This is a genomic window from Janthinobacterium sp. J1-1 (assembly GCF_030944405.1).
Taxonomy (GTDB): Bacteria; Pseudomonadota; Gammaproteobacteria; order Burkholderiales; family Burkholderiaceae_D; genus Janthinobacterium.
In genome coordinates, this window is the sequence record NZ_CP132339.1 from 6426876 (window position 1) to 6484546 (window position 57671).

Consider the following 57671-nt stretch of genomic DNA (forward strand, 5'->3'; position numbering starts at 1 on the left):
AATCGAACGGTGGCGGCTTTCCCACCAACGACACCGCATTTTTTCCTGTCGCAGGGTCCAGCCTTTCCTTGCTGCTGAATACGCGCTGGTAAAAACGCTGACCTAATTCCTCCAGCGGTTTGCGCACATGGTCACGCACCACTTGCTTGCTGAGAACGCCTCTCTGGCCGTCATCATCGTAGACTTTCTCTTCGGTCGCGATCTCGCTCCCCATCGCAACATCAGCCACCCCATCCCAGCCCATGCCCTGGATATTGTCAAGCGCGACCGTCATATCTTCAGGGCAAAAATACAGGACCACCTTGCCTCGGTTGTCGCGGTCCGCTTCCGCTTTCCAGCCGCTGCCGACCATGCCACGATGCTGGTCTTCCTTCAAACCGGCAAAGACCGGCGCACCCGCCTTGCCACCGCCTTTGCCTACTCCCGCCACGATATTGACCAGGGTCTGCAGCCGCGCCGCCAGCGTCTGCATGCCATCAAGCAAATGATAATGGGGCAGCATGGCCGCATCCTCGCCGCCATCGAGCGAACTGAGAATTTTCATCAAAGAGGGAATTTCGTCGACCAGGCTGTAGGGCGGATGCATCAGGATCAGGGTGTCGGCCGGCGCCAGTCCCTTCTCCATCAGCATGGCCTGCGCCAGCAGCGACAGCAAGCAGCCCTGGCTGTGCGCAACGATGCTGACGGTGTCACCGGGATCGTAATCGCGGATCATGGAAATCAGCGCGGCCAAGCGCTGCGCCGCCAGCACCATATACATGCGGCCCGGGGCAGTGCGCAAAGGCCGCAGGGCGTCACCCACCGGATCGAGCGGCGCATAAATGCCACGGCGCCACATGTCGGGCAGGCTGCTGGTGGCGTTGCCGAAAGGGCCGCCCTCTTTCGACAGATCCTTGTCCAGCCTGTTACCGTAACGGTCGATATACTGGCCATTCATGGTGCCGCTCTTGTCCCCCACCTCACGGTAGCCCCAGTAGAACGGAATCACGGGGCTGTTCGTCTCTTCGTTGAAATTGCGCTTGAAAAACACGGCGTCCGGGTCTTCTTCCAGTTTGTCCTTGTCGGCGGCCACCGGCATGCGGTAGGACGCCGGCGTGAAGCCGCGCCCCAGGCGCTCCTTCAAGCCCTCGCACAGGCCGTGTTCCACCGCCTTGTAGCTGACTCCCAGGTCGTTGACGCCATGGACGATGATGATATTGCCCGGCAAATTGCGGCGTATCATCACCTTCTTGCAGGCGGTGCGCTCGCACTGCAGGATGGTCATGTCCTTGCCCACCACATACGGTACTTTCGGATAGCTGCTCATCCTCGCCCCCGCTGTTGTCCATCCTTGTTATTGAACACTTCGATGCCAGCCAGGTGCATGACATCACGCTCCAGCAGCTCGCTCTTGGCGGCCGCATCGCTGAGTCCATCCGCCGTCGAGCCATCGCCAAGTTTTACTTCAAACGAAGCTTGCGGCGCCAGTTGCGGTTCCTGCTGGCCGTCGTCGTCCTCATACTGAAAGATGAATTGCTGGTCGGCCGGGGCATCGGCAAAGCCCGGCAATTGCGCTTCCATGGTTTGCGCGTCGCCGAAGGCAAAGCTGGGCGCGTTGAATTTCAGTGGCGACTCGCTGCCCACGGTAATGCCGTCGGCGATGCGGATAAAGGCGCCGTGCTTGGAGATCAACACGATCTCGTCGGCCATGACCGTGACCTTGCCCTCGCTGGCCGTCAGCTTGAGATTCTTGCCTGCATTGATATCGGTGTCGTCGTGCTGGCTTTGCAGCAGCAGCTTGCCGTGATGGGCGATGGCGCGCAGGCCGTCCGCATGGGCAAACAGGGAAATGCCCTTGCCGGCGTTCACGCTGCAGCCCAGGCCCGCCACCCATTGCAGATGCTGCTGCGCCACCGTATCGATATTGCTGGCGGCATAGCTGATGATGGCCTTGGAACTGGCAAAGCTGATGCCGGCCGGCGCCGTGACGGCGATCACGGGCGCACCGCCGGGCTCGGCGCGCGGTTCGGTATTGCTGGCACCCTCCCAGTTTTTCAGGTCCTGCCGCAGTTCCTGCTGCGCCTGTTCTTCATGCTTGCCGCCCTCGTGGCTGGCCGCGTACCTGCCCAGCGAGCGGAACAGGTCCAGGCAATTGTCCATCAGCGCCAGCATCTCGCCGCGCGCCATCTGGCCGCCTTCCGCATCGAGCCGCTGCCAGGCCGACAGCAGCATGCCCTTGCCGGCACGCAGCGACAGTTGTTCGTCGGTACGCAGTTCCGCGCCTTCGCCGCGCGCTGCGCCCTGGCCATCCTGGCCACTGAGCCGCTCGCGTGACAGCCAGCCCAGGTTCAATTGCGAAACGCCATGGTCGCTGGCCAGCCGGGCATTGATCTTTCCCTGCCTGTCATCGAAGCGCAGCTGATTGGCACGCCCGCCCTTGATTTCACGGCTTTTCATGCCCGACAAATAGCGGTTGCCGGGCAACTCACCCGCATCGGACAGGGCTACCGGCTGCGCGCTGTGGTTATACAGCTGGCCGACGATCACCGGCAGGTCCGGGTCGCCGCCTGGAAACGCCAGCAAGACTTCGCTGCCCACCCGTGGCAAACCGAGGAAACCGCACTGGCGGCCACTGCCAGGGCCGTTGCCGGCCCAGCTCGACGCCACGCGCACCCAGGCGGAATCGGCGTCGGTATCGCCCGCGCCGGTGCCGCGCGCATGTTGATGGTCAACCAGGCGGGTGGCGGGAAAACGCACTTTCACCCGGCCATGCGCATCGCAATGCACCTCTTCATTTGCCGGCCCCACCACCAGCGCGCTTTGCATGGCCAGCGGCGGCAGGTCGGTACGGGGATCATAGGCCGGCACGATGGGCACGCCACGCCGTACGGCCGTCAAGGCGACATGCATGCGCATGGGGCCGTGCGCCACCATGGCGTCGACATCGCGTTGCAGCAGCGCATCGCCTTCCTGCAGCCAGCGGTTGCGCTCGAACAAGCGCCGCACGCGCGCGGCCAGCGCCTGCGGCAGATTGTTCTGCGCGGCCACTTGCAGCGAGGTGACGACAAAGTCGCGTTCAACCGCAGGCAAGCGGTCGATATCGGGATGGCCAAGCAAGGTGAAATATGCGCCCGCGCACAGGTCGCGCACGCTGCCTTCGGCATGGAAACAATGGCTGGCGTAATCGTGACGCTGCATCGCCAGCATGCCCAGATGACACAGCTCTTCATGGTCCGAGGCGCCCGTTTGCGCCGTGCGTGGCGGCAACACCAGATAATCGTCGAGCGTGGCGGCCAGCGCATTGCCGTGCATGCCGCCCGTCATCTCGGCCGACATGAAGGCACGTCCGCGCGGATGCTCCTCGTTCCAGCGATGACGCGTAACCTTTCCCGCTTGCAAGGTACGCACCTCGCTCCAGGCACTCAGGGTATCGCGCTCTTCGGTAGCCCGTTCCGCATGGTAGCGCACGCTGCCCGCCGCACTCTGCCGCAAGCCATCGGCATGGTTGAACAGTACCAGGGTGTGCGACGGTGCCGCCGGCGCATGGGCCGGGCATGGGTTGCCGGCACGAAAAAACCAGCCCACCCCGCTGCGCGCCAGCAAGCGGCGCACGAAGGCCGCATCGGACTCGTTATGCTGCATCACGAATTCGCGCTGCGGATAGCTTTCCGCTTCAAAAAAATCCGCATAGGCATACTGAAAGGCATGGGCCAGGATGCTGTTGCTGCGTATCCATTCATCCAGCAGCAGCTGGACGATCTCGATATCGCTCTGGCGGCGAAACACGCGCGTATTGACGCGCTTTTCCATAATGGAAAATACATCGGTGAATACCAGCTGATAGCTGGCCAGGCCGCCATCGCTGTCGCCGGCGCTGGCTTCGGTGACGATGCCGCACACGCTGGACAGCTGGCCCTGGTCGGTGACCATATCGAGCGCGGCCGGCAAGGCGATCAGGCTGGCCAGCGGCAGGCCGGCATGGCGCGACACGCACAGCAGGCGATACGCGATGCCGCCGCAAATGGCTTGTCGGCCAAACACGGTCTGCGGTATCAAGGCGCCCGCTGGCAGGTCAGGCGCGGACGCCAGGCGCAAGCGCAGAGGGCGGTTTGCGCCCAGGGCATGGTCCTGCTCGAAAAATGCTGGAAAATCGTCGCCGCCACCGTCCATCGCCGCCTCCGGAACTTGCCTTGAAAAAACGACAATGCCACGGGAAGGCGGGGTGATACTTGATTTTTAGCAACTAGTCTTGCCAGTCGCAGTCATGACGGCAGTGCCATGCTGAAGCTGAACACGGTCCCCGCGTCGGTCGAGCTGACGCTCAATTCACCCTTGTGGGAGCGGGCGATTTGCGAGGCGATGTACAGGCCCAGCCCCAGGCCGGCGGTGCCGGGGTTGGACTGGTTGCCGCGCCAGAAGGGGTGGAACAGCCGCTCCAGGGTGGCCGGTGCGATCGGCTGGCCCTGGTTGGCGACGGCGATCAGCAGCTTGCCGTCCCGGCAATGCGCCGTCACGTGGATGGGCTGGCTGGCGTCACCATGGATCAAGGCATTGACCAGCAGGTTCGACAGCAATTGCGTGAGGCGCCTGGGGTCGCAGACGAGCTCGCATTGCAAATCGATCTCGCTGTGGATGCGCCGGCCCGGATGGCCGCTTTCCAGTTCGGCCACCGCATGCGCCAGTTGCGTGCCCAGGATGGCGGTGCTGACCATGGCCAGCGGAATGCCGCCACCGAGGCGGCCGCGCGTAAAGTCCATCAGGTCGTCGACCAGGCCGCCGATGCGGTGGCCGCTGCGGGCGACGCGCTCGGCTACCTTGCTGGCCTTGTTGCCGGGCGACATCAGCTTGATCAATTCCGCGCCGTTGACGATGGACGCCAGCGGCGTGCGCAAGTCGTGCCCCAGCACGGCGATAAACTGTTCGCGCAGCTCGGCCGTTTCGCGTTCGGCCAGCAAGGCGCCTTCGGTGTCGATCATGCGCTTGCCCGTTTCCAGCTGCAGGGAAATCAGTTCCGCATACAGCTGCAGCGAGTCGCGCACCTTTTGCGACGCCAGGGTGTTGGGTTCCGGATCGAGACCGCACAGCGTGCCAAAAAATTGCCCGTCCTGCCAGTACAGCGGAATCGAAAAATAACTGTCGAAGCCGTATTGCTTCGGCGTCGGGTGGTCACGGTACAGGTCGCTGGCGGCCACGCTGTCGATGATGATGGCGGTTTGCCGCGTGCGCACGGCGTCGCACAAGGTACTCGACAGCACCAGCTCGTCGCCGGGCGCCAGGTTGTAGCCCAGACCATCGAGCACGGCGCAGGTGGTCCACGACGTTTCCGTCACGCGCGCCACGCACACGAAGCGCAAGCCGGTGCTTTCCGCGATCACGCGCATGATGGTGGGCACGGATGCAATCGACTGCACCAGCGCCACATCATTGGCTTTCAGTTCATCTGTTTCCACGCAACCATCCCTGTCTTGTTCGTACCAGCTTTGACGTGATTATGGGCCAGTCGCAAAACAAACGCGAGCAATCAAACCCTTGCCGTACAGCACGCTGCTAAAATCGCCGCCATTCCCCTCTCTCCAGGTGTGCCATGTCCTGCTATTCCCTGTTGCCGCGCCGCGCGGTCCTGCTGCCGATTTTCCTTGCCGGCATGCTGCTGTCCGGCGCTGCCAGCGCCGCGCCAGCCGCGCCCAATGCTCCCCATAAAGTGATTGTCGACATGGATATCGGCGACGATATCGACGACGCGTTTGCCCTGGCCCTGCTGCTGCAAAGTCCCGATATCGAGATTGTCGGCATTACCACGGCCTGGGGCGACACGGCCTTGCGCACGCGCTTGCTGGAACGTTTTCTACGTGAAACAGGCCACAGCGGCATTCCCGTCGCGCAAGGCGCCGCCACCGCCAATCCCACGCCATTTACCCAGGCGCGCTATGCGCTGCGCGGGCAGGCGCCGGGGAGGGCGCCGGAAGACGCCGCCAGTTTCATATTGCGCGAAGTGGCGCACCAGCCGGGCCAGGTCACCTTGCTGGCGCTGGGACCGCTCACGAATGTCGGCGCGGCCATCGCCCGCGACAAGGCCGCGTTTGGCAAAGTAAAACAGGTGGTGATGATGGGCGGCTCGGTGCGGGCCGGCTACCGCAAGTCGCAGTATGTGCCGGTGCGTCCGGCCGACAAGGAATACAACATCGTCTCCGATATTGCCGGTGCGCAAGCGCTGTTCAACGCTGGCGTGCCTATCGTCATGATGCCGCTGGACTCGACCCAGATCCGCCTCGACGAAGTCGAACGCAACGCCATCTTCGGCCACGGCTCGCCGCTGACCGACGCCGTCACCCTGCTCTACCATCAGTGGATCGACAGCTACCAGCCGTGGTCGAGCAACATGCCGTCGCTGTTCGACGTGGTGCCCGTCACCTGGCTGATCGATCCCGCCAGTTGCCCCACCACGCCGCTGCGCATTGCCGTCACCAATGACGGTTTTACGCGCGAGGCCAAGGGCCAGCCCAACGCCCAGGTCTGCCTGGCGTCAAGCCAGCCGCGCTTTTTCGACATCATGATGCAGCGGCTGCTGAAATAAGGCCGGCGTTCAGCGCTGGTAGTTCCTGAAGAAATTCCAGCTGATGGTGGTCGCGTCCGGACCCAGCTCATCGCTGAAAGGCCAGCCCGGCGGGCCGCCGCTCCAGGCGTGGTTCATGCCTTCGACCGTATATTTCTGCGCGATCACGGCGCCGTGGGCCACGTACGTGTCGATGGTGTAACTGCGGCCATACGGCACCGTCTGGCGCACGATGCTGTCGGCACGGTAGCGTACGCTGTCATTGTCCAGGCCATCGTCGCCGTAGTCATTGGTCTGCAGGAACTGCTCGACGGTCTGCTCGCCATTGACGGGGTTGACCACGATATCGGCCGTGCCGTGGAACACCATGGTCGGCATCAAGCGGCGCGGCGAACCCGAGCACTGCCAGGCATCCCTGCCCCTTGCTTTCGGATCGAAAGTGCTGCCGTTGAACAGCGAATCGGCCGCCGTCACCAGGCCGGTGGCGCCCTTGTACATGCCGCCCGAATGCACCATCACGGCGGCGAACACGTCGGAATAGCAGGCCGCCATGATGGAGGCCATGGCGCCGCCGGCCGAGATGCCCGTCACGTACACACGCCGGGTATCGACCGCGTACTTGTTCTTCACCTTGTTGAGGATGCCCATCAGCACGGCAGGCTCGCCCGTGCCCCGCTCCTGGTTCAGCGGCAGCATGAAATTCCAGCAGCGCATGGGGTTGGCGCTGGCGTTCTGGCGCGGATAGACGACGATAAAGTGCTCGCTGTCGGCCAGCGCGTTGTAGCGGCTGACGGCCGCCATGCTGTTCGGCTCGGAACCGCAGCCATGCAGCATCAGCACCACCGGCAACGGTGTGTTCGGGTTGTAGTTGCTGGGCAGCCAGACCTGGTATTCACGCGAGCCCCACAGGCTCGCATACAGGCCAAAGTCCCATTGCCCGGCCGAGGCCGGCAGCGCCGCCAGCAGGCCGCAGGCGGCGATCAAGCTCGTCAAACAGTAACGCAGGTACTTGTAAACCATGCCAGTCTCCTTGGAGTGATTACTGCTGCTTAAAATTTATAGCCGGCCTTGGCAATCACCTGGCGCGGCGGGCCGTAGAAGCCGTCCAGGATATACACGGCGGGAATGTTGTAGCCATCGGTACGGTAGCGCTTGTCGCCCAGGTTGCTGCCATGCAGGCTGAAGGTCCAGTGTTTTGCGCCTTCCCACACCACGCCGGCCGTCCACAAGCCGTAGCCGCCCTGGGCCAGGGTTGCACTCAGGTCGGTGGTCGGGTAGACCTTGCTGCGGTAGCCATAGCCGAGCATGCTGCGCAACGTTCCTCCCAGCACATCGCGGTCGGTGCGGCTGAGGTTCAAGCCCAGCTGCTTGCGCGGTGTATTGCTGAATTTTTGCGTGGCGGCGATATCCTGGCCACCACTGATGAATTCCTTGTATTTGGCGTCAAGAAAAGCCAGGAAACCGTTGACTTCCCATTGCCGGTTGGGTCGCCATGAGAACTCGAATTCGGCCCCCTGCACGGTGGCCTTGCCGGCATTGGTGAAGTCGCCATAGAAACCCGGCAAGCCGCCCGGCTGCGTGTAGCTGGTAAAGACGGACAGCTGGATATCCTTGTAGCGGTTGTGGAACAGGGCCACGTTCACGTCGAAGGTGTCGTCGGGCGCGGCGTACTTCATGCCCACTTCCAGCGCGTCGAGGGTTTCATCGCGGTAAGGCCGCGCCGAATCGGCCACCACCAGGTTATTGGCGCGCACGTTGTAGCCGCCCGACTTGAAGCCGCGCGAGACGTTGCCATACAGATTCGTCGTGGCGGACGCCTGGTAGCGCAGCGACAGCTTGGGCGAAGTATTGCTGACCGACAGGGATTTATCGAAGTCGGCCGCGTTCTGCACCGGCCGCGTAAAGCCGGCGTCGGCAAACACCTGGTTCAGCACGATGGCGCGCTTGGTTTCCCGTGTGTGGCGCAGGCCCGCATTGACGCTCCACAGCGGGCCCAGCGGCCAGGTCCAGTCGGTGTACAGCGCCGTGCTGTCGGTCTCGACCGTACTGACGGCCGAGGTGAACTGGCGGCCCAGGAAATTGTTGTAGATGCCGCCGCCGGCCGTGCCTTCGAAGCGGTACAGGCCGATCACGCCGGAGCCATGATCGCCGCTGTACGACGCTTGCAGTTCCAGGCTTTTCTGCTCGTCGCGCGAGTCGCCGAACACATCGGCAATCGGCTGCGGCAGGCCGTCGAAGTCGATGGTCTGTTCGGAGTTGCTGCGCCGTTTCGCTCCGATGGCTTTGATGGACCAGTCGTTCGACAGCGCATAATTGGCCACCAGCGAGCCGCCGCGGTTGTGGGTAAAATTGTTGCCCGGCATGCCGCTTTCGATATCGTAGGCGTCTTTCGATGGCGGACGGCGCAGCGGATCGAAGGCGCTGGTACCCATGCGCTGGAAGCCGCGCACGCCCGATTTGTCATCGGTGGCGTCCAGGCTCAGCACGATGCTGAGGGGGATGTCTTGCGGAAAATAGCCGACCGACACACGCGCCGCCGTGCTGTCCTGGTCGCTGACCTGTTCGCCGTTATACGTGTTGCGGCCGAAGCCGTCCCGGTCCAGCTTGGCCGCCGCCAGGCGCGCGCGCCACACGCCGTTCTCGCTGGCCAGGTTGAAGGCCGCCTTGACGTTGCGCTGCTGATAATTGCCGATGCCCACTTCCGCCGAGGCGCCGTTTTCTTTTGCCAGCGGGCGCGAAATATACTTGATGGCGCCGCCGATGGTGTTCTTGCCGTACAAGGTGCCTTGCGGCCCGCGCAGTACTTCGATGCGCTGCACGTCGAACACATCGAGCAGGGCGCCTTGCGGGCGCGCCATGTACACATCGTCAAAATAAATGCCGACACCAGGATCGACGCCCCAGACCGGGTCGGCCTGGCCCACGCCGCGGATGAACGCCGTGAGGGTGGTATTGGTGCCGCGCGAGGCATAGACCGTCAGGTTCGGCACCCGTTCCTGCAGGTCGGCCAGGTTCTGGATATTCGCCCGCTCCAGGGCCTTGGCGGAAAACGCGGTGACGGCCAGCGGCACATCCTGCAGGCGTTCCTCGCGCCGGCGCGCCGACACGGTGACGGTTTCCATGCGCTCCCGGGCTTCCTGGTCGTCAACCGAGGCGGCGCTCTCCTGGGACTGGGCAGGCAGGGCAATGGTGAAAGCGCCGGCAAGGGCCAGCGCGGCGGGCAGCAATTTCAAAGCAGGTTTCATGAGGTCTCCTTGTTATCGAACTCGCTGCGGCATGCACAAGGGCACGCTTCCAGGATGACCAGGCGTCACGCTGCCCGCCGCACGCAGCGGGCACTGTCTGTCAGCACTGCAAGCGCGCCCCTGCCGGTGCGGCAGGCGGCCCGTTTATTTTGAATGTGGCGGTAAGGACAGGAAGGACTGCAACAACGCGTTGACGCGCGGCGCCTGGTCCAGGGGCGTCGCATGGCGCGAATTGGCGATGATCTGGAATTCGCAATGCTGGAACTGTGCGGCAAAAGCGTGCTTGCTGGCGACGGGCGTGTAGTCCTGGTCGGCCGCCACGATCAGCAGCGGCGTGGCCAGGGCCTGCGCCTGCAGCGTGATGTGCCAGTGGAAAATGGCGTCCAGCGCGGCCAGGTAGGCGCGCCTGGACATGCCGGCCATCTGCGCGGCAAATCGTTCGACCAGCGCCTGTTGCGCCGGCTCGGGAAACAGTTTCTTGCCGATGATCTTGCCCATCGCTTTCAGGCCGAAGGTGGCGATCACCGTGCGGCGCAGCCAGTAGGCAAACAGCAGGGAAGCGGGTTTGCCGCCCTGGAACGGTTGCGAGTTGATCAGGCACAACGAGGCGACCCGGTGCGGCGCGCGGTTGGCCACTTCCAGCGCCACCATGCCGCCCAGCGAAAAGCCGACCAGGTGCACGCGCGGCAAGTCGAGCTGGTCCATCAGATTGAACAGATCGTTGGCGAAGTCGCCGATCCGCCAGGCGCCGTCGGGCGCGGGGCTGATGCCGTGGCCGCGCAGGTCCGGCACGATCAGGCGGTGCTTGCCAGCCAGCGCATCGATCTGCGGGCGCCAGTCTTCGGCGCAGGAGCCGAGGCCATGCAGCAGGAACACGGGATCGCCCTGCCCCGGCCCGGCGTGGAAATCGAGATAATGCAAACTGATATCGGATGTCGCGTGGCGCCGCATTGCTGTCTCCTGTGAACATGCTGTGTGTTCATGGACAAATCGAAGGTTGCAATCAACGCTCGCTTATCCTTGGAGTCATAATACGGAATCCGAATTCCGATTTCAAGATAAATTTATCGTTAGCGTAAATAATTGAGGGCGATGCGCACCAGCTCATCTTCCAGCGCCGCGGCCGACAAAAACGACAGCGAACCGGTCAGCGTGTGCTGGTTGAGGATGCCCAGCAGCACCGGTGGCACCACCATCATGGCCTGGGTGGGATTCGGGTGGGCGATGCTGGCCGACTTGCTGGCCAGCACGGCCACCGTGCGCTGGGAAATCAGGTGATTGATCTGGTGCACCCGGTCGCGGAACTGCGCATCCTGCGACGAACGCGTGATCAACGCGCGCAGCACGCCGCGCCGGCCATGATTGACCGCCACAAACATCGCCACCATGGCGCGGATGAAGTCTTCCAGGCTGCGCTCCTGCCACTGGTGCAGCTCGGTCAGCGCTTCCACCTGCGTCACCATGTCGGAAAAAAAGCGCTGCAGCAGCAAGCGGCTCAGGGTGTCCTTGTCTTTCAGCAAGCGGTAAAAGGTGCCGACCGAAGTCTCGGCCAGTTTGGCCAGGTCGGCCACGCCAATTTCATCGAAGCGGTTCTCCGCCAGCAGTTGTTCCCCCACTTGCAGCAGGCGCTCGAAGGCCTGCTTGCTGCGCGCCTGGGTGGGTTCGGGTGGAACGATCATCTGGGGAAAAGCGATGGCGGCAAGTTCGGGCATTGATGAGTCCAAGAAGTGGAATAGTTATTCCGTTATTGTAACTGGCGTAGCTTCAGCTGTCGTCCTGCATCAGTGCCTGCCACTGCGCGGCAACCACCTGATCGACCAGCGCACACAATGTGGGCCACTGCCGGTCCATCCAGCGCCGGCCTTCGGGCGTGAATGCAACATAGGGCTGGGCCATGGCGGCGCAGGCCGTGCCGTACTCGATGATCGCCGCAGCGCTGTCGAGTCCGCCCGCCATCATGGCGGCGACCGGCAGCGCGATCAGTTCACGCGTCAGTTGCGGGCGCAACATGCAGCCGTGCGCGACAATGGCCAGGGATGCCTGGGCATGGCTCCAGCAATTGGTGGGCCAGTGGGCGCGGCTGACGGTATCGAGAAAGATGGCATCGGAAACGGCGCCCGGCTCGGCCGCCGCCTGTTCATAAAAGACCGCCAGCGCCAGCAACTGGGGAGGCGAGGTCCAGCCTGGCATCAGGTGGCGCTGCCGCGCTTGAACACGACCGTGGCGCGCGGCTGGCTATCGCGCTCGAGGTGATAGGTCAGGGTCGAGCCATCGGCGCTGACGCTGATGGTCCAGACATTGGTGGCGGCACCCTTGACCAGCCTGGCCGTGTAATCATCGGCCAGGAACGATTGCGAGCGGGCCGATCCCTCGCTGCTCGCCATGCCGCCATACATGGTGACGGCGTCGGGCGTGCCATCCGCGTGACGATGGTCATGCTGCAAGGCCAGGCCGGCCAGCGTGCGGCTGATGATCCAGGTGCGCGACTTGTCCTCGCCCACCTGGAACGGCACCCTGACTTGCGTCTCGCCGCAGTCGGCGAAATTGGCCAGCAGGCGTTTTCCCGAGAAATCATGCTGCCCATGCCGGGGGTACACCAGCACCCCCTCGAATTGCTGGCCGCACAGGCTTTGCATGGTCGCAAAGAATTGATCGCGGGCATCCTGCGCTTGCGCGAAGGCCGGCGCCAGCGCGAACAACTGGCTGGCAAGGAAGAAAGGGATCAAGCGTGGCTGCATGGCTATCCTGACGCGTGGATGGAATGCGCGAGGGTAGCACAGCAGGCATTCAGCAAGTGCCAGCATCCCACGTCCATTGACTGGTGAACGGATCGAGCTTGCGGGGCGCCTGGAAGCGCACCTTCTTGCCCGTGTCATAAGTACGGTAGCAATCGCCATTGTTGCAATTCGTATTGCAGGTGGTGACGCCGGGGCGTGCCTGCGGGCGGGCCGGATACGGGGAAGCGTCGGCGCTGGCCTGGCGTGGCTTGGCCGGTGCCGGCGCTGGCGCAGGTTTGGCGGGTTTCAAGGTGGACTTGCCCAGGTCGCCGCCCGGTTTCCACTCGCGCGACAAGCGTTGCGCCTCCGCAATTTGTGCCTTGCTCATTTCCTGCGCCAGTTTATCGCGGGCCACGCCCGCCTTCGGCCCGGCCTCTTCATCGGCGGAAGCCAGGTTGAACCAGGCATAGGCCTTGATCAAGTCCGGCTCCATGCCGCTGCCGGTCTGATAACAGTACGCCAGGTTACGTTGCCCCATGCCATTGCCCTGCATCGCCGCCGCGCGGTACAGGCTGGCGGCCATGACTTCATCCTTGAGCACGCCAGTACCATGGTAATAAGCAGCACCAAGGTTGTTCTGCGCACTGGAATGGCCCTGGTCGGCTGCCTTGCGATACCAGGCCGCCGCCAGCTTTTCATCCTTGGGCACACCCTGGCCGTTGTCATACCTCAAGCCCAAGAAATATTGTGAGGAAATATGGCCCTGCTCGGCCGCCTTGCCGTACCAGACGGCTGACTGCTTGTCATCCTTGGCGACACCGGTGCCACTACCATATCGGGAACCCAGCTGATACTGGGCATCCCTATCGCCTTGCTCCGCAGCCTTCCGATACCAAGCAAAAGCCTGCTTCTCATCCTTCGGCACGCCGCGCCCATTGGCATACATATAGCCCAGGTTGTACAGGGCAATCGTATTTCCCTGGTCGGCGCTCTTGCGTATCCACGTCAAGGCTTGCGCATCATCCCGAACCTTGGCATTGTCGCCAAGCAACAGAGCCCCGAGGCTGCTCTGACCGTTCGCATCGCCCTGCTCCGCCGCCTTGCGATACCAGCTCACAGCCTGCACATCGTCCTTGACCACCCCTTTGCCGGCCTCGTACAACCAGCCAAGTCTGACTTGTGCATGTGCGTCGCCCTGCTCGGCCAATGTCTGCCATTCGCGTTGCGCCACGGCGTAATTGCCGGCGTCATAGGCAGCCTGGCCTTCTGCCAAACCGGCGTGAGCAGGGATCGCTATTGAGCAAAAAAACACGGCGGCAAGATAGCTCTTCAAAAAATACGTCTTCATCAATGGTCCATTTTGCAATGATCAAAACGGCAATCATAAAATAAAAATTGCATTTTGGAAATATCGATCACCTCTGCATTCATCCAGGCAGCTCGAAATAATGGAGCAGAAAGTCATTGAAGCTCGGCCACTGCGGCGTCAAGCGCCCTTCCTTGAAATCCAGCAATTCACTGCCCAGGGAAACACGCAGCACCTGGCCCGTGTCACGGTGATAAAAGTAACCGCTTTCCGCTTCGAAACTGTCGAGCGGCAGATAGGCTTGCGGCAGCCCCAGGGTCTCATGGCAGCTCTGTACGGTCAGCGCATAATTGGTGTTCCTGGCAAACCAGCACACCTGGTACAGCTCCCGGCCGCGCCGGATGAAGGTCGGGCCGTCTTCCACATGCAGGTAGAACTGCCCGAAAGCCGAGGCCGCCTCCACGCCCAGGCGTTCCAGTTCCAGCGCGTAATCGGCACTGGCGTCCTCATACCACCAGCCTTGCTCCTTGCAGTAATCGATCAGTTTCTTGGTCAGCATAGTCACTTGTACAGTAGGAGATTCGGTCGTTGCAGCGCGATTGTATCGCTGGCGCCGGCCGAGACGGGTACGGCAGGAGGCAAAGCCATGCGGGCAAGCGACACCGCTGGTCGACATCGGGGCGTAACGTTTACTCAATGGTTGGAAATGCGTATGCTACGGATGGCAGTTCCTCCCATAAAACCCATAAAAGAGACACATGGCTTCCTCTGATATTGCGCCCGCACGCCCCCTGACCCAACAGGACTACAAAACACTGTCGCTGGCCGCCCTGGGCGGGGCGCTGGAATTCTACGATTTCATCATCTTTGTTTTCTTCGCCAACGCCATCGGCCAATTGTTCTTCCCGCCGGAAATGCCGGACTGGCTGCGCCTGCTGCAAACCTTCGGCATCTTTGCCGCCGGTTATGTGGTGCGCCCGCTGGGCGGCATCGTGATGGCCCACTTCGGCGACTTGCTCGGTCGCAAGCGCATGTTCACCCTGTCGATCCTGATGATGGCCGTGCCGACCCTGCTGATCGGCCTGCTGCCGACCTACGCCACCATCGGCCTGGCGGCGCCATTGCTGCTGCTGTTGATGCGCATCTTCCAGGGCGCGGCCGTCGGCGGCGAAGTGCCTGGGGCCTGGGTGTTTGTATCGGAACACGTGCCGAGCCGCTACACGGGCCTGGCCTGCGGCATTCTGACGGCCGGCCTGACGGTGGGAATTTTGCTGGGCTCACTGGTTGCCACCGGCCTGAACACCGTCTATACGCCGGCCGAAGTGCTGGACGGCGCCTGGCGCTATCCCTTCCTGCTGGGCGGCATCTTCGGCTTTGGCGCCATGTATCTGCGCCGCTGGCTGCACGAAACCCCGGTGTTTGCGGAAATGCAGCAGCGCAAGGCGCTGGCCACCGAAATGCCCCTGAAATCCGTGCTGCGCAGCCACCGCGGCGCCGTGACGGTCTCCATCCTGCTGACCTGGATGCTGTCGGCAGGCATCGTCGTGGTGATCTTGATGACACCTGCCCTGCTGCAGAAGATCCACCATATCGACGCGCGCACCACCCTGATCGCCAATACCTGCGCCACCCTGTGCCTGGCGTTCGGCTGCGTGATCGCCGGCTGGCTGGCCGACCGCCTGGGCGCCAAACCGGTGATCCTGGTCGGCTCGCTGCTGCTGGCGATTGCCACCTGGGTGTTCTATACCACCGTCGGCAGCCGCCCCAACCTGCTGCTGCCGCTGTACGCGATCACCGGCCTCTTCGTGGGCGTGGTCGGCGCCGTGCCCTGCGTGCTGGTGCAGGCGTTCCCGGCGCAGGTGCGCTTCTCGGGCTTGTCGTTTTCATACAACATCTCGTATGCGATTTTTGGCGGCCTGACGCCGGTCGTGGTGACCCTGATGCTGAAAAGCAATGTGCTGGGCCCGGCCTATTATGTGATCGGCGTGTGCGTGGTCGGCATGCTCACGGCCCTGTTCGTCAGAAACGGGCACCATACGGCGCATTAACGTCCAGCTGGCCGGGCAGCAACTTTGCAACCGGCCAGCTTTCTTGCAGAGGCGGCTTCATGCAGGAAACAAAACAAGCGCCAGCCAGATCACGCCACCAGCAACGGCCATTGATCGGCCTGATGAGCGTGGCGCTGTTCTGCATCTGCGCGGCGCTGCTGGCGGCCACCGCCTGGACCATCTGGTCGTCGCGCGAGATCCGCCTGCGCGAAGCCGAGGTAGCGACCGAAAACATGGCGCGCACCCTCGCCTCGCAGGCCGACACGGCGATCAAGATCGCCGACGTGATCCTCGACGATATTGTCGAGCGCTCCGAACGCGACGGCAGCAGCGGCCAGGCTGGCAAGCGCCTCGATGCCTACCTGGTGCAGCTGACCAGGAAAGTGACGGAAATCCACGGCCTGTTCATCTACGACGAAACGGGCGCCTGGAAAGCCACCTCGCTGGGCGTGCCCTTCAAGGGCGACAATTCGGACCGCGATTACTTTGTCTTTCACAAAACTAACCCGCAAACCACCACCCATATCAGCGCCCCCGTGCGCAGCCGCTCGACCGGCCACTGGATCATTCCCGTTTCCCGCAGGATAGACCATGCCGACGGCAGCTTTGCCGGCGTGGCGCTGGCCACCTTGCGGCTGGACTCGTTCGAGCGCGTGTTCGACAGCCTGGACCTGGGCAAATCGGGCACGGTGTTCTTTGCGCTCGAAAACGGCACCCTGATCTACCGCCGCCCGTTCCAGGAAAAACTGATCGGCACCGACCTGTCATCGGGCGCGATCATGCGCAGCTACCGCGAAAACGGCCGCGCCGGCACCATCATGCGGGTGGCGAAAATCGACGGCATCGAGCGGCTGTACAGCTACCGTCGCCTCGACGGCTACCCCATCATCGTCTCGGCGGCGCTCTCAAAACAGGACATCTTTTCGCAATGGAAAGTGGCCAGCCTGCAGATCCTCGGCGCCGCCCTGTGCGCCATCGCCGCGCTGGTGTGGTTCTTCCGCAAGCTGATGCGCCAGATGGCCATGCGCGACCAGGTGGAAACCGAGTTGCGCGTGGCCAGCCTGGAACTGGAAAAAGCCAATGCCGACCTCCAGACCATGGCCTGGAAGGATGGCCTCACCAGCCTGGCCAACCGGCGCGCTTTTGATGACACGCTGGAACGGGAGCGCAAGCGCGCCCGGCGCGAAGACGAGCCCTTGTCATTGATACTGCTGGACGTCGATTACTTCAAGAAATTCAACGACGCCTACGGCCATGTGGCCGGCGACGACTGCCTGCGCGCGGTGGCCAAGGCCGTGGCCGGCAGCGCCGCCCGCTGCGGAGACCTGGCGGCGCGCTATGGCGGCGAGGAATTTGCCGTTATCCTGCCCGGCACCGACAGCGCCGGCGCCGCTCTGGTGGCCGAAGCGATACGCCAGACAGTATTGGCACTGGGCATCGTGCATGCCGGCAGCCCGATCGGCCTGGTGACGGTCAGCCTCGGCGTGGCCACCACCAGCAACGGTGACTATCAGGATGCCAGCCCGACGCAATTGCTGCAGCGCGCTGACGCCCTGCTGTATCAGTCGAAGACCGCCGGGCGCAACCGGGTCAGCGTCTGATCAAACAATTGCCCGCCCGCATGCGGCATAATCGCTGCACTGCACCAAAATCTGAAACCCCATTTCACATTGCGAAATACCGGTGGCGCGGCGCCTGCCTCATGCGTCTCGCTTTTTGAAAATTCGTTTCGCATCATGGAATATCATAGTCAAGTCATTGAAAAACAAGGATAAAATTTAAGTTATATGTCTTATATAAGACTTGATGAACTTCACAAAAATGGCCTACTATTTAGTCATGCAGTTTGCTTCAACAAGACGCGGCGGCACACTCGACGATTTTCTTACTTCGCTTTTTTTCAGGAGATTCACATGTCCCAATATCAAGACGACATCAAGGCAGTTGCAGGTTTGAAAGAGCAACAAGGCAGCGCCTGGAACGCCATCAATCCCGAGTCCGCCGCCCGCATGCGCGCCCAGAACAAGTTCAAGACAGGCCTCGACATCGCCAAGTACACGGCGAAAATCATGCGTGCCGACATGGCCGCCTACGACGCCGACTCGTCCAAATACACCCAGTCGCTGGGCTGCTGGCACGGTTTCATCGGTCAGCAAAAAATGATCTCGATCAAGAAGCACTTCAACAGCACCGACCGCCGCTACCTGTATCTGTCCGGCTGGATGGTGGCTGCGCTGCGCTCCGAGTTCGGCCCGCTGCCGGACCAGTCGATGCATGAAAAAACCGCCGTCTCCGCCCTGATCAAGGAGCTCTACACCTTTTTGCGCCAGGCCGATGCGCGTGAACTGGGCGGCCTGTTCCGCCAGCTGGACGCCGCCGAAGGCGACGCCAAGCAGGCGATCCAGGCCAAGATCGATGGCCACATCACCCACGTGGTGCCCATCATCGCCGACATCGACGCCGGTTTCGGCAATGCCGAAGCGACCTATCTGCTGGCCAAGCAGTTCATCGAAGCGGGCGCCTGCTGCATCCAGATCGAAAACCAGGTGTCGGACGAAAAACAATGCGGCCACCAGGACGGCAAAGTGACGGTGCCGCACGAAGACTTCCTGGCCAAGATCCGCGCCATCCGCTACGCCTTCCTGGAGCTGGGCGTGGACGACGGCATCATCGTCGCCCGCACCGACTCGCTGGGCGCCGGCCTGACGAAACAGATCGCCGTCACCAACACCCCAGGCGACCTGGGCGACCAGTACAACGCCTTCCTCGACTGCGAAGAAGTGTCGGCCGACGCACTGGGCAATGGCGACGTGATCATCAAGCGCGAAGGCAAACTGCTGCGCCCGAAACGCCTGCCGAGCAACCTGTTCCAGTTCCGCGCCGGCACCGGCGAAGAGCGCTGCGTTTTGGATTGCATCACCTCGCTGCAAAACGGCGCCGACCTGCTGTGGATCGAAACCGAAAAACCGCATATCTCGCAAATCGGCGGCATGGTCAGCGAAATCCGCAAGGTCATCCCGAACGCCAAGCTGGTGTACAACAACAGCCCATCGTTCAACTGGACCCTGAACTTCCGCCAGCAAGTGTATGACGCGCTGAAAGCCGATGGCAAAGACGTGTCCGCCTACGAGCGTGGCCAGCTGATGAGCGTGGAATACGACAACACCGAACTGGCCGCCACGGCAGATGAAAAAATCCGCACCTTCCAGGCCGACGCGGCCCGCGAAGCCGGTATCTTCCACCACCTGATCACCCTGCCGACCTACCATACGGCCGCGCTGTCGACCGACAACCTGGCCAAGGAATACTTCGGCGACCAGGGCATGCTGGGCTACGTGGCCGGCGTACAGCGCAAGGAGATCCGCCAGGGCATCGCCTGCGTCAAGCACCAGAACATGTCGGGCTCCGACATCGGCGATGATCACAAGGATTATTTCAGCGGCGAAGCAGCATTGAAGGCGGCCGGCAAGGACAACACCATGAATCAGTTCTGATTTTTTTCAGACCGGCATCAGCTTGACAGCCCGCTTCGGCGGGCTTTTTTTATGCGCGCATCAGATCGGCCGCTGGTCGAACGCCGCCTGCGCCTGCAGCACATCGCTGGAATGCGTGATCGTCCACAAGAACAAGGCCGTGAACGGCCCTTCCAGCGTGCGCCCCAGCGGCGTGATGCTGTACTCCACCGCCACCTGCGACGACGGTATCACGCGCCGCGCCAGGATGCCGCTGCGCTCGAGCCGGCGCAGGCTTTGCGTCAGCGCCTTTTGCGTAATGCCATCGAGGCAGCGCTTGATCTCATTGAAGCGCAACGGCTGCTTGCACAGCGCCGTCAGGATCAGGACGGACCATTTGTCCGTGATCTGATCGAGCAGCAAACGGTTCGATGTATCGAGGCCATGGACTTCGATGGCGGGGCTGCCTGCGGCCTGCGCCGGCGCGTGATGGGTGCTCATGGGGTTTCCTTTTGTATACCTGATTGCATTCAAGTGCCTGATTGACACCAAGTATACAACGTATACCATGCAGCTTCACCTTATTCATTGATCAGGAGTACTCCATGTCCCACGCCATTCCCAACGACATCGCCGACAAGTTCGCCGTCATCGACACCCTGTACCGCTTCGCCGCCGGCATCGACCTGCGCGACGCCGACCTGCTGGCGTCCGCCTTTACCGAAAACGCCGTCTCCGATTTCGGCCCGGCCGCCGCCAAGGCCGGCTTTGAATACCCGGTGCTGCAAGGCCGCGCCACCATTGTCGCCGCCCTGTCCACCTCGCTCAGTGGCTTCGACACCACGCACAGCGTCAGCAATCCGCGCGCCAGCATCGACGGCGATACGGCCCGGCTCGACGCACTCGTCGAAGCGCAGCACCTGCCGCGCCAGGACCACTCGCGCCATTACATGATGAAAAACCGCTATGACGTGAAACTGGTGCGGCAGGAAGGTGTATGGCTGATCGAACGGGTAACGGTCGACAACGTCTGGCGCTCGGGGGATGTGACGGTGCTGGCTGGCGTGTAATCGGATCAACACCCGCGCCGACAATTCATTACATCATGTATCAAGTCTATCTCTTCAACGGTGATTTATCGATGCATACGGCATAGGTATAGTTGTTTGCAGCGGAGCCGGCATCCCGCCCTCACCGCTGCGCCGCTGGGAGTCCATGCGACCCCGGCGGCATCATCGACATACTTACCGAAGAGGTTTTACATGAGCACCAACAACAAGACAGTCATCGTCACCGGCGCCTCGAGCGGCATCGGCTACGCCCTGGCCGCGGCATATCTGCAGCGCGGCTACAACGTGGTCGGCAACGCCCGCAGCATGGAACGCCTGCAGGCGGCCAGCGACAAACTCGGCAACCCGGCCAACTTCCTGCTGGTGGCCGGCGACATCGCCCTGCCCGCCACAGCGACAGCGCTATTCACGCAGGCGATTGCCGCCTTCGGCAAAGTCGATGTTCTGCTGAATAACGCCGGCATCTTTATCGCCAAAGCCATCGCCGACTACACCGAAGACGACCTGGACGCGATCATCGCCACCAACCTGAAAGGTTTCTTTTATCCCACCCAGGCCGCGGCCGCCCACATGGCGGCCAATGGCGCGGGCCATATCGTCACGATCACGGCCAGCATCGCCATGCAGCCGAACGTCAAGGTGCCGGCCTTGTTGCCGATCCTGATCAAGGGCGGCCTGAACCACGCAACGCGCGGACTGGCGATCGAACTGGCCGCGTCCAACGTCAAGGTCTCGGCGGTCGCTCCCGGCATTATCGACACCCCCATGCACAGCAGCGACGAGGGTACGCAAGGCTTCCTCAGGACGCTGGCGCCGAATGGCAGTACCGGCGCGACCCAGGACGTGGTCGACGCCGTGCTGTACCTGACCGAAGCGAAATTCACCAGCGGCGTGGTGCTGGCCGTCGACGGCGGCGCCACCGCGGGCACCTGGTAAGCCATGTCTGCACATGCGCAGATCCTGGCGCTGATCGACCGCTACTTTGACGGCGTGTACACCGGCAACACCGCGCTGCTCGCCACCTTGTTCGACGACGGCGCCCAGGTGTATGGCGACATCGGCGGCCAGGCCTATCACCAGCCCGTCGCCGCTTATCTGCGCGCGGTGGCCGGGCGTGACAGCCCGGCCAGGCGCGGCGAGCCATTTTTGATGCGCCCGCTCAACATCGACGTGGCGGGCAGCATTGCCAGCGTAAAACTGTCTTCACCGATGCTGGGCTTCCGGTATCAGCTATACCTGACGCTGATCCTGCGCGCCGGAAACTGGCTCATCGTCAACAAGACATTCATCCACATTCCCGCATTGCCAACCGAGGAAACACCATGCCCTACGTAAATATCCGCGTCACCCGTGAAGGTGTCACCGCCGCCCAGAAACTGGCGCTGATCGAAGGCACCACCGACCTGCTGCAACGCGTGCTGAACAAAAGTCCGCAATCGACCTTCGTCGTCATCGACGAAGTCGACACCGACAACTGGGGCTGGGGCGGCGAAGCCGTCACCACCTTGCGCCAGCGCGAAGCCGCCGGCAAGGAACGCGCCTGAGCAACTGAACCGCCATGCTTGATGCACAATGGCGTCAATCAAACATCATGGATTTCGCATGCAACGGCACTTCGACGACGTTTTACTGGGCAGCATCGAACTGTTTTGCCTGGCGGCGGAACTGGGCAGCTTTACGGCCGCCGCCAACACGGCGGGCGTGACGCCGGCGGCGGTCAGCCGTTCGGTGTCCCGGCTGGAAGAACGCCTGGGCGTGCGGCTGTTCGTGCGCACCACGCGGCAGATCCGCCTGACCGACAGCGGCCGCGTCTATTTTGAGCAATGCCGCCAGGCGCTGTCGCAGCTGGTGGAAGCCGAGCGTGAAGTCACGGGCGACCAGTCCGCACCGGCCGGCCTGTTGCGCATCAGCATGCCTACCTCGTATGGCAATCACCGCATCCTGCCCCTGCTGCCGGCGTTTCGCGCGCGCTACCCCGAGGTGCAATTCGACCTGCACATCAGCAACCGCAATATCGATTTCGCCGGCGAAGGCTACGACCTGGCCATCCGCGGCCGGGTGCCGGCCGATTCCAACCTGATCGCCCGCAAGCTCGAGGACGCCGAACTGGTGCTGGTGGCCGCGCCGGCCTATTTGCGCCGGGCCGGCACGCCGCTGAACATCGAGGATTTGCAGCAGCACGACTGCGTCCAGTTCGCGCTGCCCAGCACCGGCCGGCGCATCGCCTGGCCGTTCAATGTGGATGGCAAAACGACCGAAGTAGTCACGCAAGGCGGCTACCATTGCTCGGAAGGCTATCTGGGCATGGCGATGCTGGCGCGTGCCGGCGCCGGCATCGTGCAGACCTACCGCTTTATCGTCGAACGCGAGCTGGCCCAGGGCGAGCTGGTCGAGCTGCTGCCGCAACACGGCGGCTGCTCGCGGCCGTTTATCGTGCTGTATCCGCATGCGCGGCATTTGTCGCTGAGGGTGAGGACGTTTGTGGAGTTTTTGGTGGGGGAGTTGGGGCAGCGGTGAACGGGTGGGATTGCCTTGAATACACACTTATACACAATTCCTGTTTATGTGTATGATGACCTGCAACTGCAGTCGGGAGGCACATGAACTCAAGTCAATTGATTCACATGCTGGAAGCAGATGGATGGCGAGTAGTACGTATCAAGGGTAGTCATCATCACTTCAAACATCCTGAGAAACCAGGACTCGTCACTGTGCCGCATCCGAAGAAAGACCTGCCGATCGGCACGTGGAACAGCATACTGAAGACCTCTGGACTGAAGTAATGTTCATGCGTTCTGGCAGCCAGTCCAGATCAAGTCAATAGCAAGGGAACAGCGATGGATATCCCGGTCGTCATTTTCAAAGATGAAGGTAGTGTGTACGGTGTGAACGTACCTGACATCAAAGGCGTTTACTCATGGGGGGACAGCGTCGAGGAAGCGTTGAAAAACGTCCGGGTGGCCATCGTCAGCCATATAGAAACGCTGCTGGAGCTGGGCGAACCTGTGGAAATCACACAAAGCAAAATTGAGGATCTGCAGGCAAATCCTGATCATGCGGGAGGGATCTGGGCCTTGGTCGAACTTGATCTCGACAAACTCGATAGCAAGCCGGAGCGGATCAACATCAGCCTGCCACGGTTTGTGCTGAGCAAGGTAGACCGGTATGCGGCGGCGCGCCATGAGACGCGCAGTGGGTTGATGGCGCGGGCGGTGTTGCAATTGATTGACGAAGAGTCAAAAGGTCTTGCTGCTCGGTGAGACAAGGGGCGGCCAGCCATAGGCCTCCCCTGTGCGGGGCGATCAACAGATCGTCGTTGCGCGTTGCCCGCAACGCCGCCTGCATCCCGTCATTGATCCAGGACGCGGAACGTCAGGGTGTAATTGTTGCCGTACATCGGCGCGGCCGCACCGGCCGGCGCCGGTGCCTGAAAACGCACCAGGGCCAGATACAGTCCGGATTTCGTCAATGGCAGGGCCACTTTCCCGTTGGCATCGGTGGACAGATGTTGCACCGTGCTCTGGCTGGCCAGATCCATCGCCGACCGATACACACTGACCTTCTGGTTCGCCAAGGGCTTGCCGTCGTATTGCACGACGAAATCGAATTTCTCGTTGACGAACAGATCGCTCGGATGCGTGATGGCGACGATTTCCAGTCCCTTGCCGACCGGCGCCAGCGCCTTCGTCGATGGCTTGCCGGCCGTGACATAGGCCTCGGCAATCGACAGCGACTGATAGTGGCTCAGCAACTTGGCGCCTGCCGGCATGACTTGCTTCGGATCGCGTGCGGACTCGGTCTTGCCCTTGTGTTCCCAGGTGCGAAACACGGCGCCCAGCCGGGGGCCGGTGCTGAGGCGATACGTCCCTTTCTCATCAGGCAGTGTTTGTTCGGCCACCGTACGCTGCTTGAACTGATGGATATCACCGAAGGGAATGCGCGCGCCTTCCGGCGTGACGATCGAAAATGCCGTCTCGCCAAACGCCACGGCGGGGACAAAGAATTTCTCGGTGAAACCCGCATCGACCCCGATCGCCTCCTTCGGCTGCACATCGAAGCTGCTCGGCAACAAATAGGGTGTATGGGCGTGTGCCGTCAGCATGAGCAGAGACGATGTGGCAACGAGCGCGCGCAGCAAAAATGGTCGCATCATTTCTTCTCTCCATCGGCTTGATCGATCTTGCCATCGCCATTGGTATCGGTGCGCTGGAAGGTTTTCCCGGCAATCGCGTTTTCTTCCGCCAGCGTCAACTTGCCGTCATGGTCGGTGTCGAGAATCTTGAAGCGCACATGCGCCTGCTTGATCGACCCTGCGTAGCGCTCGTCCTGCGCCTTGCCAGCGTACTGCTGCTGCAGGCGTCCTTCGAACTCGGCCACGTATTCATCTTCGCCGAGCACGCCATCGTGATTGGTATCGGCCGCCGTGAAGCGCTGCGTGCGTACCGCGTCGTACTCCTGCCGCGTCACCACGCCATCGCGGTTGGCGTCGAAACCGCCGATAAATGCCGACAGGCCATGGCCACCGGCGGGCGCCGCTGGCCCTGCGGCGGCGGTTGGCTGCTGTGTTGCTGGCTGCTGCGCCGCTGGCGGTGGCGCCGACGTACAGGCGGCCATCATGGCTGCCACCATGGCCGCCATGGCGAGACGGCTGGCGCGCGCACCGTGCCCTGTTTTCTGCTGTTTCATGTTTCCCTCTTGTGAATGAGACGTGGATAGCGTCAATGTGCCCCCCGCCGGCCCGAACTTGCGTCAGGCCGGCAGGACACCTTAGAACGCCAGGTTCAACGACACCGCTGCGGTACGACCCGATTCGGTCAGCAGTTCGATGTCGCGCCGGTCACGGGCGACCGACGGTTGCAGGCTGCGTGCGCTGGAATACTCCCAGTAACGCTTGTCGCCCAGGTTGTAGATGCCGGCATCGAGGCGCACGTTCTTGTTGATCTGCCAGTAGCCGATCAGGTCGAACACGGCATGGCCTGGCACACGGAACAGTGCCGTGGTGGCATCGACCAGCACCGGCCCCGAGTTATTGTAGGCATCGCGGTTGGTCGCCACGGCCTGCTTGCCGCCCACAAAAGTGCCGGTCAGGTTCAGTCCCCACGCTTTCATCGGCGCATCGTAGCCGGCACCGATAATGGCCTTGCGCGGCAGCACGGACTCGAGCGGCACGTCCTTGTCGCCCGCATAGTTGGATTTGGCGGTGCCGCGGCTCAGGCCCATGGCCCAGGTCGTGTAAATGCCTTTGGCCTGCGGACTCCATTGCCCGTGATCCAGCCGTGCGCTCAGTTCGAAGCCGTAAATCTTGGCATCGTCGCGGTTCTCGGCCTGGTAAATGGTGCCGATATGCGCCGGCACCTTGGTGAACATGGCCGGGAACATCGCGCGGCCATAGCGGGTGTAGGCGATGAAATCGTTATATTGCGTGTAGAACAGCGACGTGTTCAAGGTCACGCCCGGCGTTGGCTTGCCCTTCAGGCCGATCTCAAAAGCATCGCTGGTTTCCTCTTTCAAGTTTTGATTGCCGATCAGCGCGTATTGATTGTTGGCGACATAGTTGCTGGCCAGGTTCCATGAGCCGAAAATCTCGCCGGCCGATGGCGCGCGTCCGCTGCGCTTGTACTGCGCATATGCCGCCATGGTCGGCGTCAGGTCGTAGCTCAGGCCCAGGCTGGGACTCCAGATGACGGTGCTCGGGGTGCCGTACATTTTTTCCACGTCGGCTGGCGTCAACACGCCCGAAACAAAGTTCTCCAGGTCACGCGTCTTGATCTTGACGTAGTCGGCGCGCAGTGCCGGGATCACGGCCAGGCGATGGCCGCCAAGGTCGAAGCCGATCTGATCCTGCAAAAACAGTCCCGCCCGATTGGTGGTCGTGTCCGGTTGCGGCTTCATGTAGCCGGCCACGTTCCATGGCCGCTCCACATCCTGCGTCGACGCGTTCAAGCCATAGCTGAGATAGTGCCGGCCCAGTCGCTTGTTGAGCACGCTAGACAGCCCCCACGTGCGCGTCTTGTTCTCGGAAACATTGCGCACACTGGCGTTGGTGGCCACCGTCTTCGTATCGGTCGTGTCTTTCGTCTCGGTGCTCTGGAAATACAGACGCGTATCGGCCTGGTCGGCCCAGGCATTGTCCGGCGTCCACTGGTGCATCAGCTGCAGCGTGTTGCGGCTGGTATCGCTATGCTGCTGCGAATTTTCGGTGATGAAGGTGCTGGTCGTGTCCCAGCCAAAGAAAGCCGTGTCGTTCTTGCGCCGGTACAAATCAAGCGACAGTTCGAGCCGGTTGGCCGCGTCGATGCGCAGCCCGCCCTTGAGCAGCAAGGCATCGGAGTTCCAGTCGTTGGCCATGCTGTCGACGATAACGCTGTTGTTGCGCGTGGCATGGCCATCGCGCCGCGAATAACTGACCAGTCCGTCCAGCTTGCCGCTTTTGCCGGCGGCGGTCACGCTCTCGTTCCAGGAGCTGTCGGCCGAGTCGTAGCCCACTTTGCCGCCAAAATACGATACCTTGTCGCCGCGCAGATAGTCGTCCGCCGACTTGGTCTTGAAGCTCACGGCCCCGCCGATGCCACCCGCCGAGCGCGTGGCCGAAGTGGTGCCGGAGAGAATATTCACCGAGGTAAACATCTCCGGATCGATAAAGTCGCGACCGACACCAAACGAATTGACGCCGGCCCGGCTCACGTAAGGACGGGTCGTGGCATCGGGCATTTCAATGCCGTCGACATCCATGCCGACCCGATTGCCTTCGATGCCGCGTATGTTATAGCCGGTCGTGCCGGACCGGTCAAAGCTGCTGCGGTTCCGGGTCGTCCCCGCCGCTGTGCCCGGCGCGGACACCAGCGGCTGGTTGCGCACCACATCCTTCATATTGTTGGCGCGATCGAGCGCGTCGCCACTGACCGTCGTCGCGGTGCCCGGCTCAGCCAGGGCCTGCTCGCTCACCTCGACCGGCGGCAACGTCTGCATGAATGGGGACTGGCTGCTGTCATTTTCCTGGGCAAATGCCGATGCCAGGAACATGGTAGAGATGGCGCAGGCCAGCGACGTACGAGCCAACAGGGGGGAGCAGCGATGGCGTGCAGCCAGGCGCCGCTGCGGGAGCGTATCCCGTAAAGCGTATCCGGTCATAAAGTCTCTTCGAGCTTGTTTTTGGCTGGATACCTCCTTGTTGGTGTTGCGGGGATTTCTGGCTGGCGAGTAAGTGTACGCTAAATGGGAATGAGTTTCATTAACTTTTCCGAGGGGGGAATTGGTTTTTCTGGGGGTGCTGCATGCTGCCGCTGCCCTGCGCCTCGTCAAGGGTCGGCGAGATGGCTCTGCGTCTTGGCAGTTGTTGTGGGTGGAGGGAAGGAAGAGTAGGTCCGCCATTTCGACAAGAACTTATGCATAGGGCCATGCTTGGCCGAGACCTAATTAGAGCCACGACCGTGCGCCGCAGGCGCGCAGGGCTCGGGCAAGAGCCGGAACAAAGCATTTCGAAACTTTCATTATTAAAAAGTTCAAGCTATCCCAATGCATGAGTTCGTGTCCAAATGGCGCACTTGAGCCTTGCCCTTAGTAGTCATCCGACCATTTGGCGCCAGGGTCGTTATGAAAGCGAATTGATCAGCACTTCCCTAGTTGTGACATTGTGCGTATCTTGCATATCATCGAGATGGTATTCTCTTAGTATTAGATTATGCATAAAAATCCAAAATTTTACTTAAAAACACATAAATTGATATCTTTACATTTATAAACCTGTTTTTTAACACAAAAATTATATGCAACCAATTTTAAATATTAATATTATCGACAAAGAACTATTTGGAAATGATGCAGGAGAAGATGAAAAAATAGAAATATTAAACTCATACTATGTTGAGCGTGAAGACTTAAAAGATTTTTTTGACAAAAATGTAAAGCTTAACGTTGTCAGCGCACGAAAAGGAATGGGTAAGTCATCTTTACTAGCAAGACTTAACTACAAACTTAAAAATGAAAATGAATACAATGATCCGATTATCGTTAAGGTAACAGGTAACACTTTATTAGGTCTAGGAGACTTCAAAGATAAAGATCAAGCTTATTTAGAAAATTACTGGAAACAAATAATATGCAAAAAAATAATAATAGAAATCGGAACCTCTATAGGTGTTGCGCTTTCTAGTGACGCCATGTCAATGGTTGAGATTGCAGAATTGGAAGGAATGAAGAGTCGAAACCTAGTAGGCGGCTTAATTTCTAGAATAAAAGGTAAAATACCATTTTTAGACATAGAAATCAGAAACACTTTCCCAGAAAATTTAGAAAACTTATTAAACAATTATCAACAAAAAAATTCAAACTCAACAATTTGGTTATTAGTTGATGATATCGATGCAAAATATTTGGATACAATTGAATATCAAACTCGTGTTGGATCTTTCTTCAGCGCTATTCGTGGTCTTGCCGTTGATGCTGTGAATCTTAATATTAGAGCGACTGTACGAACAGATGTTTGGGCAAATCTTAATCATTTGGAAGACCTAGATAAATGGGAACAATATATTGTTGAAATTATCTGGACAAAAAAAATGTTAAGGGACATGCTTGCTAATAGAATACTATCTTATATTCAAAGAAATCATCCTAATAGCATAGAATCTAGATATCAAGTAGGAAGAGATTACAACAAAATATTTGCAGCTGCATTTTCCGTTCCTATACATTGGGGAGATACTGCAGATGCTACAATTTTCGATGCAATTTATTCTTTTTCGAACAAGCGACCAAGATGGATGGGCCAACTTTGTCGAATGGCCGCCGAGCAAACAAAAAAACATAGCCTAAATAATAAACGTATAACACTTGACTACATAAAAGAAATTCTTGGCCCCTATGGAAAACTTAGAAAAAATGATCTAATAAAAGAACACTTGCATCAATTTTCCGAACTAGATCAATTTATTGATGCATTTCGAGCAAACCAAAAACAGTATAAATATACCGAATTATCAAATATGTTTATAGTTAATTTCATTAACAATCGCCCACCTGAGAATATTTCCATTATCGATGGAAAAAGATACGCCACCGAAGAATGTCTTGGTGCGTTTGCTTACAAGATTGGATTGATCTCACATGTTGACGCTGGTGGAAGAGTTTACACACATTACTCAGACAATCCTGATCTTTTCAGATCATTAAAAAATCGAAGAGATGAGATTACGTGGTCTGTTCACATAGCATTTCGAGAATTTTTAAATATACGCCATTAAAATTAAGCGGCTCGAAATTATAAATATAGCCCATTTGGTAATACTCAGAAGAAAAATTTGTATATTTAATGGGTTGCTAAAGACATCGTAAAAACCTACTCCAATAACAGTTCTACATTGTGGATACGATCTGACGAAAAAATCTGTGAATTTCGCGGAAATAATTATTACTGATGATTAGTATCTAGAAACCAACATTTTTGGTAAAATGGAAGATTTTCTCCCAACCCTTTCAATGCTACAGTCCTCTACTACTGGCGTTGCTGGAGGGACAAGCGGGAGTTACACTATTTTGACAGGAAAAAAATGATAGATATTGCTGGAAAATCTAAAAAAGAAATTGGTCTAGAAGACAACAAGATGATCCGCATAGCCTCAGTGAAAGGAATATTTGTCTCGAAATTCCGATCCTTTGAAAATCGAACTGTCGAGCTAGGAAGCCGCATCACCGTACTGAGCGGCAGAAACGGCACCATGAAGACGTCGCTCATGGGATTAATTGCACATCCTTTTGGAGGCCAGTCGAAAGATGCATTTGGTCGTGAATTAAAGATGCCACTAAAAGAGGTTTTTAAGCTTTCAGCCACCTATGACCTTGAGCCATACGCCTATAGCTTAGTGATAGAAACCTTGGATTCGGAAGAATTGCTACGTGAAGAAGTTAAAATTTACTACACTGCTGAAAAGACAAACCGACACCGCGTAGTGGTATCTGGCGCAGAAAAGGGAGATGGTAATTTCAATTACAACACTTCACTTTTAAACTTAAAAAGACTATTACCATTAGTTGATACGAATGCAAAACCAGACGAAGACAAAGCGGTTGTTCTAAGCGACAAGGAAAAATTTCAACAAAAAGACTTTTATGAGCATGTCTTCCCTAGCACTGAATACAATGCGTTTACACCGATTCATCACAAGGGGCAAAAAACGACCTTTGCTCCGGCAGGTGAAGATGCTAGATATGATTACGAGTCAATTTCTTCCGGAGAGGATAATTTAGGTGCTATTTTCAATCGACTTCTCGGTTTTCAACGGGCTTTTGTCAAAGGGCAGAAAGAAGGAAACGGCATCCTATGTATAGATGAATTTGAAAGTGGACTGCATCCGGTTGCACAAATAAGTCTGCTGAAATATCTCTATAATTGGTCAGCTGATTACAAGGTTCAAGTTGTAATAACAACGCATTCGCTGCATCTCATTCAACATATATATTTAACTCAGACCAAACATTTGGATGACAAAAGGATAATTTTCAACTTTGTCAGTTGTGCAAATGCAGGAAAAAAGAAAAATTTCCCGATCCTTCAAAACCCGGAATTTAATATTGCATACAAAGAGTTGACTTTAGAAAACCCGGAAGATGTAGCTCAAGCACAAAAAATCGACGTTTTTTGCGAGGATGCAATTGCAGTTCACTATATTAAAAAACTCATTAAACGAACAGATATTTTGAGACAAGTCAGTTTCCATACAAATCTTAACCTAGACAAAAGTAATAACGGAACAACATATACTAGTCTTGCGAATCTGTGTAAAAATTTCAGTCTATTGCTGCAGAAATCCATGGTTATCTTCGATGCAGATGTTGCAAAAACAGTAACCGATCCAATTAAAGAAAAAAATATCTACCTTGTACTTCCTGATGAAGATGGTCTTGCCATCGAGCGACGAATCATTGTTTTGATCATATCCTTGGAGGACGATGATAAATTTTTTGAGTACTTCAAAAAAGAGAAAATGAAATTCTTGCAAGAATTTAAGAATGCGGGGCTATCATTGAGTTGTGCAGACATTAAAGATGAGAAGAAGGTAAAAATTGATAGCTGCAAGAAATGGGCTTATCAAGATATTGCCGAGTTCAAAAGATATATCACATACTATTGTACTAAATTCGCTGATCGTGACGTTTTCCTAAAAAAATTTCTGGAGCGCACTAATTCAATAAATATGGCAAAAGGCTTACCAAAAATTCTTTAATACGTTTATTTTTTACAAAATTAACTTCTTTTCACTAAAGCCTCATGCAGCCTGCATCGACGCTCGCAGTCCTGGACACTCTAGTGAATGTCCTAAAAAGATCGCTTCCGTTCCTCGATATCGATTTTGCGCGGTGTAACTCAAACTGTAGCTCACATACTGCAGACGGCTGTAGAGGTCACGGATTTCTGGAACGTCATCATAGGAAACCATTACGTGTTGGCGAACTGCAAGTGCGGCAGCGGCAACGGCTGCATGGTCTTCGTGTTGGTAATGATGTTCGTATAAGTCGCCACCCTTTACGTAATAAGGTGGATCAAGATAGACCAGTGTACGATCAGGCAGCGTAGGCACAACGATCTCTAAAAGTTCGACTGCGTCTCGCTGATACAATTCGATCCGATCACTATGCTCGCCAATAAGTTGCACTCGGCTGATTAACTCGTCCTTGTTGAATCGAGCGTCAATCTTAAAGTTTCCATTTTGTTGCTTTCCCCCAATTACGCCTGCGCGGAGGATTCCAGAACGGTTAGTGCGATTCAAGAAAAAAGTAGAAAATCCGAGTTCGAGAACATTCGCGATGTCTTTCCTAGATTGCACTTCGCGTTGCGTTTCCCATGTTTCCATGTTCACTTCTACGTTCTCAATCATCCCGCACAGGCGATCTGCATCGTTCAAAACGGAATACCAAAATGCCCATACTGAACGATCCAGATCATTGATATGAGCCGTCTCCACGAACTCTTGAATCACCAGCTCCAATGCCACCGATGCACCGCCCGCGTACGGCTCGACATAGTGCCCCCCCATGAGCCGGTTGTGGCGGAAGAGCGCCTTGACGTACTCCGTTAGCTTCGTTTTTCCGCCTGGGTATCGCAGTGGTGAATGATAACTTGACAATTGTGTCTCCAATGAACAGGCGTTACTTTAACGCCTTTTGGTGACGCTGCCCAGCACAGGTTTAAACATGCGCAATTGCTTGCATGAAATCGGAAATATTGTCCCAAATGGTCAACAGTTCACTTGGCAACGGTGAGGCGTGTCGGCCATGAACGAATGAGTGCAACGTAGTGATACTGCTAGGGTCTGATCCGTCCGCCACTAACCGCTGTACTGAGCCTTCCTGATTTTTGTTTAGCCTATTGGCTTTCTTGAGGTGTGCTGCAGCAGAATTTACCTTGTCTGCCAAAGATGTGCGGCGCGCATCCTTACGGATAATTGCAACTTTCTCACGCGGAAGGTAATCATCAAGACACAATTCAATAAAAACTCGCAGCAGGACCGCTACCGCGTTCTTGCTGCCATCGACTTGCAACGTCTTCAGTTCACGGTAGATTACAGCTAGACGAGGGCTCGAATTGCTTGTTGTAATACTGAATTCCTTCGGAATCAAGGTCTTGCGAGCTAAAGATTTTTCGCGAACACGGATTGTTGGTGGAGGAGATACAAGAGCAGGTGCCGCATCTAAATCGACGGTCCATAGAGCGTCAGCCGACTGAGCCTTGGGCAACACCGACTTCGGCAACTGATCAAGATATACTTGACGCTGTGTTTTGCTCTTTAATGTAGTCACATTCCAATCACCTTTCGCGATGTCCTGAACAATATAGTGGATCCCGAATCTGAGACGATGGTTTAAGCTGTGGTCCGTGAAAGGATGACAGCAAATGAGTGAAGGTAAAAAACGTCGGGTACACACGGCCGAGTTTAAGGCCAAGGTCGGTCTGGAGGCCGTTCGCGGCGTCAAGACGGTGACGGAGATCGCGCAAGAGTTCGGCGTGCATCCGGTGCTGGTGGGCCAGTGGAAAAAGGAAATCCTGGAGAACGCCGGCGCGCTGTTCGACACCAAGCGCGGCCCCAAGCCGATCGATGAAAGCAGTCCCGAGGACAAACTATACGGCGAGATCGGTCGGCTGAAGATGGAAGTGGACTGGCTTAAAAAAAAGCTGGGGCCGTGAGCCAGGAGGCGCGCTTGGGCTGGATCGAAGCCGGGCACGAGAAGCTGCCGCTGACGCGCCAATGCGAGCTGGCAAGCGTGCCGCGCGCGACGGTGTACCGCCGGATCGACGCGGCATCCCGGCAGGCATGCGAGGACGAGAGCGACCTGAAGCTGAGCGCGCTGATTGACGAGGAATACACCAGTCGGCCTTTTTATGGCAGCAGGCGCATGGTCGTGTTCCTGCGCGCGACGGGCCATGTAGTCAACCGCAAGCGCGTGCAGCGTCTGATGCGCGGCATGGGGCTGGCGGGCATGGCGCCGGGGCCGAATACGAGCCGAGCGCATCCGCAGCACAAGGTCTATCCGTACCTGTTGCGCGGTGTGCCCGTGACGCGTCCTAATCACGTATGGTCGACCGATATCACCTACATCCGGTTGGCGCGGGGCTTCGCGTATTTGGTGGCGATCATCGACTGGTACAGCCGCAAGTTGCTGTCCTGGCGCCTCAGCAACAGCATGGACGCGTCGTTCTGCGTGGACTGCCTGGAGGACGCCTTGCGCCAGCATGGCAAGCCGGAGTTGTTCAACAGCGATCAGGGTTCGCAGTTCACCAGCACGGCCTTCACCGACGTGCTCAAGCGCGAAGGCGTCGCCATCAGCATGGACGGGCGCGGTCGGGCGCTGGACAACATCTTCGTCGAGCGGCTGTGGCGCAACGTGAAGTACGAGGATGTGTATCTGAAAGGATACGCCAATATGGCGGAATTGACGGTGGGCCTGGCGCAGTATTTCGCGTTCTATAACGCTGAGCGGCCGCACCAATCGCTGAGCTACCAGACGCCCGACCAAGTCTACCGCGACGGGGTTGGCGGCGGTGCGCTGATCGTCGACCGGTTTGGTGACGACAAGAAGAAGTCACAGGAAGAGAGCAATACGGGTCAGCGCCGAGCAGCTGGAGCAGTGGAAACGGGCACAGCTTAAATTAGTCGGGAAAGTGTCTTGACTGATGGATCCACTTTACAACGCGAGTAACAATTTTTTCCAACTCACCCAATGGCACCAAGCTTTCAACCTTCTCACCAGCCTTTTTAATGCCCATAATACTGCGCACTGCTGGGTCTCCAAGCAGGCGGTTAAAAGTCGTAATAGGAAATGGACCACGTGCGGTCAGCTCCCCCTCTGTGAACCAGCCATTTTGTTTACCGAAATCTAATAAATTCAGCCCGGCATCGCCTTTCCGAAAACGAGCCTTCTGCGTTCCGTCCCAAGGCACTGTTCCAGCACCCTCGTTCTCACCCGTGTGTTTCAGCAAGATCCACACGTCCGCCTCTTCACGCGTACCGAAGGAGACAACGTTAATTTTGCTCACTTCATGCCTACTGTTCGCTGCCAATTTTTTCATCCGTTTGACGAATGTTGGCACACCTGGCCCCGGTGGCAAAGAATCCAACATAACGGGCTTTGAAAGCACTTTCAGGACAGCAGCGCGACGATTCCCCTCCAAGACGACATACCGACGGCCTTCAATTTCATACACAGCGAGCAGGTCGATTGGATTCTGTCCATTTGTAGTGATATGCTCAGCCAACCGAATAGTCTTGGTAAGATTGTCAAGCAAGATCTTTTCAAGCGCTTCACGCTGACTAAATTGCGTGGGGAAACGGGGATTATTTAGATCGAAGTCTAGTTTGGAAGCAGGTACTTGAAATGGAGTCATTTTTATAGGTAAATTTCCCAGTTAGAAATACTATTGCAATGTACACCTTTTTAGAACTTGCCAAAAGGGGCATCTATGCCTTTTCCACCTCCGTCATGAGTACAAGTCCCATGGTGGTGCCGCGAGAGTAGCGACGATGAGGTTCACCTTCGTATACGGACTCATGCTTAGCACGCCGTAAAACATGCTTAGTCGAAACCTGATCAGAACCACGAACGCGCGCCGCAGGCGCGCGAGGCTGCCGCGCAGCGGCAGCAGTTGGCCGATTCGGAAAGGGCCGGGCCAGTAGGCCCGACCCTTCGAATCCCCCGCGCAGGGCGCGCAGGCGCCCTGCTTCTCTCCGCCTGCAGACGAAAAAAAAGCTACCCGAGGGTAGCTTTCTTTTTTTCGTCTTTGGCGGAGAGAGGGGGATTCGAACCCCCGATAGAGTATTACCCTATACACGCTTTCCAGGCGTGCGCCTTCAGCCGCTCAGCCATCTCTCCTGCATGCAATGCTGGCGTACTACTTGCATTGCTACTATTTCCGCTTGTCGCGAAGCCGCAGATTATAGCAAGGAATCTACGTTCTGCCAAAGATATTTACCTTGGGGTAAAAGTCTGATTGCAACCCAACCCCTTGACTGCTGGGGTCAGACGGGGACGCCGAGTCCCGGAGGGTCTGACCCCGATGCTGCTTACGCCATCACGATGCCTCTTTCAGCTGATCCAGGATGGCCGGGTTTTCCAGCGTCGACACGTCCTGCGTGATCGTCTCCCCCTTGGCCAGCACGCGCAGCAGGCGGCGCATGATTTTGCCGGAGCGGGTTTTCGGGAGGTTGTCGCCGAAGCGGATCTCTTTCGGTTTCGCGATCGGGCCGATTTCCTTGCCGACCCAGTTGCGCAGCTCCAGCGCCAGCTTCTTCGCTTCTTCGCCGGTCGGGCGGGCTTGCTTCAGGACCACGAAGGCGCAGATCGATTCACCCGTTGTATCGTCCGGGCGGCCCACCACGGCCGCTTCGGCGACCAGCGGGTTGGCGACCAGGGCCGATTCGATTTCCATCGTGCCCATGCGGTGGCCGGAGACGTTCAGCACGTCATCGATGCGGCCGGTGATCGTGAAGTAGCCGGTGTCCTTGTTGCGGATGGCGCCGTCGCCGGCCAGGTACATCTTGCCGCCCAGCTCTTCCGGGAAATAGCTGGATTTAAAACGGTCCGGGTTGTTCCAGATCGTGCGGATCATCGATGGCCATGGGCGTTTCACGACCAAAATACCGCCCTGCCCGTTCGGCACGTCCTGGCCCGCTTCGTCGACGATGGTGGCCATGATGCCTGGCAATGGCAAGGTGCACGAGCCCGGCACCATCGGCGTCGCGCCTGGCAACGGGGTGATCATGTGGCCGCCGGTTTCGGTTTGCCAGAAGGTATCGACGATCGGGCATTTTTCGCCGCCGATGTTTTTGTAGTACCACATCCACGCTTCAGGATTGATCGGCTCGCCGACCGTGCCCAGCAGGCGCAGGCTGGACAGGTCGTAGTGTTGCGGATGGACTTTCGGGTCCACGTCGGCCGCCTTGATCAGCGAACGGATGGCCGTTGGCGCCGTGTAGAAGATGCTGACGTTGTGCTTCTTGATGGTTTCCCAGAAGCGGCCCGCGTTCGGGTAGGTCGGGATGCCTTCGAACACCACCTGCGTGGCGCCGACGGCCATCGGGCCATAGGCGATGTAGCTGTGGCCGGTCACCCAGCCGATGTCGGCGGTGCACCAGAACACGTCGTCGGGCTTGATGTCGAAGCTCCACTTCATGGTCAGCGCGGCCCATAGCAGGTAGCCGCCGCTCGAATGCTGCACGCCTTTCGGGGTGCCGGTCGAGCCGGAGGTGTACAGGATAAACAATGGATGCTCGGCATCGACCCATTCCGGTTCGCACTGCGCGCTCTGGCCTTCGACCAGATCGTGCAGCCAGGTATCGCGGCCTGCCACCATCGGCAGGTCGCTGCCGGTGCGTTTGTAGACGATGACGTTTTTCACGGATTCGCAGCCGCCCAGCGCCAGCGCTTCGTCGACGATCGATTTCAATGGCAGCTTCTTGCCGCCGCGCAGTTGTTCGTCACCCGTGATCACGGCCACGGCGCCGGCGTCGATAATGCGTTCCTGCAAGGACTTGGCCGAGAAGCCGCCGAACACCACCGAGTGGGTGGCGCCGATGCGCGCGCAGGCTTGCATGGCGGCCACGCCTTCGACCGACATCGACATGTAGATGATCACGCGGTCGCCCTTGGCGATGCCCTTGGCCTTCAGGCCGTTGGCGAACTTGCAGACTTTTTCGTGCAGTTGGCTATACGTGGCTTTGGTGACGGTGCCGTCGTCCGCTTCGAAGATGATGGCGGTCTTGTCGCCCAGGCCATTTTCGATATTGCGGTCGAGGCAGTTGTACGAGACATTCAGCTGGCCGTCTTCGAACCATTTGTAGAACGGCGCGTTGTCTTCGTTGAGGGTGCGGGTGAACGGCTTTTTCCAGCTCAGGTTTTCGCGGGCCAGCTTGGCCCAGAAGCCTTCGTAGTCGCGCTCGGCATCGGCCACCATGGCCTTGTAGGCGTCCATGCCCGAAATGGTTGCCTGCGCAGCGAATTGCTGAGAAGGTTCAAAGATGCGGGACTCTTCCGGTCCCTGCTGCTGCGTGCCTTGGTTTTCTGTCGTGGCCATGCTGATCTCCAGTGTAGTAATTGTTTGCTAATACCATATTCCCAGCGTCTTACGGACGCCTTACAGCCTGGTTTTTTTCATGCTCCTGCTCTTACCATACTCGCCCGCATTGATGAGCGTCAAGCACGTGACGCCCCATATAGTGGCCCGAAAAGACCTGACTGTCTGTTTATCTTGGGCCTGCTTGTGTTTCATCAAGACCAAGAACTCGACATGGGGGCATGCGCAGTGACTATCAGCAAGTGTAAAATGTCGGCATGCCAAAAAATGGGCATTAATCCCAGGACTCTCCACATGATCGACCACTCAAACAAGCCCTCACACACCAAGCTGCACCCCCTGTCTGCCTTCATCTTCATGTCGCGCTGGCTGCAATTGCCGCTGTACCTGGGCCTGATCCTGGCGCAATGCGTGTATGTATTTCATTTCTGGGTGGAATTGTCCGACCTGATCGGCGCCGTGTTCGGCAATGATGCGGCCCTGCAGCACGTGATCAGTGCCGTCACCGTCCCAGGCGTAACGCCTCCGGTCAAACTCAACGAGGCCACCATCATGCTGGTGGTGCTGGGTCTGATCGATGTGGTGATGATTTCGAACCTGTTGATCATGGTCATCATCGGCGGCTACGAAACCTTTGTGTCGCGCATGCACCTCGATGATCACCCTGATCAGCCGGAATGGCTGTCGCACGTGAATGCGTCGGTGCTGAAGACCAAGCTGGCGATGGCCATCATCGGCATCTCGTCTATCCACCTGCTCAAAACTTTCATCAACGCTAGCGCGTATGCAAAAGAGCCGAACGTGGTCATCGCACAAACCGTCATTCACATGGTCTTCATCTTGTCGGCCATGGCGATCGCCTACACCGACCGCATCATGACCGTGACGCAGAACCAGGCGCGTCCACCGCACTAACTCATGCAGTAACCAGTTTCATCCTTCTTATATCTCGCGAGAACACCATGACTGTCATAAAGCAAGAAGACCTGATCGAATCCGTCGCCGCAGCGTTGCAGTACATTAGCTACTACCACCCTGCTGATTACATCGAACACCTGGCGCGCGCCTACGAGTCCGAGCAGAGCCCGGCCGCGAAAGATGCGATTGCGCAAATCCTGACCAACTCGCGCATGTGCGCGGAAGGCAAGCGTCCTATCTGCCAGGACACGGGTATCGTCAACGTCTTCCTGAAAATCGGCATGGGCGTGCGCTTCGAGGGCTTTAGCGGCACCGTTACCGACGCCGTCAACGAAGGCGTGCGCCGCGCGTACAACTTCGACGACAACAAGCTGCGCGCCTCGATCGTGGCCGACCCGCATTTCGACCGCAAGAACACCAAGGACAACACGCCGGCCGTGGTGCACATGGAGCTGGTCGAAGGCAATACCGTCGACGTCAAGGTCGCGGCCAAGGGTGGCGGCTCGGAAAACAAGTCGAAGATGATCATGATGAACCCGTCCGATTCGCTGGTGGACTGGGTCATGAAAACCGTGCCGACCATGGGCGCCGGCTGGTGCCCACCGGGCATGCTGGGTATCGGCATCGGTGGCACGGCCGAAAAAGCCATGCTGATGGCCAAGGAAGTGTTGATGGAAGACATCGACATGTACGAACTGAAACAGCGCGGCCCGCAGAACAAGCTGGAAGAACTGCGTATCGAACTGTGCGACAAGATCAACTCGCTGGGCATCGGCGCGCAAGGCCTGGGCGGCCTGACCACCGTGCTGGATGTGAAGATCATGATGCACCCGACCCACGCCGCCTCGAAGCCGGTCGCCATGATCCCGAACTGCGCCGCCACCCGCCACGGCCACTTCGTGCTGGACGGCTCGGGCCCTGCCTACATGACGCCGCCGCCGCTGTCGACCTGGCCTGACGTATCATGGGCGCCGGACACGGAAAAATCGAAACGCGTCGACCTCAATACCTTGACCAAGGAAGAAGTCGCTTCGTGGACGCCGGGCCAGACCCTGCTGCTGAACGGCAAGATGCTGACCGGCCGCGACGCCGCGCACAAGCGCATCCAGGACATGCTGGCCAAGGGCGAAGAATTGCCGGTGGACTTCAAGAACCGCGTGATCTACTACGTCGGCCCGGTCGATCCGGTGCGCGACGAAGTGGTCGGCCCGGCAGGCCCGACGACGGCTACCCGCATGGACAAGTTCACCGACATGATGCTGGAAAAAACCGGCCTGATCGCCATGATCGGCAAGGCCGAGCGCGGCCCGACGGCGATCGAATCGATCAAGAAACACCAGTCGGCCTACCTGATGGCCGTTGGCGGTTCGGCCTACCTGGTGTCGAAAGCCATCAAGGGCGCGAAAGTGCTGGGCTTTGCCGACATGGGCATGGAAGCGATCTACGAGTTCGACGTGGTCGACATGCCGGTGACAGTGGCGGTGGACTCGAAAGGCACTTCGGTGCACAACACGGGTCCGAAGGAATGGCAGGCCAAGATCGAGCAACTCAATAGCGTCAGCAAGATTCCCGTGACGGTTGCTTAAACAGGCACTACCATGAACGCCGCGCGGCACACAGCTTGCGCGGCGTTTTTCATTTCCATCGGCCCCGGCTTACCATGACTTTTACTTTACGCGACGCCGCCATCGGCGTCTTCGACTCCGGCGTCGGCGGCCTGTCGGTGCTGCGCCATATCCGCGCGCAACTGCCGCACGAAGACCTGATCTACGTGGCCGACTCCGGCTACGCGCCGTATGGCGACAAGACCGAACAGCAGGTCATCGACCGTTCGCTGGCCGTCGCCGCCTATCTGGTGCAACAAGGCATCAAGGCACTGGTGGTGGCCTGCAACACGGCGACGATCGCCGCCATCAAGGCCCTGCGCGCGCGCTACCCCGAGCTGCCCATCGTCGGCGTGGAGCCGGGATTGAAACCGGCGGCCGCCATCAGCCACAACGGCAAGATCGGCGTGCTGGCCACCGAGCGCACCCTGCGCGGAGAAAAATTGCTGGCCTTGCGCGAGCAGGTCAGCACGGCCACCGGCGCCACCTTTTTGCTGCAGCCCTGCATCGGCCTGGTCGAACGCATCGAACAGTGCGCCATGGGCAATGAACCGGGCGACGCCACCAGCGCCATGCTGGAGCGCTACATCGCCCCGCTGCTGGCGCAAGGCGTCGACACCTTGGTGCTCGGTTGCACCCACTACCCTTTCGTGCAGGAAGCGATTACCCGCACCGTGCGCGCCCATACCCAGCAGCCGGTGACCCTGATCGATACCGGCGAAGCCGTGGCGCGCCAGCTGGCCCGTTTGCTGGATGCAGCCGGCCTGCGCCGCGACCTGAACCACGCGCCGCAACTGCAGGGCTACACCACCGCCGGCGTCGAGGCGTTGAGCACCGCGTTTGCCGGTTTGCTGGACTGGCATCCGCCCGTGGCACACCTGTCTATCTAGGGGAAACCAGGCGTTTTCAGGCAATCTTTCGAATAATTAAAAAAGACTGCATTTAGATTTGCCACTTCGCCGAGTTCTTTGTATAATTCGGCACCTGTTCAGCAAAACACTCGCTGAACTAGCAGTAAGACAGTGGTGGCTGTAGCTCAGTTGGTAGAGTCCAGGATTGTGATTCCTGTTGTCGTGGGTTCGAGCCCCATCAGCCACCCCACAGAATGCGTAGGAAAATCAAAGGGTTACACGCTTCGGCTTGTAACCCTTTTTTCTTACCGCCTCCGCTTTAGCGCTCCATGTAACCGCTGTGTAACCCGATTTAATAAATCCTCGCGGCCTTATTGCATTCTCGCCATGATGGCGGGCAAGAGCACATTTCAAACGCAGGTTAGTTCTCCATTTGTGGAGCCAAACGCGCGCGCACGCGAGGGACCGGGCTTGTTTGCCACTGCTTGTCATGCAATAGCACTTTCTACCTGGCGTCCAACGCCTTCCAGCGCGACACGAACCGAAGCGATGACGGCAGACTTGCAGGATGCTTTGACTGTCGGTTTGATAAATTCTCCCAGTGCTTCGGACCATTGACCGGCTGGCCGTTCGTCATCGCGCTCACGCTGATAATCTCCTTCGGTGCCGGTCGGCTGTGGGTGTGTTGCTGTCACTGCGGACATTTTCGGTGATGAACTGGCGGTGCTACTCATGCTGAACGGCTCCATCTCTTCACGGCGAATAGATGCGCTGTCTGTGATTGCGATTGCTGGTGCTGGTGGCTGGTCTTGAGTGGCTTGCTGCGGCTCGTTTGGCGGTGGAAATGATGGCGAGAATTTGGCGAACCCTACACAGGATAGGGTTTGCCCTTTTTCGGGCGCTGTGGAACCGTCGAACCCTATAGGCTTCTTCTTGCCGAACCCTATAGGTTTTCCCGGCTTGCATGGCTTCGTCATCATCTTGACAAAGTCGCCCTTGACGGCTGTCGGTGTCGGCATGGTCAAGCCTAGCGCCAGCAGCAACGGTGCAGGATTGCCCAGGTGTGGCGTCAGCAGCGCCAGCAGCACGGCAGCAGAAAGCCCGCTATTCGCTTCCAGCACATCAAACGCGGAATCTATCGCTTGCTGCCGTGTCGCGGCGCTGGGGCGCTTCTGTGCCGTTTGGCGGGCCAGTCCGTACCGTTGCCCTATCTGTCCGTAAAAGTCGGCTTGCATGGCTTGCAGCTTGGCGCGACCTCCCATTAAGTCGCTGCCAACCATCCGGCCATTAACCAGCGGCAGCAGTAGGACATGGCAATGTGGCGCGGCTTCGTCGTTGTGGACGATGGCGCTGATAACCGGCGCGGCGAAGTATTGCCCCGCCCACTGTGCCGACTCATTAAAAAAACAGTCATGGTCGATGGGCGAATCAGACGGCAAGCTGAAAATAATTTCAAGCGCCCTCACGGCGTCCTTGCGCATCACCTTGATTCCAGCCGCATCCATCAACGCTTGCGCCTCACTTGCCACTGCTGCGGCTGTTCCGTGTCCACGCAAGACGCGATTCAAGCTAACTCGCGTCGGGTCAATGCGGCCATCTGACTTGGCTCCAAGTTCGGCCACTATCTCGCGGCAGTTGTGACGGGCGGCCACCTCGATAATGGCCTTGCCGGTCAGCTTCTTGATGCGCAGGAATTGGGCGTGCATCATACGCGCCCCCAGGTTATCAGTGCCAGCAGCGCAACCAGTGCTGCAATGTCAGGCGGCACCAGCGCCAGCACGCGGACCAATTCCAAAGCGGCGCGGCTCATGGCTTGGCCTTTGCATCGCGCTTGCGCAACCAGACATTGACGGCTCGGCGGTCGTCGTCGTCAAGTTCATAGATGCCAAACTTGATTGGGTAGCCGTCGCGGTCTATTCCCGGCGTCAGTTGACAGTGAAAGCGCAGGCCACGGCGGCGCAATTCAGCGATAAGCTCAGGCCCGTTTGATGCGCCCGCAATGCGGTCGATTTCCTCGCGCTTCCTTGAGCGAATCATTGCCGACTGAATCACGCGCAGGTGTCGCGGATTATCCGTGCCGGTGAATTTGCGAACGGCCTTTGCTGTAGAAGCCTCGGTGTCGCCAAGGTCCAATTCTGCCATCAGTGGGAGTTGGGCCTTTTTCATTACAGCCCCCCGTTCAACAAGCGGCGAATGTCAGCCGTTGCCCATGCGAGGCGGCCCATGATACGAACCGGGCGCAGCGGCCCATTTTCAAGGCAGGCCCAGGCGCGCAGTGTTTGCGCCTTGCGGTTCAGGTGGAAGGCAGCGCACACGGTGTCTATGTGGCTGCGGTTCTCTTGGTCAAGCGGGAGGAAGTTTTGAGCGTTTTGCATTTGAATCACCTTTTCGCATCGCTGCGTGTTGAAGATGACTCATTGGAAACTGGGGTGCTAGTGGGGGCGCAAGTGTGGGGATGTGGGGTATTTGACTGGGGCCGTAGGGAATTTTCGCCTTACTTCGTCGCAAATTTACTATGGTCCGCCATTCGCACCCGCTCAGGGTCACATGCACGTGCCGCCTTCCATGCGCCATCAAAGGGGTCGGAGCCTGCCCCGAACAGGTCAGGATGTAATTCCTTGCAGTGGTTCCTTAGCAATTTCTTCCCGCCTGTTGGAATTTCCAGAGGGTTGTAATTCATCGCAGCGATAGCCGCTAATATTGCTATGATTTGCCTCTCTCGTTTGGGCAATCCGGAGTCATCTGATTGTGGAAACGCTGGGCCAAGCGATGCCATAACACCATAAAGCGCACCGGCATTCAGCACCGGAACCGGCAACGCAGCGCCGGGAAACTCGCGCGGCAGTCTCCATTTTGGCGTGCAAAATTCGGCAAGGTGCGCAATGTCGGCAAGGCGCACGCGGGTTTCCCTTATTGGATTTGCTACGGCTACATGCCTTAGCTCCCCGTGCTCTGACATGTGCGCAATAGCGATGGAAATACGTTCATCAAAATCACTGCCATATCCTTCCAAATACTCAATGAGCGACGGAGGCAGATTCAGCGATAGCGCTACGGCCTCACGCAATGGCACAACTGGGAGGTTACGATACAGTGCCCAGTTAGGGCGTTCTGACCATCGCGCTCTCGCTATTTTCATTTCGATACGAAATAGTGCATTCCCGGATTGCGGTTCCATCGGCTCCTTCGGGTCGGGTATTTTCTCTGCCAAAGCACGCTCCTTCAAGCGCCTTCATTTTGAAATGGGGCACCAGGCAGGCGGTGAAGGAATCCGCTTTTCTCCCCGTCGAGATAGTCTGGCGCTTTGAACTGTTGCCCGATACGTCAGGCGACGGCCACCACGCGCAGGCCCGGTGTAACTGGTACAAAGTCGATAGCGGCCTGTTCCAGCATCCACGCTTCAATCTTGACGTGCCACATGCGCAGCAGGTCGAGCGGGCGGCGGCGGTAGTGCTTTTCGGCTATGGCGCTCGGCTTGTGTCCCATGACTTGCGCCACCACACCCGCCGGTGTCTCGGTCCATTCCGCCAGTGAGCCAAACGAACGGCGCAAGCCATGCAAGGTAAGGTCAGGCAGTCCGGCGGCAATCAATGCGCGCTTGTGCCCTGGCGTTGGCTCTGCAAGCTGTCCATTCGCAGACGTGGGGCTTGAGAACACCCATTCATTGCAGCGCGGCAGCGCGGCCAGCAGGTGCGCCACATAGGGGCATAGCGGTATCGTGCGCTCTCCTTCCACCTTGTCACGGATAGTCATGCTCAACCATTGAAAATCCACATCCTCCCAGCGCAGCGCGGCAAGCTCGCGGCGGCGTGCGCCAGTGAGTAACAAGGATTGCAGGTATGCCGATTGCACTAGGTTGCCCATTTCACGCACCGCTTTGAACCACGGCGCAAGCTGTTCGCGTTGCAGGCTGTCGCCTTCCTTGGCGTTCTTACTCGGCAGTTCGTCGCGTACTTGTTGCGCCTTGCAAGCGCCAGCAGGCACCAGGCCCGCATACTCGGCCTGTGAATCGCACCAGTTGACGAACACGGACAGCAGGCGGAACGACAAGGCGGCTTGCGTCGGGCGGGCTTCGGCTTCGGCTGCCAGCCATGCACCGATGCGCTTGCCGGTTAGGTCAGACAATCGCACGTCAAGCAATGAGGCCAGCGGCCCCGGCTCGGTCAAGCCCTTGCCCCGGACCTTTTGCACGCCACCGGCACGCACGACGTTTTCATGGTCGCGTATGTGCCACTCGCTCCACCGTTTGCGGCGTGATTCGACGTATAGCGGCCAGACAGTGCCAAGCGTCAGCGTTTCCTGTGTGTTTTGAATTTGTTTCGCTTCCGCTTCCGCCTGTTTGGCGTCGCGGGCGGCTTGCTCGGCTTCCAGCCCTGCGGCCTTGACTTGGCGGGGGTCTTGTCCGTTGTCGATGATGACTTTCAAACGGCGCGCTTCGGCTTGCGCTTCCAGAATCGACCACGTGCCGGGCGCACCGATGGTTATGCGTATGGCCGCCCCGTTCAGCTTTGCCTGAAACATGTAGGACTTGGCCCCCTTGGCCGTTGCACGAAGCCCTAAGCCCGGTGAAATTGAGTCCCACAGGAAAGATTGGTTCTTGCCGTCTTCACACTGAAAGCCATCAACCCGGCCGGCAGTAAATTTAACTTTTGCCATCGCTGACCACTCCTTGCGCAATCCATGTAACCGCTGTGTAACCCGGATTGGAGTATATCAATCAACATAGTTCAATGCAAACAAGTGGGAAGAAAACCATAAGTCATTGATTTTTAATGAATCAGTGAAATTCAGGCGTGTGAATCAACAACAATAAATGGCATTTATTCAGGATTGTGATTCCTGTTGTCGTGGGTTCGAGCCCCATCAGCCACCCCAAAGAATAAAGATGAGCCCGGTTTTCGAACCGGGCTTTTTCTATTCCGGCGCCGGTTTTTCCAACACCCTCTGCACACGCAAAAAAGCCGGCACGCAGCCGGCTTCTCTTCTTTCACGCCACGCTGTTTATGCCGCCAGCACCGACTGCACCGTCGTCGCCAGGTCTTCCATGCGTACCGGCTTGACGAGGAAATGGCGGAAGCCGACCGTCAGCGCGTCGTCCATATACATCGGCAGGCTGTGGCCGGTGACGGCGACCAGCACGGCGTTGGCGGTCTCCGGGTTGTTGCGCAGGCGGCGGCCGATTTCGATGCCGCTGATGCCGGGCATTTCGATGTCCAGGTAGACGGCGTCGGGCACGCATTGCTTGACTTGCTCGACCGCCATTTGCCAGTTGCGCACCACCACCACGTTATGGCCAAAGGTTTCCAGCAGCATGGCCAGCGACTCGCCCACTTCCTGGTTGTCGTCGACCACCAGCAAATTCAGTTTGCGGGCCGGTGCGGCGGACTCGCCCTGGCGGCGTTCCATGGACGTATTTTCAATTGTTTGGCTCATGTCGGTGTGGTTTCTGGCGTCGGCGAAAACGGCAGTATACAAGAAGGGGCGCTTGCACACCGCACGCAAGCCATCTGGCGCGCAGGCAAGGCGCGTACCACGGCCACAACAGCCACGCAAAGGCCGATTGACGGCGAGAATGAGAATCACTATCATCCAGTCCCCTGTCATCGGAGATACCGCCATGCCCCACCCTGTTCCTTTCACCATGCGCCCGTGCGCGCTGGCCATTACCGTTGCATGCCTGGCCTTGCCGCTGGGTGCGCAGGCGCAGCAGGGCAGCTCGGCCGACGATGCGGGCCCGGTGCTCGAAGCGATCCAGGTCAGCAGCAATCTGCTCGGCACCAGCATGGCAGCCAGCACCAAAAATTTTGCCGGCGCGCGCAGCGTGGTGCAGAAGGAAGAGATCGAGAACTCGGGCGCGTCCAGTATCAGCGACGTGATGCGCCGCATCCCCGGCGTGCAGATCAGCGACAACTCGGGCAGCTCGGGCAGCGCCGTATCGCTGAATATCGGCGTGCGCGGCTTGCCCGGGCGCTACTCGCCACGCAGCACGGTGCTGCTCGACGGCATACCGATGTCCGTGGCGCCTTACGGCCAGCCGCAACTGTCGTTCGCGCCGGTCAGCCTGGCCAATGTGGAAACGGTGGACGTGGTGCGCGGCGGCGGCGCGGTGCGCTTCGGACCGCAAAACGTGGGCGGCATCATCAACTTCAAGACGCGCCGCATCCCTACCACGGCCGGCATCACGGGTGATGCCAGCGTGCGCTACAACAGTTACAGCGAAGGCGGCCACAACACGCAGTACAGCGTGTTTGCCGGCAGCCAGCTCGATAGCGGCCTGGGCCTGGCCCTGCTGTATTCGGGCATGACGGGCAGCGACTGGCGCGTGGCCAGCGATGAAAAACTGAACGACTTCGCGCTGAAGTTCCGCTACGACCTCAGCCCGACCGCCGAGGTCTACGGCAAGCTGTCGTACTACGACGTCACCTCACGCACGCCGGGCGGGCTGACGCAGGCGCAATACCGTCTCGACCCGTTCCAGAACACCCGCCGCCTGGATTTCTGGAGCGGCGAGCGCAAGGCGGCTGACATCGGTTATTTGAACAGTATTTCCGCCACCCAGGAACTGGAAGTGCGCGCCTACTACAACGAGAGTTCGCGCCAGAGCACCTTGATCAATGCGGCCGGCACCGGCCTGGGCCACCAGCCGCGCAATTACGAAACGGCGGCGTTCGAGCCGCGCTACACGCAGCGCTTCAAGGCGGCCGGCATGACGCATGACGTGACGGTGGGCTACCGCTACCTGCGCGAACGGGCCGACGAGACGATCTATAACGTGGTGGTCGCCACCGGCGTGCAGCAGGCGCCGACGCGCTTTGCCGACAACAGCACCGATGCCCAGGCCATCTATATCGACAACAAGATTGCCGTCAACGCCTGGCGCATCACGCCCGGCGTGCGCTACGAACATATCAAGACGCAGCGCATCAATCACTTGCCGCAGGAAGAGAAAATCGATCTGCTCAACAACAAGGCCCTGCCCTCGCTGAACCTGGCCTATTTGCTGAGCAATAACGTGACCGTGTTCGCCAACTACAACAGTTCGTTTGGCGCCGTGCAGAACACCCAGCTCAACGCGCAATCGGCAAGCAATCCCTTGCAGCCGGAACTGGCGAAAACCATGGAACTGGGCGGCCGCTGGAAGAGCGCCAGCCTGTCGGCCGAGGCGACCTTGTTCAACATCAAGTTCGACAACCAGATCCAGTCGGTGGGCAGCGGCACCAATGTCACCTTCTTCAACCGTGGCGCCACCCACCACCAGGGCCTGGAAACGGCGCTCGACTACCGCTTCGACGCGTCCGGCCCATTCGCCGGCCTGAACGCCTACGCTACGTACACCTATACCAAGGCGACCCTGGAAGAAGGCGCGAACGCGGGTAACGACGTGCCGTATTATTCGCGCAATACCGATACGGTAGGCATCCATTACCAGCGCGGCGGCTGGGGTTTTGACCTGTCGAGCACGCATCAGACGCGGCAGTTCGCCGATGACGCCAACACGATGCTGGAAAACCGCGCCGGCGACCTGGGCCTGATTCCCGGCTACCGTACCTGGAATACGCAAGTGAAATGGAAAGTGCCGGGCCAGGCCGGCCTGGAACTGCTGGCGGGCGTCAACAACCTGGCCGACAAGCGCTATTTCACGCGTACCTCGGATGGCAACCTGGGCAAGATGGTGGGCGCGCCGCGCATGGTCTACCTGCAGGGACGACTGGTATTCTGAAGATTTCTGTCGGGAAATAATTTGTTGTAGAAAGTATACTTTCCGTTTCAAAAATGAAAATAAACTGAAGGAACAACTGCTCGGTTAGCGGGTTTCAATGCTATCATTTGCATGTCAATCAGGAAACAAGATTATTTTTAAACCAACAAACGGAACCACCATGAAATTGCCAGCCATCCTCTTGAATATTGCCGCCCTGGCGACCCTGTTGTCGGCCGGCGCCGCCAGCGCCGCAACCGAGCTGGTAGTCAATGGCAGCTTTGAAAACAATTCCATCAGTTCGTCATGGGCAGCGGCCAGCAGCGTCACCGGCTGGACCTCGTCGGCCAGCGGCAATGCGGCATTCGAGATCCAGAAAGGCTCGACCCAGGGCGGCATGGGCGGCTTCATGCCGACGGCGGCCAACGGCGTGCAATACCTGGAATTGAACACCGACCGCCTGACCTCGATTTCGCAAACCATCAGCACCACCGCCGGCAGCAGCTATTTGCTGTCGTTCGCCTACTCGGGCCGTCCCAATACGGCCGGCAATGCCAGCAGCCTGATGAATGTGTACTGGGGCAACACGCTGCTGACCGCCAGCCCGCTGGTCGGCACCACCACGCCAACCTGGCAGACCTTCAGCCAGACCGTCAGCGCCCTGGGTTCCTCGACCGTGCTGCGTTTTGAATCGGTCGGCCCAACCTCGGCGCCTACCTACGGCTCCTACCTGGACAATGTCTCGGTGTCGGTGTCGGCGGTGCCGGAACCACAAACCTACGCCATGATGCTGCTGGGCCTGGGCCTGATGGGTTTCATCGCACGCCGCAAGCGCCAGGCATAAGCATCACGTACCAGCGCACCGTTTTCTGACGAGCCACCCCGCAGCCATGCCGGGTGGCTTTTTTCATGGGCGCGACACCATAAAATTCGGTCCTTGTTGCCCAATAGAATTAGATTGAGGCTACAATACTTTACTTATGTCAAACAATGCCAAGCGCGCATTGTTCCGCCGGGGCCGCCAGCGCGCCTTGATTACCAATACGCATTGATAGAACAGGATGGCGAGCGCCATCAGTACCGACCATGGCTGAAGAAAAACCGATTACTGAAACGAGTTCCTACGGCAAGGACACCCCTGTGGGCCGGCCGGATATCGATGGCCGCGCCGGCGTCTTCGTGCCGACGGAAGAGTTTGACATCAACAATACGACCACCTTCCGCAAGGGGGCCGGGATCGTCGGTTTCGGCAATCACGACGGCACCCTGACCGTGTATTTCGAATCGAACCGTTTCGACGAAAGCAATCTGCACAAGTGGGAAAACAAGGCGCGCAAGGCGTATGACCGCATGGTGATGGGTGCGCCGACGGTGTCAAAAGGAAAGTTTGACGCGCGCTTCCTGGAGCAGGTCGGGATCATCGATGGCATGGGCATCAACCTGAAGCACCCGGAACGGCTGACGTATTGGCTGGCGGTATCGAACCTGCCAGACACGGCGCCGGAAGAGCCGGTGGTGCGCTGGAAAAATCGCTGAAACGGGCTGTCAGCCAGCTATAGCTCAGTCCGCAAGCATTTGTCCTACACGGTGGCGGACATTCATCTGATTCTTGTAGGAATTAAAGATAGCTATGATGGAGTCATACCGTTAGCGCACAAGCGCTCAACTTGCCACCCATCAGGAGTCCATCATGTCCCGCCTTATTCCCTTCAGCTTTGGTGCCTTCCAAATCAGTCTGGCTGGCGCGGCCGTGTATATCCTGTGCTCGGCGGACGTGTTGCACCAGGCGTCAGTCTACTTCCACTGAAACGCCTGAGGTTGCCACTGCTGCCACTGCCGATCAGCGGCGGCCGTGATAGCGGCCATGCCCGCCCCATCCGCCACGCGGGCCACGGTAGCCCGAGCGCCCGAAGCCGAACATGAAGTCCAGCCCGATCGATACGGGCGGATTGTAATAATAAGGCTGCGGCGCATACACGGGCGCCGGCACATACACCGGTTGCTGCACATACACAGGCTGCTGCTGCACGTACACCGGTTCACTCGTATATTCCACCCGCGGCGCGCTGACCACGCGCGACGACTGCACCGGCTCGGACGAGACCGTATGCCACTGATAGGGATTGTAGGCCGCCTGCGGCGCACGCGTGCCATAGTAGGCCGGGCCGGGCGGCGCCACCACGCAGCCGCCGAGGGCGGCCATCGAGATTACTGCCAACAAGGTTTTCATCGCACACTCCTTTTCCAATCTAGTAGTGTAAGAAATAAAGCGTCCCGGCGCTGCGGATTTACCGAATGTTACACGCCGATGCAGAGCGCAACATGAAGCGTGGCGCGCTCGCGACAAAGCGGCGCCAGCGGCTTCAGATAAACGGAATCTCGCACTTGTCGATCGCCTTGCCTGAAGCATCATGGCGCTGTGCGCACACTTGGTAGCGCACGCCGAAATCGAGTTCGATCTGCTCCACCTTGCCATACTTCAAACCGATCGTGTGTTGCACCTGCTGCTTGCCGGCCAGCGCCGCCACGTCCTTCGGGATCGCCATGGCCGTCTGCACTTCGTCCTGGCGCGCTTCCTGGCGCCGCGCCACGTCGATCGCCAGCGCAAAAGTCATGTTGACGCCGCCATCGGCATAGGCGAACGACGGTGCGCTGCGCTGGGCCCGCATGACGCCCCAGGCGCACTGCTTGTCCTGCGCCTCGCAGCGCTTGAGTTGCGCCAGCGGAAAATACTCGGCGGCCACCTTGCCATGCTTGATGGGCCAGCTGGTCCGTACGCCATCGCGTTTGCCGCTCATCGGATTGACCCAGCTGAGGCTGTTGACGAGCGCCACCGTCTGCCCCGTTTCCAGTCCGGGCGGGGTGCTGAAACCGGCGCAGGCCGACAGGGAAACGACAGTGGCGGCGGCAAGGGATAGTTTCAAGATGGAATGCATGATGGCCTCTGGGCATGAAAGAAACACGGCAGTATAGTGCCGAGCGTAACAGATACGGCGCGCCGTGGCGTGGCGTACATGACAGAACGGGCGGCTCCGCAATCGCGGCACCGCCCGTCAGGGGTGACAAACATCGATCCGGCCAGGGCGAACCTGGCCGGCGGCGATCAGTCCAGCTTCCAGTTGTAGTCGACCTTGGTCCAGGTCTGTGCCGCAGCGCCATCCTTGGTGCCCGGCTTGAACTTGCATGCCGACAAAGCCTTGATGGCGGCCTTGTCCAGGTTCTTGAAGCCGCTGCTCTTTTCGATTTTCGAATCGGCAACGCTACCATCGGCATTGACCAGGAAGGACATCGACACCGTGCCCTGCTCCTCGTTCATCAGCGATGCTTTCGGATAATCGGCCTTGCAGGTCTTGGCATCGAAGGATGCGGGAACCTCTGCCGCAAAGCTAGCGGACGAGACAGAAAACAGCAATGCAGCTGCAACACCCATATGACGCATACTTTTAGACATTTGTTTCCCCAATAAAATCAAACAGAGTGATTACAGCTTCCAGGAATAATCGACCTTGGTCCAGGTTTGGGCCACGCTGCCATCCTTGGTGCCTGGCTTGAACTTGCAGGCGCTGATGGCCTTGACGGCGGCCTTGTCCAGATTGCGAAAACCGCTGCTTTTATCGACTTTCGAATCGACCACCTTGCCGTCGGCCGAGACCAGGAACGACATCGTCACGTCGCCCTGCTCTTCATTGACGAGCGAAGCTTTCGGATATTCAGCCTTGCAGCTTTTTGCATCGAAGGTCGCTGGCACTTCGCTGGCCAGGACGGTGGCGCTCACGCCGGAGAGGAGTACAGCTGCGATAACACTACGCTTATTCATAGTTACACTTTTTCAACAACGTTAAACAAATTCGTAAAACCGGCTGCGCGATTGACCGCGCAGCCCAGGACTCTACTGCCACCATGGCACTGCTGCTACTGGATGCTGCTACAACTTAAAACTCTTCCCACTCGTCATTGCTGGTGCTGGCCGCGGCGGCACGCTTGCTGGCCTTGGGCGCGGCAGGAGCGGCAGGGGCGGCCGCTTCGGTCTTGCGTGCCAGCGACTTGACCGGACGCAAAGGCGCGGCCGGCTTGCGTACCACCACCGCTGCCGGGGCTTTTACCTGCGCTGGCGCCGGCACGTAGGCCGCCGCGCGCTCTTCGCCCTCGACCAGCTTGAAGATGCTGACCACGTGCGACAGTTCGGCCGCCTGGTCCTGCAGGCTTTGCGCCGCAGCGGCCGCTTGCTCGACCAGCGCCGCATTCTGCTGCGTCATGCCGTCCATCTCGATGATCGACAGGTTGACCTGTTCGATGCCGGCGCTCTGCTCGGCGCTGGCGCTGGCGATCTCGCTCATGATGTCGGTCACGCGGCGCACGCTGTCGACCACTTCACCCATCGTCACGCCGGCCTGGCCCACCAGGCGCGTGCCGCGTTCGGTCTTCTCGGCCGAATCGTCGATCAGGATCTTGATTTCCTTGGCGGCGCCGGCCGAACGCTGGGCCAGGTTGCGCACTTCGGAGGCCACCACGGCAAAGCCGCGGCCTTGCTCGCCGGCACGCGCCGCTTCCACGGCCGCATTGAGCGCCAGGATATTGGTCTGGAAGGCGATGCCATCGATCACGCCGATGATGTCGACAATCTTCTTGGCCGATTCGTTGATCGAGCTCATCGTATCGACCACTTGCGACACCACCGAGCCGCCCTTGATGGCGACATCCGACGCGGTGGCGGCCAGCTTGTTGGCTTCACGGGCATTGTCGGCATTCTGTTTCACGGTCGAGGTCAGCTCTTCCATGGCAGAGGCGGTTTTTTCCAGCGCGCTGGCCTGCATCTCGGTGCGCGAGGACAGATCGATATTGCCGTCGGCAATTTCACGCGAGGCCGTGCCGATGGTTTCCGTGCCCACCCGCACCTGGCCGACGATGCCGACCAGGCTGTTGCGCATTTCCTTCATTTCCGCCAGCAGGCTGGAATTGTCCGAGCTTTGCGTATGGATGCCGATCGACAGGTCGCCCTTGGCGATGCTGCCAGCGATCGAGGCCGTGTAGTCGGGTTCGCCGCCCAGCTGCTTGAGCAGGCCGCGGGTAATCACCAGTGCCGCCGCCACGCCCAGCGCCACGGCCAGTACGCCCAGCACGATCATGAACAGGCGCGCGCTGTCGAAGGCCTTGCGGGCGTCCGTCTGCATCTGCTCGTTGAGCTTGTCTTCCAGGGTGGCCAGTTGTTCCAGCGCATCGATCCATTTTTTCTGGACCGGGCGGATTTCCTTGATCATCACGCGCGTCGCCGCTTCGGCATCGTTGGCCATCCACAGCGCCGAGGCCTTGGCTATCGCCGGCATGGCGGCCGCTTCATATTCCTTGATGGAAGCGAGCAAGGTTTTTTCTTCGGCCGTCGATTCGATGGCGAACTTGGCTTCCAGCTTTTTCTGTGTTTCCTGGTAGGTATTGGTCTGCGCCTTGATGCGCGCCATTTCCGGCTCCATGTCGCCCGAGTCTGTCATCAGGGTCAGGATGCGCAGCGAAGTGATGCGGTCGCTGACATTGCCACGCATGTCGATCACCAGGCGGGTGACGACGTTGTTGACGTTAATGACGTGATCGAGACGTTCCTGGATTTGCGCCATGCGCGCAATGCCGAGTATCGTCACAGCCACCAGCAGAACCAGTACCAGGGCGAACCCCAGGCCCAGGCGTGTACCAACCTTCATTTTTGCTAAATTCATTTCGGCTCTTCGTAAATGAAACTATTGATAAGAATTTTGCCCGGCACGACAAGACGAACGCTGCACAACGCCAATATCCGCCAAGGGCCTGATCAGCCCGCCAGCGGTACCGGCTGCACGCAACACGGTGTGATTCCTGTCCCGGCAGCCCTGCGAATACCGCAGTGACTGCGCATGCAAATTTGCCTCTCATATTGCTTTCTATCTACGATTAATTCCACCGCGACATATAAAATACACATGAGAAATATTTGTCTATAATCAATTATAGGTGTAAATTTTGCCTCAAAGCAAGCATTAACTGCCTGAATAAGTTGCAGATTAACTTTCTTCGGGGAAATGACAACATCGCCGTTTCTTGCACCGTAGAAATGCCCCATGACTGTGCAAGGGTGTGCCAAAACAGCACATTGTCAACATGCGATGCCATGCGAACGGGCGTTTTTTCACCAGAAAAAGGCAGGAATGAGGGCAGCGGGAAGATGCCTGAAAAACAGTATTAAGGACCTGATATGGCGTAAAAACGACGCCTCAGCTATCCCAGCTGCAATGCAGCAAACAGGCGTGACCGGCAACGCCAAACACATACACGCTCGAGATGGCACCCAGCTGCCCGGCCAGGCTGCGCCGGCCATCGGACACCAGCCGATACCATTGCGGCTCGGCCTCGAACATGTCAAATAATTCGCGCTCGAAACCTTCGAACAGGCGTGTATCCAGTGGCTGGCGGTCAAACTCACTCATCGGGCGCAGGCGGTCGAGCAGCCACTGGCGCGGTGTGCAGGCGGCGCCGCTGCAAATCACCGTATCGAGTCGCGGCAGGGACAGGCCTTCGGGCGACAGGCCCAGCGCATCGCACAGCATCGGCAACGCCGCACCGGGCGACACGGCGCCCAGGTATTCACACCGGAAAGCGCTGCCATCGTCTTTCAACGCGCTGACCGCTTGCAGGTAGCCGTGCAGCTGGCGCGCCTTGTCGTGCATCAGCCATGCGCCGGCGACAGACGCGCCGCCGCTTCGAGCAGCAGGCGCGGGTCGCCCGAGGCCAGTTTTTTTGAATCGGACAAGGTCTGGCGGAACCCGCGCGCGCCGGGCAGGTTCTGCATCAGGCCCAGCATGTGGCGCGTGATGCTGTTGAGCTTCATGCGGTCCTCTTTTGCCAACTGCGCACTGATATACGGAATCATGGCTTCGAGCACCTGTTCGCGCGTTTTGACGTCGGACGCATCGCCGTAATAGCGCTGGTCGAACTGCGCCATCACATACGGGTTGTGATACGCCTCGCGGCCCAGCATCACGCCGTCCAGGTGCTGCAGATGCAGGTCGATCTCGTCCAGCGTCTTGATGCCGCCATTGATGATGAATTCGAATTGCGGAAAGTCGCGCTTGAGCTGATAGGCGTACTCATACTTCAGCGGCGGCACTTCGCGGTTTTCCTTGGGGCTCAGGCCTTTCAGGATGGCATTGCGCGCATGCACGATAAAAGTCTTGCAGCCGGCCTCGGCCACCGTGCCGACAAAATCGCGCACGAAGTCATACGACTCGCTGTCGTCGATGCCGATGCGGTGCTTGACGGTGACGTCGATATCGACCACGTCGCGCATGGCTTTCACGCAATCGGCCACCAGTTGCGGCTCGGCCATCAGGCAGGCGCCGAACGCCCCCTTCTGCACGCGCTCGGACGGGCAACCGCAGTTCAGGTTGATCTCGTCATAGCCCCACTGCTGGCCCAGTTTCGCGCTGGTGGCCAGGTCCTTCGGATCGCTGCCCCCCAGCTGCAGCGCCACCGGATGCTCTTCCTCGTTGAAGCGCAGATGGCGCTCCACGTCGCCGTACACCAGCGCGCCGGTGGTCACCATCTCGGTATACAACCAGGTATGGCGCGTGATCTCGCGATGAAACTTGCGGCAATGGCGGTCGGTCCAGTCCATCATCGGGGCGACGGACAGCACCCGACTACCTACTTTAGATAAATCCATTTGATTTCCAAACGTAAGTTGCTTTCTTGAATTTTTTAAATTTATTTCAATTTAATACAAAAATATTGATGATTTTTTATGCTCAAATTCACCAGCTAAGCTCCTCAAGATGCCAAGCACATGATTTATTGCCGCGTGATATCGGTATATCAATAGAAGTCGCCTGAGTAGAAAAATCTTGATATATTCAATGAGCAACACCAAGACGATTCAATGTTGCGAATAAATGAGCAAGCAATACTTCAAGATATTTCACCACAAACAGAGCGATTACTCCATTACATGAAATATCCATGCGACGCAATAGATTTGACGCGATTATCAAAAATGCAGAAGACATACGGAAAAGAATTCCATAGTTAAACTATGGAAAATTCCGTAGAAATATGGATCAAATGGAGGCGAGTTGGAAATATCTTAGAGCTATGCTTGCAAACCGGAATCAAGGAGAAAAATACTTCAGAACACTTGATTAGATGGCTAACTGCTTATATATTAGGTCATTGAGCAAGCGTAATACTAACTGAACAATGTAGAGATATAACAATCAAATAAAAAATTAGCTTATTTTATTTGGTTTCATCAAAAAGGACTTGAGTCTGCGAAGCTACATCTTGTAGATCCTTGGCATCCAATGGCGTCTTGAGATAGTAATCCGAGTCAACACGCTTACCGCACAGAAAGCGTAATAGCTTGCCTATAGCTACAGATTGATCTTTTAAATCGTCTTCCAACTTCGGATCTGGATATGCAAGTTGATTGATAAGCTGTTCGTGCTTTCCAGTTGCTGAACGTACCGACCCAGGACGAGGCAGCGCCACATGATACGCAAAACAACGGTGATAGGCAGCATAATAATGTCTACTGAGCGCGGCACGAATCATCGCCTCATCAGCTGCGGTCTTAGCAATAGCAGTCGCTGCACCAAACAGTTGCTCAGGCGTACTCATGAGCGCTCGCAATTAAAACGTCAAATGCA

General features: G+C 58.4%; 54 protein-coding genes and 2 tRNA genes (2 of these 56 cut by a window edge). 21 read left to right on the top strand and 35 right to left on the bottom strand.

The window, feature by feature from the left end; all coding sequences use genetic code 11:
- From Q8L25_RS29380 to Q8L25_RS29390, 3 genes are all read right to left on the bottom strand, one after another.
- On the bottom strand, positions 1–1306 hold the 5' portion of the coding sequence (locus Q8L25_RS29380; RefSeq protein WP_308922752.1) for a DUF3274 domain-containing protein. The gene continues 944 nt to the left of window position 1, outside the view; the window shows 1306 of its 2250 coding nt (coding positions 1–1306); it begins with the start codon at positions 1304–1306; the stop codon falls past the left edge of the window.
- Positions 1303–4149, bottom strand: coding sequence for a type VI secretion system Vgr family protein (locus Q8L25_RS29385; RefSeq protein ID WP_308922753.1), 2847 nt, complete (start codon positions 4147–4149; stop codon positions 1303–1305). Before Q8L25_RS29385 ends, Q8L25_RS29380 begins: the two co-directional genes overlap by 4 nt.
- Positions 4150–4241: 92 nt before the next feature.
- Positions 4242–5429, bottom strand: coding sequence for a HAMP domain-containing sensor histidine kinase (locus tag Q8L25_RS29390; RefSeq protein ID WP_308922754.1), 1188 nt, complete (start codon positions 5427–5429; stop codon positions 4242–4244).
- Positions 5430–5563: 134 nt separating this feature from the next.
- Between Q8L25_RS29390 and Q8L25_RS29395 the strand changes: the two genes are divergently transcribed.
- Entirely contained in the window at positions 5564–6553 is a 990-nt protein-coding gene (locus tag Q8L25_RS29395) for a nucleoside hydrolase (protein WP_308922755.1), read from the top strand.
- A gap of 9 nt (positions 6554–6562) precedes the next feature.
- Here the strand turns inward: Q8L25_RS29395 and Q8L25_RS29400 are convergent, their stop codons facing one another.
- The 8 genes from Q8L25_RS29400 to Q8L25_RS29435 all read right to left on the bottom strand — a co-directional run bounded on the left by Q8L25_RS29400 (position 6563) and on the right by Q8L25_RS29435 (position 14359).
- Entirely contained in the window at positions 6563–7552 is a 990-nt protein-coding gene (locus Q8L25_RS29400; protein ID WP_308922756.1) for a PHB depolymerase family esterase, read from the bottom strand.
- A gap of 29 nt (positions 7553–7581) precedes the next feature.
- On the bottom strand, positions 7582–9777 hold the full coding sequence (locus Q8L25_RS29405) for a TonB-dependent receptor (protein WP_308922757.1): 2196 nt from the start codon (positions 9775–9777) through the stop codon (positions 7582–7584).
- A gap of 144 nt (positions 9778–9921) precedes the next feature.
- A complete protein-coding gene (locus Q8L25_RS29410) occupies positions 9922–10728 on the bottom strand; it encodes an alpha/beta hydrolase (RefSeq protein WP_308922758.1) in 807 nt (268 codons plus the stop codon).
- 119 nt (positions 10729–10847) lie between these two features.
- Entirely contained in the window at positions 10848–11489 is a 642-nt protein-coding gene (locus tag Q8L25_RS29415; protein ID WP_308922759.1) for a TetR/AcrR family transcriptional regulator, read from the bottom strand.
- Positions 11490–11541: 52 nt separating this feature from the next.
- Positions 11542–11967 carry a hypothetical protein gene (locus tag Q8L25_RS29420; protein ID WP_308922760.1) on the bottom strand — a complete coding sequence of 142 codons (426 nt, stop codon included), beginning with the start codon at positions 11965–11967 and terminating at the stop codon, positions 11542–11544.
- Positions 11967–12515, bottom strand: coding sequence for a hypothetical protein (locus Q8L25_RS29425; protein WP_308922761.1), 549 nt, complete (start codon positions 12513–12515; stop codon positions 11967–11969). Before Q8L25_RS29425 ends, Q8L25_RS29420 begins: the two co-directional genes overlap by 1 nt.
- A 49-nt stretch (positions 12516–12564) precedes the next feature.
- Positions 12565–13842, bottom strand: a complete 1278-nt coding sequence (locus Q8L25_RS29430; protein WP_308922762.1) for a sel1 repeat family protein — start codon at positions 13840–13842, stop codon at positions 12565–12567.
- A 79-nt stretch (positions 13843–13921) separates the two neighbouring features.
- The gene (locus Q8L25_RS29435; protein ID WP_308922763.1) at positions 13922–14359 is read right to left on the bottom strand and encodes a hypothetical protein; all 438 of its coding nucleotides are present in this window, start codon (positions 14357–14359) and stop codon (positions 13922–13924) included.
- A gap of 199 nt (positions 14360–14558) precedes the next feature.
- On the opposite strand from Q8L25_RS29435, the gene Q8L25_RS29440 reads away from it, so the two are divergent.
- From Q8L25_RS29440 to Q8L25_RS29450, 3 genes are all read left to right on the top strand, one after another.
- Positions 14559–15848 (top strand): MFS transporter, encoded by a 1290-nt coding sequence (locus Q8L25_RS29440; RefSeq protein WP_308922764.1) that lies wholly within the window; start codon positions 14559–14561, stop codon positions 15846–15848.
- Positions 15849–15907: 59 nt separating this feature from the next.
- Positions 15908–17449 (top strand): sensor domain-containing diguanylate cyclase, encoded by a 1542-nt coding sequence (locus Q8L25_RS29445; RefSeq protein WP_308922765.1) that lies wholly within the window; start codon positions 15908–15910, stop codon positions 17447–17449.
- A gap of 312 nt (positions 17450–17761) precedes the next feature.
- Positions 17762–19342: an isocitrate lyase gene (locus Q8L25_RS29450; protein WP_308922766.1), complete on the top strand. Its 1581-nt coding sequence runs from the start codon at positions 17762–17764 to the stop codon at positions 19340–19342.
- 60 nt (positions 19343–19402) lie between these two features.
- Here the strand turns inward: Q8L25_RS29450 and Q8L25_RS29455 are convergent, their stop codons facing one another.
- Positions 19403–19801 (bottom strand): helix-turn-helix domain-containing protein, encoded by a 399-nt coding sequence (locus tag Q8L25_RS29455; protein WP_308922767.1) that lies wholly within the window; start codon positions 19799–19801, stop codon positions 19403–19405.
- A gap of 104 nt (positions 19802–19905) precedes the next feature.
- Here Q8L25_RS29455 and Q8L25_RS29460 point away from each other — a divergent pair, with 104 nt between their 5' ends.
- The 7 genes from Q8L25_RS29460 to Q8L25_RS29490 all read left to right on the top strand — a co-directional run bounded on the left by Q8L25_RS29460 (position 19906) and on the right by Q8L25_RS29490 (position 23630).
- Complete coding sequence (locus Q8L25_RS29460) at positions 19906–20370, top strand: nuclear transport factor 2 family protein (protein ID WP_308922768.1); 465 nt, start codon at positions 19906–19908, stop codon at positions 20368–20370.
- 192 nt (positions 20371–20562) lie between these two features.
- Positions 20563–21306 (top strand): SDR family oxidoreductase, encoded by a 744-nt coding sequence (locus tag Q8L25_RS29465; RefSeq protein WP_308922769.1) that lies wholly within the window; start codon positions 20563–20565, stop codon positions 21304–21306.
- Positions 21307–21309: 3 nt separating this feature from the next.
- Positions 21310–21705, top strand: coding sequence for a nuclear transport factor 2 family protein (locus Q8L25_RS29470; RefSeq protein WP_308922770.1), 396 nt, complete (start codon positions 21310–21312; stop codon positions 21703–21705).
- On the top strand, positions 21693–21914 hold the full coding sequence (locus Q8L25_RS29475; protein WP_308922771.1) for a 4-oxalocrotonate tautomerase family protein: 222 nt from the start codon (positions 21693–21695) through the stop codon (positions 21912–21914). The genes Q8L25_RS29470 and Q8L25_RS29475 overlap by 13 nt, the downstream gene beginning before the upstream one ends.
- 58 nt (positions 21915–21972) lie before the next feature.
- Complete coding sequence (locus Q8L25_RS29480; protein ID WP_308922772.1) at positions 21973–22887, top strand: LysR family transcriptional regulator; 915 nt, start codon at positions 21973–21975, stop codon at positions 22885–22887.
- Positions 22888–22970: 83 nt separating this feature from the next.
- A complete protein-coding gene (locus tag Q8L25_RS29485; protein ID WP_308922773.1) occupies positions 22971–23153 on the top strand; it encodes a type II toxin-antitoxin system HicA family toxin in 183 nt (60 codons plus the stop codon).
- 54 nt (positions 23154–23207) lie between these two features.
- Positions 23208–23630, top strand: coding sequence for a type II toxin-antitoxin system HicB family antitoxin (locus Q8L25_RS29490; RefSeq protein ID WP_308922774.1), 423 nt, complete (start codon positions 23208–23210; stop codon positions 23628–23630).
- Positions 23631–23719: 89 nt separating this feature from the next.
- On the opposite strand, the gene Q8L25_RS29495 is transcribed toward Q8L25_RS29490, so the two are convergent.
- The 3 genes from Q8L25_RS29495 to Q8L25_RS29505 all read right to left on the bottom strand — a co-directional run bounded on the left by Q8L25_RS29495 (position 23720) and on the right by Q8L25_RS29505 (position 27339).
- Complete coding sequence (locus Q8L25_RS29495; protein ID WP_308922775.1) at positions 23720–24523, bottom strand: DUF4198 domain-containing protein; 804 nt, start codon at positions 24521–24523, stop codon at positions 23720–23722.
- Positions 24520–25056: a hypothetical protein gene (locus Q8L25_RS29500; RefSeq protein WP_308922776.1), complete on the bottom strand. Its 537-nt coding sequence runs from the start codon at positions 25054–25056 to the stop codon at positions 24520–24522. Before Q8L25_RS29500 ends, Q8L25_RS29495 begins: the two co-directional genes overlap by 4 nt.
- A gap of 81 nt (positions 25057–25137) precedes the next feature.
- A complete protein-coding gene (locus tag Q8L25_RS29505) occupies positions 25138–27339 on the bottom strand; it encodes a TonB-dependent hemoglobin/transferrin/lactoferrin family receptor (RefSeq protein WP_308922777.1) in 2202 nt (733 codons plus the stop codon).
- 797 nt (positions 27340–28136) lie between these two features.
- Here Q8L25_RS29505 and Q8L25_RS29510 point away from each other — a divergent pair.
- Entirely contained in the window at positions 28137–29612 is a 1476-nt protein-coding gene (locus tag Q8L25_RS29510) for a P-loop ATPase, Sll1717 family (RefSeq protein ID WP_308922778.1), read from the top strand.
- A 306-nt stretch (positions 29613–29918) separates the two neighbouring features.
- The gene (locus Q8L25_RS29515; protein ID WP_308922779.1) at positions 29919–31592 is read left to right on the top strand and encodes an AAA family ATPase; all 1674 of its coding nucleotides are present in this window, start codon (positions 29919–29921) and stop codon (positions 31590–31592) included.
- Positions 31593–31634: 42 nt separating this feature from the next.
- Here Q8L25_RS29515 and Q8L25_RS29520 read toward each other — a convergent pair whose 3' ends face one another.
- Both Q8L25_RS29520 and Q8L25_RS29525 read right to left on the bottom strand, forming a co-directional pair.
- Positions 31635–32492: a DNA adenine methylase gene (locus Q8L25_RS29520; protein WP_308922780.1), complete on the bottom strand. Its 858-nt coding sequence runs from the start codon at positions 32490–32492 to the stop codon at positions 31635–31637.
- A gap of 61 nt (positions 32493–32553) precedes the next feature.
- Entirely contained in the window at positions 32554–33165 is a 612-nt protein-coding gene (locus tag Q8L25_RS29525; RefSeq protein ID WP_308922781.1) for a hypothetical protein, read from the bottom strand.
- A gap of 94 nt (positions 33166–33259) precedes the next feature.
- Here Q8L25_RS29525 and Q8L25_RS29530 point away from each other — a divergent pair.
- A protein-coding gene (locus tag Q8L25_RS29530) for an IS3 family transposase (protein WP_100429696.1) occupies positions 33260–34512 on the top strand; the annotation gives its coding sequence in 2 pieces (ribosomal slippage) (positions 33260–33539 and positions 33539–34512; 1254 coding nt in all).
- A gap of 1 nt (position 34513) precedes the next feature.
- On the opposite strand, the gene Q8L25_RS29535 is transcribed toward Q8L25_RS29530, so the two are convergent.
- From Q8L25_RS29535 to acs, 3 genes are all read right to left on the bottom strand, one after another.
- Positions 34514–35248, bottom strand: coding sequence for a hypothetical protein (locus Q8L25_RS29535; protein ID WP_308922782.1), 735 nt, complete (start codon positions 35246–35248; stop codon positions 34514–34516).
- Positions 35249–35642: 394 nt separating this feature from the next.
- A tRNA-Ser gene (locus Q8L25_RS29540) sits at positions 35643–35733 on the bottom strand.
- A 199-nt stretch (positions 35734–35932) separates the two neighbouring features.
- Positions 35933–37933, bottom strand: coding sequence for an acetate--CoA ligase (acs, locus tag Q8L25_RS29545; protein WP_308922783.1), 2001 nt, complete (start codon positions 37931–37933; stop codon positions 35933–35935).
- Between the two features lie 294 nt (positions 37934–38227).
- On the opposite strand from acs, the gene Q8L25_RS29550 reads away from it, so the two are divergent.
- The 4 genes from Q8L25_RS29550 (at position 38228) to Q8L25_RS29565 (ending at position 41556) form a co-directional block, all read left to right on the top strand.
- Positions 38228–38848 (top strand): YqhA family protein, encoded by a 621-nt coding sequence (locus Q8L25_RS29550; RefSeq protein ID WP_308922784.1) that lies wholly within the window; start codon positions 38228–38230, stop codon positions 38846–38848.
- A gap of 47 nt (positions 38849–38895) precedes the next feature.
- Entirely contained in the window at positions 38896–40437 is a 1542-nt protein-coding gene (locus tag Q8L25_RS29555) for a fumarate hydratase (RefSeq protein ID WP_308922785.1), read from the top strand.
- Between the two features lie 74 nt (positions 40438–40511).
- Positions 40512–41345, top strand: a complete 834-nt coding sequence (murI, locus tag Q8L25_RS29560) for a glutamate racemase (protein ID WP_308922786.1) — start codon at positions 40512–40514, stop codon at positions 41343–41345.
- A 135-nt stretch (positions 41346–41480) separates the two neighbouring features.
- A tRNA-His gene (locus Q8L25_RS29565) sits at positions 41481–41556 on the top strand.
- A 238-nt stretch (positions 41557–41794) separates the two neighbouring features.
- On the opposite strand, the gene Q8L25_RS29570 is transcribed toward Q8L25_RS29565, so the two are convergent.
- The 6 genes from Q8L25_RS29570 to Q8L25_RS29595 all read right to left on the bottom strand — a co-directional run bounded on the left by Q8L25_RS29570 (position 41795) and on the right by Q8L25_RS29595 (position 46739).
- On the bottom strand, positions 41795–43015 hold the full coding sequence (locus Q8L25_RS29570; protein WP_308922787.1) for a plasmid recombination protein: 1221 nt from the start codon (positions 43013–43015) through the stop codon (positions 41795–41797).
- Between the two features lie 97 nt (positions 43016–43112).
- Positions 43113–43472, bottom strand: coding sequence for a hypothetical protein (locus Q8L25_RS29575; RefSeq protein WP_308922788.1), 360 nt, complete (start codon positions 43470–43472; stop codon positions 43113–43115).
- Positions 43472–43681, bottom strand: a complete 210-nt coding sequence (locus Q8L25_RS29580; protein ID WP_308922789.1) for a DNA-binding protein — start codon at positions 43679–43681, stop codon at positions 43472–43474. The genes Q8L25_RS29575 and Q8L25_RS29580 overlap by 1 nt, the downstream gene beginning before the upstream one ends.
- 119 nt (positions 43682–43800) lie before the next feature.
- Complete coding sequence (locus Q8L25_RS29585) at positions 43801–44532, bottom strand: hypothetical protein (RefSeq protein WP_308922790.1); 732 nt, start codon at positions 44530–44532, stop codon at positions 43801–43803.
- Between the two features lie 98 nt (positions 44533–44630).
- Positions 44631–45962, bottom strand: a complete 1332-nt coding sequence (locus Q8L25_RS29590) for an integrase family protein (RefSeq protein ID WP_308922791.1) — start codon at positions 45960–45962, stop codon at positions 44631–44633.
- 345 nt (positions 45963–46307) lie between these two features.
- Complete coding sequence (locus Q8L25_RS29595; RefSeq protein WP_308922792.1) at positions 46308–46739, bottom strand: response regulator; 432 nt, start codon at positions 46737–46739, stop codon at positions 46308–46310.
- Between the two features lie 184 nt (positions 46740–46923).
- On the opposite strand from Q8L25_RS29595, the gene Q8L25_RS29600 reads away from it, so the two are divergent.
- From Q8L25_RS29600 to Q8L25_RS29610, 3 genes are all read left to right on the top strand, one after another.
- A complete protein-coding gene (locus tag Q8L25_RS29600; RefSeq protein WP_308922793.1) occupies positions 46924–49026 on the top strand; it encodes a TonB-dependent siderophore receptor in 2103 nt (700 codons plus the stop codon).
- A 160-nt stretch (positions 49027–49186) separates the two neighbouring features.
- Positions 49187–49849, top strand: a complete 663-nt coding sequence (locus Q8L25_RS29605; protein WP_308922794.1) for a DUF642 domain-containing protein — start codon at positions 49187–49189, stop codon at positions 49847–49849.
- A 242-nt stretch (positions 49850–50091) separates the two neighbouring features.
- Positions 50092–50541, top strand: coding sequence for a hypothetical protein (locus Q8L25_RS29610; protein ID WP_308922795.1), 450 nt, complete (start codon positions 50092–50094; stop codon positions 50539–50541).
- Between the two features lie 304 nt (positions 50542–50845).
- Here the strand turns inward: Q8L25_RS29610 and Q8L25_RS29615 are convergent, their stop codons facing one another.
- The 9 genes from Q8L25_RS29615 to Q8L25_RS29655 form a co-directional block, all read right to left on the bottom strand.
- Positions 50846–51235 carry a hypothetical protein gene (locus Q8L25_RS29615; protein WP_308922796.1) on the bottom strand — a complete coding sequence of 130 codons (390 nt, stop codon included), beginning with the start codon at positions 51233–51235 and terminating at the stop codon, positions 50846–50848.
- Positions 51236–51368: 133 nt separating this feature from the next.
- Positions 51369–51929: a hypothetical protein gene (locus tag Q8L25_RS29620; protein WP_308922797.1), complete on the bottom strand. Its 561-nt coding sequence runs from the start codon at positions 51927–51929 to the stop codon at positions 51369–51371.
- Between the two features lie 179 nt (positions 51930–52108).
- Positions 52109–52444, bottom strand: a complete 336-nt coding sequence (locus tag Q8L25_RS29625) for an energy transducer TonB (RefSeq protein ID WP_374694331.1) — start codon at positions 52442–52444, stop codon at positions 52109–52111.
- A gap of 42 nt (positions 52445–52486) precedes the next feature.
- Positions 52487–52822, bottom strand: coding sequence for an energy transducer TonB (locus tag Q8L25_RS29630; RefSeq protein WP_308922799.1), 336 nt, complete (start codon positions 52820–52822; stop codon positions 52487–52489).
- Between the two features lie 115 nt (positions 52823–52937).
- Positions 52938–54713 (bottom strand): methyl-accepting chemotaxis protein, encoded by a 1776-nt coding sequence (locus Q8L25_RS29635; protein WP_308922800.1) that lies wholly within the window; start codon positions 54711–54713, stop codon positions 52938–52940.
- A gap of 531 nt (positions 54714–55244) precedes the next feature.
- Entirely contained in the window at positions 55245–55697 is a 453-nt protein-coding gene (locus Q8L25_RS29640; RefSeq protein ID WP_308922801.1) for a hypothetical protein, read from the bottom strand.
- Positions 55697–56692, bottom strand: coding sequence for a tRNA dihydrouridine(20/20a) synthase DusA (gene dusA, locus Q8L25_RS29645; RefSeq protein ID WP_308922802.1), 996 nt, complete (start codon positions 56690–56692; stop codon positions 55697–55699). Before dusA ends, Q8L25_RS29640 begins: the two co-directional genes overlap by 1 nt.
- Before the next feature lie 569 nt (positions 56693–57261).
- Complete coding sequence (locus Q8L25_RS29650; protein ID WP_308922803.1) at positions 57262–57642, bottom strand: hypothetical protein; 381 nt, start codon at positions 57640–57642, stop codon at positions 57262–57264.
- Positions 57629–57671, bottom strand: the final stretch of a protein-coding gene (locus Q8L25_RS29655) for a hypothetical protein (RefSeq protein WP_308922804.1). It continues 719 nt past the right edge of the window; the window shows 43 of its 762 coding nt (coding positions 720–762); its start codon lies off the right edge, out of view — the gene reads right to left on this strand; its stop codon occupies positions 57629–57631. The genes Q8L25_RS29650 and Q8L25_RS29655 overlap by 14 nt, the downstream gene beginning before the upstream one ends.

Bases quoted from the DNA above. Each gene is read 5' to 3' on its own strand.
- Q8L25_RS29385 (WP_308922753.1), bottom strand. From the start codon at position 4,149: ATGGACGGTGGCGGCGACGATTTTCCAGCATTTTTCGAGCAGGACCAT.
- Q8L25_RS29395 (WP_308922755.1), top strand. From the start codon at position 5,564: ATGTCCTGCTATTCCCTGTTGCCGCGCCGCGCGGTCCTGCTGCCGATT.
- Q8L25_RS29400 (WP_308922756.1), bottom strand. From the start codon at position 7,552: ATGGTTTACAAGTACCTGCGTTACTGTTTGACGAGCTTGATCGCCGCC.
- Q8L25_RS29405 (WP_308922757.1), bottom strand. From the start codon at position 9,777: ATGAAACCTGCTTTGAAATTGCTGCCCGCCGCGCTGGCCCTTGCCGGC.
- Q8L25_RS29410 (WP_308922758.1), bottom strand. From the start codon at position 10,728: ATGCGGCGCCACGCGACATCCGATATCAGTTTGCATTATCTCGATTTC.
- Q8L25_RS29415 (WP_308922759.1), bottom strand. From the start codon at position 11,489: ATGCCCGAACTTGCCGCCATCGCTTTTCCCCAGATGATCGTTCCACCC.
- Q8L25_RS29420 (WP_308922760.1), bottom strand. From the start codon at position 11,967: ATGCCAGGCTGGACCTCGCCTCCCCAGTTGCTGGCGCTGGCGGTCTTT.
- Q8L25_RS29425 (WP_308922761.1), bottom strand. From the start codon at position 12,515: ATGCAGCCACGCTTGATCCCTTTCTTCCTTGCCAGCCAGTTGTTCGCG.
- Q8L25_RS29430 (WP_308922762.1), bottom strand. From the start codon at position 13,842: ATGAAGACGTATTTTTTGAAGAGCTATCTTGCCGCCGTGTTTTTTTGC.
- Q8L25_RS29435 (WP_308922763.1), bottom strand. From the start codon at position 14,359: ATGCTGACCAAGAAACTGATCGATTACTGCAAGGAGCAAGGCTGGTGG.
- Q8L25_RS29440 (WP_308922764.1), top strand. From the start codon at position 14,559: ATGGCTTCCTCTGATATTGCGCCCGCACGCCCCCTGACCCAACAGGAC.
- Q8L25_RS29445 (WP_308922765.1), top strand. From the start codon at position 15,908: ATGCAGGAAACAAAACAAGCGCCAGCCAGATCACGCCACCAGCAACGG.
- Q8L25_RS29450 (WP_308922766.1), top strand. From the start codon at position 17,762: ATGTCCCAATATCAAGACGACATCAAGGCAGTTGCAGGTTTGAAAGAG.
- Q8L25_RS29455 (WP_308922767.1), bottom strand. From the start codon at position 19,801: ATGAGCACCCATCACGCGCCGGCGCAGGCCGCAGGCAGCCCCGCCATC.
- Q8L25_RS29460 (WP_308922768.1), top strand. From the start codon at position 19,906: ATGTCCCACGCCATTCCCAACGACATCGCCGACAAGTTCGCCGTCATC.
- Q8L25_RS29465 (WP_308922769.1), top strand. From the start codon at position 20,563: ATGAGCACCAACAACAAGACAGTCATCGTCACCGGCGCCTCGAGCGGC.
- Q8L25_RS29470 (WP_308922770.1), top strand. From the start codon at position 21,310: ATGTCTGCACATGCGCAGATCCTGGCGCTGATCGACCGCTACTTTGAC.
- Q8L25_RS29475 (WP_308922771.1), top strand. From the start codon at position 21,693: ATGCCCTACGTAAATATCCGCGTCACCCGTGAAGGTGTCACCGCCGCC.
- Q8L25_RS29480 (WP_308922772.1), top strand. From the start codon at position 21,973: ATGCAACGGCACTTCGACGACGTTTTACTGGGCAGCATCGAACTGTTT.
- Q8L25_RS29485 (WP_308922773.1), top strand. From the start codon at position 22,971: ATGAACTCAAGTCAATTGATTCACATGCTGGAAGCAGATGGATGGCGA.
- Q8L25_RS29490 (WP_308922774.1), top strand. From the start codon at position 23,208: ATGGATATCCCGGTCGTCATTTTCAAAGATGAAGGTAGTGTGTACGGT.
- Q8L25_RS29495 (WP_308922775.1), bottom strand. From the start codon at position 24,523: ATGATGCGACCATTTTTGCTGCGCGCGCTCGTTGCCACATCGTCTCTG.
- Q8L25_RS29500 (WP_308922776.1), bottom strand. From the start codon at position 25,056: ATGAAACAGCAGAAAACAGGGCACGGTGCGCGCGCCAGCCGTCTCGCC.
- Q8L25_RS29505 (WP_308922777.1), bottom strand. From the start codon at position 27,339: ATGCAGACGTTGCCGCCGGTCGAGGTGAGCGAGCAGGCCCTGGCTGAG.
- Q8L25_RS29510 (WP_308922778.1), top strand. From the start codon at position 28,137: ATGCAACCAATTTTAAATATTAATATTATCGACAAAGAACTATTTGGA.
- Q8L25_RS29515 (WP_308922779.1), top strand. From the start codon at position 29,919: ATGATAGATATTGCTGGAAAATCTAAAAAAGAAATTGGTCTAGAAGAC.
- Q8L25_RS29535 (WP_308922782.1), bottom strand. From the start codon at position 35,248: ATGACTCCATTTCAAGTACCTGCTTCCAAACTAGACTTCGATCTAAAT.
- acs (WP_308922783.1), bottom strand. From the start codon at position 37,933: ATGGCCACGACAGAAAACCAAGGCACGCAGCAGCAGGGACCGGAAGAG.
- Q8L25_RS29550 (WP_308922784.1), top strand. From the start codon at position 38,228: ATGATCGACCACTCAAACAAGCCCTCACACACCAAGCTGCACCCCCTG.
- Q8L25_RS29555 (WP_308922785.1), top strand. From the start codon at position 38,896: ATGACTGTCATAAAGCAAGAAGACCTGATCGAATCCGTCGCCGCAGCG.
- murI (WP_308922786.1), top strand. From the start codon at position 40,512: ATGACTTTTACTTTACGCGACGCCGCCATCGGCGTCTTCGACTCCGGC.
- Q8L25_RS29570 (WP_308922787.1), bottom strand. From the start codon at position 43,015: ATGATGCACGCCCAATTCCTGCGCATCAAGAAGCTGACCGGCAAGGCC.
- Q8L25_RS29575 (WP_308922788.1), bottom strand. From the start codon at position 43,472: ATGAAAAAGGCCCAACTCCCACTGATGGCAGAATTGGACCTTGGCGAC.
- Q8L25_RS29580 (WP_308922789.1), bottom strand. From the start codon at position 43,681: ATGCAAAACGCTCAAAACTTCCTCCCGCTTGACCAAGAGAACCGCAGC.
- Q8L25_RS29590 (WP_308922791.1), bottom strand. From the start codon at position 45,962: ATGGCAAAAGTTAAATTTACTGCCGGCCGGGTTGATGGCTTTCAGTGT.
- Q8L25_RS29595 (WP_308922792.1), bottom strand. From the start codon at position 46,739: ATGAGCCAAACAATTGAAAATACGTCCATGGAACGCCGCCAGGGCGAG.
- Q8L25_RS29600 (WP_308922793.1), top strand. From the start codon at position 46,924: ATGCCCCACCCTGTTCCTTTCACCATGCGCCCGTGCGCGCTGGCCATT.
- Q8L25_RS29605 (WP_308922794.1), top strand. From the start codon at position 49,187: ATGAAATTGCCAGCCATCCTCTTGAATATTGCCGCCCTGGCGACCCTG.
- Q8L25_RS29610 (WP_308922795.1), top strand. From the start codon at position 50,092: ATGGCTGAAGAAAAACCGATTACTGAAACGAGTTCCTACGGCAAGGAC.
- Q8L25_RS29615 (WP_308922796.1), bottom strand. From the start codon at position 51,235: ATGAAAACCTTGTTGGCAGTAATCTCGATGGCCGCCCTCGGCGGCTGC.
- Q8L25_RS29625 (WP_374694331.1), bottom strand. From the start codon at position 52,444: ATGCGTCATATGGGTGTTGCAGCTGCATTGCTGTTTTCTGTCTCGTCC.
- Q8L25_RS29630 (WP_308922799.1), bottom strand. From the start codon at position 52,822: ATGAATAAGCGTAGTGTTATCGCAGCTGTACTCCTCTCCGGCGTGAGC.
- Q8L25_RS29635 (WP_308922800.1), bottom strand. From the start codon at position 54,713: ATGAATTTAGCAAAAATGAAGGTTGGTACACGCCTGGGCCTGGGGTTC.
- Q8L25_RS29640 (WP_308922801.1), bottom strand. From the start codon at position 55,697: ATGCACGACAAGGCGCGCCAGCTGCACGGCTACCTGCAAGCGGTCAGC.
- dusA (WP_308922802.1), bottom strand. From the start codon at position 56,692: ATGGATTTATCTAAAGTAGGTAGTCGGGTGCTGTCCGTCGCCCCGATG.
- Q8L25_RS29650 (WP_308922803.1), bottom strand. From the start codon at position 57,642: ATGAGTACGCCTGAGCAACTGTTTGGTGCAGCGACTGCTATTGCTAAG.